We start from the raw sequence: 57,671 nt of genomic DNA on the forward strand, positions 1-57,671 counted from the left end.
GACCTGATTACCGATCTTGTCGGAGCTTTGAAGCGGTCCGACATCGTTTTGACGACTGATCTCAAAGAGGTGATCGTCCCAGCGCACAAGGCGTCTCCGCTCGCTCTTATCTTGAACGAGTTGATTGGCGATGCGGTGCGTCGTGGCTTGAGCGAAAGTGGCGGTACTATCCATCTGGAGGTCCGCAGACTGAACGGGCACTTCCTGATCCGCGTTGAGGATACGGTTACGCCCGTCGACGTAGACACCGAAGAACAAGCATTCAGCCTGCTGATGCTTCAGACCTGTGCCAAGCAACTTGGCGCCAAAATAGAACGGACAACCGAGGGAAACCGCACCGATGTGCGCGTGACGCTTATGGTTCAGGAATAGAGGAAATAACGTTTGCGTGTCATGATAGTCGAGGACGAAGCTTTGTTGGCACTCGAACTCGAAAGTGAGGTCGAAGCGGCAGGGCATGAGGTCGTCGGGCAGGCAGCCTCGAGCCAGAAGGCGTGCGAACTTGCCGAACGGGCGACGCCTGACTTCGCCTTCGTCGATATCCATTTGCTCGATGGACCAACAGGCATCGACGTCGGTCGCTTTCTTACGTCGAAAAATGTCCCGTTCGTTTTTGTTTCCGGCAATCTCAAGCGCATTCCAGACGATTTCGCGGGTGCAATCGGCGCGATTGAGAAACCCTACACGATGAATGGTCTTCAAAACGCGCTTGGTTACATTACCGGTCTTGTCAATGGAAACCCAATAACCACGCCACCACCAAGTCTCATTCTTGCAACGAGGGGCGCCTGATGCACGCGCCGCTTGTGATCATATTTCTGACCGCTGAGAGGCTGAAAGATTCAAGCGACTTCAACGACCTATGACCACACTCCTCTTTAGTGAAAGGATAGTGTCTTGCGTTTAACCCGTGAGGTCACCGCCCAATGCGGACATCACGATCTATCCGACTATGGCATGAGGGCGCTGACAGCATAGACGCCAAATCCAACCAGAGTTGATCAGGACAGTACCGATACCCACAGAGCAAAACCGTGTGGCGGACACCACTGCGCCAAAGGCGACCCTGCAACTCAAACAAAACCTCCATAATTTCGCGAACCGACAAACACTCCCGATCACAACGCTAGCTGCATTGATGCGTCCCGGGTCGTCTGCCAGACATAGGCCGAGAATAGCCCAACGCAAACGTGATCTTCAGGTCGTCCTGCTTTTCAGGGCCTGTTCGATTGTGAGACCAACCGAAAGAATTTTTGCATCGGTCATAGCTCCGCCTGCGACCATCAGACCCACAGGCGCCGAACCGGTCGTGTGGCAGGGCACCGAGAGCCCGCATCCGTCGAGGAAGTTGATCATTGACGAGTTGCGCAAGACCAATCCATTGATGGTGAAGAAGGTTTCGTTATCGGCTTCGAGCGGTGCGACCGCTGGCGCGATGATTGGCACGGTCGGCAGCAGGATGGCATCGAAGGCTGCGAGCTTTTCATTGACACCCATCTGCCAGGCACTGCGTGCTTCAAGCACATCGAGATAATCCGCTGCGCTCATGTCACGGCCGCGCAGGATACGGCTACGGACGCGCTGGTCATAGGTGTCGCCGCGGCTTTCGAGCAGCTTGCGATGCCAGTGCCAAGCTTCTGCTGCAACGAGCCCGCCCTTGGCATTGATGGTCGCGAGTTGTTCAAATTCCGGCACGTCGATCTCGACGATGTACGCTCCGCCTTGCGACAGAAGGCTCAGAACCGCTGCAAACGACGCGGCAACATGGTCGTCCATGTCGTTGAGCACGACAGTCTGCGGCACAGCAAGCCTCAGCCCAGCCAGCGGCATCGACTGGATCGATCGATGGGTTTCGCCGGAGATGATGGCTTCAATCAGGGCGCAGCAGGCAACGCTTGACGCAATTGGTCCGATCGAATCGAGCGACGTCGAGAGTGGCAAGACAGACTTGAGGCTGACGCGGCGCGCGGTCGGCTTGAAGCCGGTTAGGCCGCAGAGCGCTGCCGGAATGCGGATAGAGCCGCCGGTATCGGTGCCGATCGCGGCAATCGCCATACCGTCGGTGACGGAGACAGCAGCACCGGAGGATGAACCACCCGGAATGCGCCCGGTGGATCGGTCGTATGCATTGAGCGGAGTGCCGTAATGGGGATTGAGGCCGAGGCCGGAAAACGCGAACTCGCTCATATTGGTCGTGCCGGTGATAGCGGCGCCTGCTCGGGCCAGTGCCTGGACCACCGGAGCATCGGCGGTAGCAGGCGCTGAATGGTTGTTGGCAACGCTGCCAGCCGTCGTCACTTCATCGGCAAGATCGAACAAATCCTTCACGGAGATTGCGATGCCTTCGAGGGGTGAGCGGACCTGACCGACGCCGCGCATCAGATCGGACGCATCCGCCATGGCGTGTGCACGGGCATCATTACGACGGATGAAGGTTTTTGCTCCTTGACCCGCCGGATCGTCGATTGCAGCAATTGCTGCATCGACAAGCTTCCGGCTCGTAGTTTGCTTTGAGGCAAGCGACGCTGACACTTCGGCAATCGTAGGGTAGTGGGCCATATTACTGAACCTCTGGCAGGATTTCGATCGCGTAGCCGTGGCGAATGCTGCGGTTCAATACGGGATCGAACAGTTCCATGGTGAAGCGGGCGGACGGACGAATGCCACCGATAGCACCAACCGTCCCGCAAATCATGCCTGTTTTTTCCGGCAGTGCGGAATCGCCGGCGGTCAGTCCGAAGATCAAGTCTTGCGGCGTGCGCAGGCTGGAAAGTGGCCCCTCCTGATAGAGCGTCTGCGCGTCGTTTTCGTCAATCCAAGAGCGGATAATCAGTTGATCCCAATGGTCGGCGACCTCGGCAAATGGCCATGCGGTGCTGGCGATCGGCTTTGGGCAAATCTGTTTCGATAGCGCCACGCTATGGCTTTCCAGCTTGCGGTCAGTATGGTCGGAGGCAAGCGAAACGTAAAGATTGTTACCGGAGCGGAAGATGAAGGTCTCGACTTCACCGGAGCTTTGTGTCCCGACCGATTGTATCAGGTCCGTCTGGACTGCGCTGTTGTTGGAGACGCGGTAATAGAGCGGCACCGTACTTGGGCGCGGCACGCCGATCGCAGCCAGTTCTTCGATATGATGATCGATGGCTGCCCGGTCACGACCGGCCCAGCCTGCAACAACAAGGTGGTCGATCTCGATCTCGATCTCAGATTGGGACGTTGCGGATTCGATCGTGAAATGCAGTTTCATGAGAAATATTCCAGTGTTCAGGTCTGTCGATGAGTTTATTCGGCGAGGCTCGGAAGATAGAGCGCGATGGAAGGGAAAATCGAAAGCAGCACGATCAGCACGGCCATCGCGCCCACAAAGGGTAGCGAACCGATGATAACGGGTGCCATCGAGCCACTTTTGCGAAGGCTGTGGACGACGAAGAGGTTCAGGCCCACAGGTGGCGTGATGAGAGCAGCTTCGACCAGCACGATGATGAGAATGCCGGTCCAGATCGGGTCGAACCCAAGTGCCAGCATGATGGGAGCGACGATCGGGATCGTGGTGATCATCATCGATAGGGATTCCATGAAGCAGCCGAGGATCAGATAAAAGACCACCACGACCAAAATCATCGCGACAGGTGACAGGCCGAGGCCGGAGATCGAACTGGTGATGACATCGGTAATCCCGGTGGCCGACATGACGAAGTTGAGGAAACCAGAGGCAATGATGATCAGAAGTATCATTGCCGATGATTTCATCGTCCCTTCAATCGATTCAGCCAGCATGGCGAAGTTGAGGCGGCCAAAGCAGGCAGCGAGGATGATTGCACCGCTGACGCCGAGTGCGGCTGCTTCCGTTGGCGTCGCAAGACCGGCATAGATCGAGCCGACGACAAGAAGGAAGATGCCAAGTGGCGGCGCGAGATGGATAAGGCTGGCGAAACGCTTGCCCCATGTTCCGTTGACGCGTGCGCCGCCCCAAGCAGGCACCATAATACAGCCGGCAATGATGGTCAGCATGAACAGCGCGGTCAGTAGCAAGCCAGGGATCACGCCAGCCAGATAGAGTTTCGGTACCGACGTGTTGGTCAACACGCCGTATAGAACCATATTGATCGACGGCGGGATAAGGATGCCGAGCGTGCCGCCAGCGGCGAGGCTGCCTAGGAAAAGAGGTTCGTTATAGCCGTGCTTCTTGATCTGTGGGATGGCAACTGTGCCAACAGTTGCGGCGGTTGCGACGCTGGAGCCGGAGGTCGCGGCGAACAGGGCTGACGCACCGATATTGGCATGCATGAGGCCGCCCGGAAGCCAGGAGAGCCATAGGCTCATGGCGCTGTACATGCGTTCGGCGAATCCGGCTCGCAGCAAGATTTCTCCAAGCAGAATGAAGAGAGGAATGGCAACGAGCAGGAACTCGTTGTTGGTGCTCCAGGCAAGCTCTCCAATGGCGCGGGTCAGCGGCAGCATGGAAAATGCAGGATCAAGGATCAGACCAAGAACACCAAGGGCGGCCGCAACCGGAATGGATAGACCGACCAGCACCAGAAGGAGGATGAGTGTCGTTGCGATCATGTGCGTTCTCCTTCAATCAAACGCTTACCAGCTGCGGCTTCTTCTTCCGCCTCTTCCTGTGTAGAACGAACCCCGGCGATTGCCTTGACGGTATCAATATCGCCGGTGATCAGCGCGACCGAGGCGCGGATCATCATGAGGGCGAGGATGAGACACATGAAGACAAGTCCTGCGAACCACAGACCTTGCGGAATAGCGAGCGGCGTGCCCAGTGGCGTGTTGGCCTGCGAATTGTTGTTGATCGATTCTGCGACAACACCGAAACCATAATAGGTCACGAAGCCGATAAAGACGCCAAGACAGGCCAGCGATAGCCAATCAAGCACTGCCGAAACACGGACGGGCAGGTAGTGGTAGATGATGTCTACACGCACATTGGCGCGCTGCAGCGTCGCATAGGCGAGCGACCATGTCGTGCTGATCGCGAAAGCGTAGCTCGACAATTCATCGGAGCCACCCACGGTCCAGCCGAAGAGTTTGCGGAGCAGAACGTCGACTGTAATCAGCAGAACGCTGGCGAGAGTCAGCGCGCCGCTGGCAAGCATGGCCCAACGGGCCGCTTTCTCGGCAAAGCCGAAAAGCGAAGTCAGTAGAGGGATTGATCCTGTCATCGTTGTCCATCCGGCTGGAGGAAAGGCGACACGGCCGCAGTTGAAGCCAGCCGTGTCCTGGGCTGGATTACTTTGAAGCCGTCAGTCCGAGGGATGCACCGATCGTGTCGTTGAAGTCTTTCACACAATCTGCAGAGCAACGCGCGGCCCAGGTCGGAAGAATCTTGTCCTTCAGTGTCGCTTTCAGAAGTGCCTTGTCCTCGTCGGTCGGTACGACCAGCGTCATCTTGCCCTTGATAGCCTGCGTGCAGGCTGCAGAGCCTGTATTGCAATCATACCCTTCCTGCGTCTGGGTGCCAGCGGCCTTCCAGATGTCGTCCACCAGGGTTGCGATGTTTTCCTCAAGGAATGCCTGAACCTTCGGGTCGAGCTTGTCCCAGACGGACTGGTTTACGGCGTGAATCTGCTGGTTCCAGTTGATTGGCAGTGCGAGGAGATGGGTCGAGACCTCATACCATTTGGCCGAGTAGCCGGAGAGGGAGCCGGTGATGGCGCAATCAACGACCTTGTTCTGCAGCGCTGGGACCACTTCCCCGAAGGCCATGGTGACGCTCGTGCCGCCGAAGGCTTCAACGAATTCCGCCTGCGTGCGGCCGGAGGTGCGAACCTTCTTACCCTTCAGATCGGCAATACCCTTAATATCTGCGTTGCAGAACACCACCTGTGCTGGATAGGTCGAAATGCCGAGAAGCTTGACCTTGGAACCTTCGCCGTAAAACTTTTCGTAGACTGGCTGGAAAGACTCCGTAACCTTGCGGGCGGTCTCGACATCAGGTGCCAGACCTGGAAGGTCAATGGCTTCATTGATGGGGTTGTCGCTGGCGAAATAGGAAAGCGTTGCAGTCCCAAAAGGGATGACACCTTGTGACATAAGGCGCATCAGTTCCGGGCCCTTGAGACCCATTTCGTTGAAGCCCTTTATCGTCGCGGTCACCTGCCCACCAGATTTCTCCGGAATGGTCTTGGCCCAAAATGGTTGTTCGAACTGCTGATAAGCGGTGAGGTTGCTGAGGCCGCCAACGATCTGCAATTGGGTTTTAGGCAGTTCCTGGGCTGCGGCAGCACCAGCAACGAGGAGTGCGGTAGCAAAGGAGAGTAGTTTCATGTCGTTCCCTTTTTTCTGGTTCGATCTTTCAGAGCACGAAAAAAGGCGAGCGGGAGTCCGAGACGGGACGATGTCCCGAATACCTCCTGCTTGATGCTATGTCAGCCTGTTCCCATGCGTGCGACTTATGTCGCTTTTATTTTTTCGATTAAATGGCGATAAAGCAGCCTTGTCCAATCGTATGTTTGGAAGCGAGGTATAAATAAAGTTTATATCTCGTCGATTGTGGGCGCCATGGGAAGTACGTTTCCTGCACTGTCTCGCGCGATCTGCTGAGCCATGTTTGTTATCACCCGTGCGGCATGGCTATCGGGGCCGTCGATCCAGCTTGCGGTGAAATGCAGGTCGTTCAGTGGATCGGTATCGACGTTCAAGATTTCCAATTCACCGCGCTCTATCTCGGCGCCGAGAAAGACTGGCGTGATGACGGCGGTGCCTATGCCGTCCAGAGCCATCTTGGCAATCATCGACAGCGATGCACTTCCATACATTCGCGGCGTGGGAAAGCGGTAGCGCTGCAGGATATCGCGGACCTGCCGATAGGGTGTACTGTTCGAGCCGTAGGTGATGACGGGCAGGGCAGAGATCGTTTCCACCGATGCATAGTTTTCCGATGAGTGAAGACCTGGCTTGGCAATCCACGCAAGGGGATAAGTGCAGAGCGGCCTGTTGGCCACACGCGGTTCCAGAACTGGTCCCATGAGAAAGGCAAGGTCGATCCTTCTGCTCATCAGGTGGGATTGCAACATCTCGCTCGTATCGACCTCTATCTCAAGTGTCAGATCGGGATAGGCAATATGAATTTCGGCAATAAGTTGCGGCAACCACGTCTGCACGATCGTTTCCGCCACTCCGAGATTAAGGCGCCCTGTCATGGCAGTGCTGTCGCGTGCAGCTTCAATCATCCCGTTACGAGCCTGTATCAGTTGCTCCGCATGGGCCAGCAACTCCTGTCCCTTCGCGGTCAACCTCACGCCACGAGCCGCGCGATCAAACAACCTGACGCCAAGCGCAAGCTCGAGTGCAGCAATGCGCTGTGATACGGCAGGTTGGGTTGTCCCGAGCTTTTCTGCCGCAGCGCGAAGGCTGCCGAGTGCTGCGGCCCAGAAGAAGGTTTCAATGTTTTTGAGGTCGATCATTGGTGCAGCTAACCCCAAAGCGTCCGTTTCGTCTATCTGTCCCTGAGACCAATGAGGGTATAGTGGTGCTTAAGCCTGAACAGCCGGCCGCTTTCGTGAACGTTTAAATGGCCAGCCTTGGGTTCAAATCCGTCCAAAGCGTCGGAAGCGGTGGATGTGGTAAGCGACATAATTTCCGTTGACCACGGGCGCCACAGGTTCGAATCTCATCAAGGCCAAAGCCTACCCTCAGTTCGAAATGTCGCCGGTCTGAATCCGGCGCTCGCGAAACGAATCTAGGCATCGGGGGCCTCCTCCGAGACGAAGTGACCACAATCGATGACCTCATGTCGGCAGTTAGGAAGTGTGCACTCGATGATGTTAGCCGAATCACCCTGAGTGTGCTGCGCATCACGCCGACCGATGACACCGTCTCGAATATCCTGGCAGAGTTGCAACCTGAAGGGTGTTGACGACCGTCGGTAGGGTCCTCGGAATGTCATGAGCCTTCTCCGATTGAGGCCCGCAGAGTGTATCCGTTTTTCGTGTCCCGTCGTCCAGCCCGTGGGGTTCACTCCAATACCGGGTCAGTTTCTAGTTGAAAATCAACACGGTGTGAACGTTACCCCATCTTGACGGCTGCGATCAGCGCTCTCAGGGCTGGCGGTGATTGTCTGCGACTGGGGTGATACAGATAAAACCCCGGATAGCTTGGACTCCAGTCCTTCAACACTTGAACAAGTGTCCCCGCAGCGATCTCCTCGGCGACGTCATGCTCCATGATATAGCCCAATCCCACTCCGGCACGAACGGCAGCCGCCGGCAGATCGCCGTCATTGGCCACCAGAGGTCCGCTGGTGCGGATATTGATCTCCTTGCCGTCTTTCTCGAATTCCCAAGGCAACAATCCGCCTGAGGTCGTCAGCCGGTAGCCAATACAGGCGTGGTGTTGAAGGTCATGGGGTGTCAGCGGTGGAGGGTATCGGTCGAAATAGGACGGCGTGCCGACCACCACTGTCCTCAAATCCGGGCCGACTTTGACCGCGACCATGTCCTTGGCGACGGCTTCTCCCAGTCGAATGCCTGCATCGTAGCCTGCTGCGACGATATCCGTCAGGCCGTCATCGATATTGACCTCGACCCGAACATCCGGATTGGCCAGCAGAAAAGCTGGTAGTTTCGGTAAAAGCACCAGTCGCGCCGCATAGGCGAAAGTGGTGATCCTGACCGTGCCAGATGGGTTGTCGCGCCACTCCGCCAACGCTTCCAGCCCGTTCTCGATATTGGCAAACGCCGGGTTAAGCGATTGCAGAAGCCGCTCGCCCGGTTCGGTCGGCGCTACGCTACGCGTCGTGCGCGACAGGAGCCGGACACCCAGCCGCTCTTCCAGTCCACGCATCGCGTGGCTCAGCGCAGAGGGTGACATGCCGAGAATGGCGGCGGCACGGCTAAAGCTACGCTCGCGCGCCACGGCCGCAAAAGCGAGCAGGTCGTTGAGTTGATTGCGTTCCATTCATGCACTGTGCTCACAAGTTCATGCCGCTATCAATGGCTTATCCTGTGGGACACCTGTCGATACATCCTGTTGCAGCAAAATGATGGAGAACACCGATGGATATGACCAGTTACCGCACGCTTGGAAAATCAGGCCTGATCGTCAGCCCGCTGGCGCTCGGCACGATGACCTTTGGGGCAGAGCGTTGGGGTGCGGGAGACAAGACCTCTCGCGCGCTTTTCGACGCCTATGTCGACGCGGGCGGCAATTTCATTGATACTGCTGACGTCTATTCCGCAGGCCGTAGCGAGGACATGCTCGGCACGTTTATTTCTGAAAGTGGGACACGTGATCGTTTGGTGGTTGCGACCAAATCCGGTTTTCCGCGGGGGCAGGGCACACCTTTGTGGGGTGGCAACGGTGCCAAGAACATCCGCATGGGCATAGAAGGATCGCTTAAACGGCTGAAAACCGATTATATCGATATGTATTGGATGCATGTATGGGACCGCACCACACCAGCAGAAGAGGTTCTGCAAACGCTGACCGATGCGGTTCGCTCTGGAAAAATCCTGCATTACGGCTTTTCCAACACGCCTGCCTGGTATGTCGCAAAGATCGCTACACTTGCCGAAGCGCATGGCCTGCCCAAGCCGATCGGCCTGCAATACGCCTATTCGCTGATCGACCGTGGCGTCGAACTGGATCTCATTCCTGCCGGCGCGGAATTTGGTTTGGGCATGGTGCCATGGAGCCCGCTTGGAGCGGGCCTGCTGACGGGGAAATACGGTCGCGACAAGATCAGCGACGCTGGTCTTGCCCCTGGTCTGCCAGACAAGGCCGGATCCGCGACCGAAGGTGAAAGCAATGGGCGCCTCAACGGTGATAATCCGTTCGGCGGCATGCTGTTCACGGATTGCAACTTTGATATCGTTGATGTTCTGAAAGCCGTCGCTTCGGACGTTGGTCGTTCTCCTGCGGAAGTGGCACTCGCTTGGGTCGCCAACCGGCCCGGCGTCTCCTCGGTGCTGATCGGTGCCAGCAGGGTGGATCAAATCACCCAAAATATCGCCTCCCTCGATGTCGTATTGGAGCACGAGCACCTGCAGCGGCTGGAAGAGGCGACAGCTTTGCCTGCCCTCAATCCCTATTTCATCTTCCAGATGCCGACTGACATGGTGTTTGGTGGACAGCACGTCCGGGGGTGGTCGGCGCCCTAACCTTGAGGTTTCCATTCGGAGCGGATTTAGAAGACTGGAGTTACCACCCCTCAGTTTTCCAGGATCGTTCCGGCCGTACCATCGAAGTGATAGTGATCTCCCTTACACAATTCCAGTCTTGGGGCGCTCAGCTTATCTCACCAAAAACAGCTTGCGCGGCAGCTCTCACCCGTTGTCTGTCGTTTTCAAGGCTCAATGCGAGCTCGGCGCGGGCAAGTGCTTCTTTCGAATGCCGAATGGCATTGTTGCGAAAGCCGGGCGCGCCAAGCCTCGCCAAAACACCAAATGTCTTTTGCAGACGCAGGCCGACTTCAACGATGGCTGCGCCATCACGGGCGATGGGTGTAAACAGGTCGTCGAAGATGTCATCAAGACTGATGGTTGGCACATAGACATTGGCAAAAAGAATAGCGCCCGGCTTGGAAGTCTCCAAAGGTTCGTTCCAGACAGCCAGGGCACGAAGCGAACGGGCGATTACATCGATTGCGGTGCCGGGATCGTTGATTGCGGGTGACAGGGCCCGCGACGCAATTTCTGCCAGGACTGATGCGCCAAATCTCGGATCCTGATCGAAGGAACGGGTGTCCTCCACGGAGAAGGACGCTTTGATATCAGCAAGGGTTTGTTCAGAATCGGCTTTCCGGACTCCGTCAACCGATGCCACCGGACGTGTCGGATCGATCAGTTGCCCAGGGATTGCCCGCACAAAAATGCGCGACTTCGTCTTTGCCGCAATCTTGGAAAGCGCCCCTGTATCAAGATGCTGGATGTAGCCAATTCTGTCGATGAACACGTCGATGGAAGAGACCGGAATAGTCTTCTCACCCTCCATTCTGTTACCGCCTAGATAGGGGCTCTGATGGCGCGCGCGCATCGCATCTATGGTCACGGCCTCAACCCGCTCCGTCGTTTCTGTCACGCGGCCCAGTCGTGAGAGATGATCGATCCAGCGCAGCAATGTCACGACGATCAACACAATGACCGCGATTGTCACAATAAACAGAACGAGCCGACCGCGATCGCCGTATGCTCCGGTGCTCAGCGCAATGATGCCGACGAGGCTGAACAGGAACGAGCCAACGAATGTCGCCAGAACATTTTGCGTCGTGCTGTCTTCCATCACCAGCTTTGTCGCACGCGGCGTGACATTGCTGGTGGCTGCCGAATAGGCGGACACCATGGTGCTGAGGGAGAATGTGGTCACTGTCAGCATGCTCGAAGCAATGATGCCGAGGATGTTATCCACGGCGTCAGCGCCGATTTTGGCCGGCAGGTCACTTGGAATATATGGGCTGATAACGATAGCGATGAGAGCGGTGACAACGGCGAGTATCGAAAACAAGGTCGCTCGAAACCAGATGCGGCGCGCGACTTTTGCAAAAAACCAAGCCCAACGTGATGTCATTTAAATCCAAATCTCCCAAAAAATGCGCAGTAACTGGCCTGAGCAGCGTGGCATAGCCTGACAGAGGAGAGCGCCAAACCCGCGTTCTTGGCGCGCTCACCAATGAGACAGCAAGTACAATGCCACAATTACCCGATTTTGCTTGGAATGTTTGGTAGATGACCGCGAGCTCCGCAGTGGACCGCATCACCTTTATACCTCGAGAGGACACGCTCCGGCAGCGGTATTTTATCTTGCAAGGCAGAATAATCAAAAAATTCTTCGTAGGATAACTCTGGCGCGCGAGGGTGGACTTGTTACGGTTTCCAACCAGATCAGACCCATTCCGGTATTTCGACGACCACCAGACTGACAGCGCATCAGAATGGTGGTCGTCAATTTCAAAAAAACTTGGACAATTTTTATATGTTTCAGGCCAGCGAGAAGATCAATCCCGAAAGCGCAAAACCCAGGAGGCCGACCATTGTCTGCATCACGGTCCAGGTCTTGAACGTTGTTTTGATGTCCATATTGAAGAAGCGGCCAACGAGCCAGAAGCCGGAATCGTTCACATGGGATAGCATGACCGAACCAGATGCAACCGCTATCACGATGGCCGCAAGCTCGACACCTTGATAACCCGCTGCCTGGACTGCTGGTTGAATCAGACCAGCGGCGGCAATGAGGGCCACTGTGGCAGAACCCTGCGCAACACGCAGCGCCGTCGCAATCAGGAATCCCGCCACAAAAACGGGCATGCCGATATCGGCCAGAGCGCTTGACAACGCATTGCCTATTCCAGAGGCACGAAGAACACCACCAAACATACCACCCGCGCCAGTTATCAAGATGACCGAGCAAACCGGGCCAAGCGCGGAGTCAACGATACGTTCAATCTTCAGGGGGTCTCGACCCCGCATTGGACCGAGCACAACGGCAGCAACCAAAACGGATATGAGAAGTGCGATGGGTGTCGAGCCGATAGCGCGCAGCAGCTGGAACCATCCCGCATCTTTGCTCACCCATTCCTGGGCGCGTGCGAAATCCAGTCCCGTATTCATGAAGATCAAAATCAGCGGCAGAAGCAGAAGAGAGATAACCAAACCGGGGCTCGGCAAGGACACTCCTTCTTCAACCGAATTTGCTTCCGAAACGTTTTCCGGCACTGGCAAGAAGATACGTTTGCCAATCCAGTCACCGAAGAAATGGCCAGCAACGATCCAGGTTGGGATTGCGACAATAAGGCCGATGATAATCAACAAGCCGACATCAGCACCCAGCAGTTCAGATGCTGCAACCGGGCCCGGATGCGGTGGGACGAAAACGTGCATGCAGGAAAACGCAGTCGCAACCGGTATTCCGTATAGGAGCAGGCTGCCCCCAAGACGCCGCGCGACGGTGAACATCACGGGAAGCATGACGACGAGGCCTGCGTCGAAAAAGATCGGGAAGCCGAAAAACAGGGATGCAATTCCCAAAGCCATGGGTGCGCGTTTTTCCCCAAAACGCTTGATCAGATCATCGGCCAGTGCCTGCGCACCACCGGACACCTCCAACAATCTCCCGAGCATCGCGCCAAGACCGACAAGAAGCGCGACGCCTCCAAGGGTGGAGCCAAATGCGGTGGTCAGCGTGCTCATAATATTTGCGGTTGGAATGCCCGTGACGAGCGCCGTCAAAAAACTGATAAGGATCAGCGCAACAAAGGCATGAACACGAAATTGGATGATGAGCAGCAATAGAAGTGCAACCGCGCCGATTGCTATGAAAATCAAGGTGCCTGCGGATAAAGTCTGTTCGAATTCGGGCAAATGAACACTCCTTTGAGACGAAGCGGACAACCACCGTCCGTCAAGATAATCGCCTAATAGCTCTACGGTTTAAGTTTGGACCATTATGTCAAAGTCAACTCGGCGACAATGCGCGAGGGTGGTTTATCAGTAACATTATCGAGCGCTCGCCCCGGACATCACCTACATCCGGACCAACGAAGGCTTTGGCTATCTCGCTGTCGTCATCGATCTCTCTTCCCGCCTCGTCATCGGCTGGTCGATGCAGAGCCGGAAGACAACGGATGTCGTGCTGCAGGCGTTGCTGATGGCTGTCTGGAGGCGAAAGCCAAAGGACAAGGTTCTGGTTCACTCGATGGGCCGACGCGGCAACTGCCATGATAATACAGTCGCTGAACGCGTCTTCAATCTGTTGAAGCTGGAGCGGATACGGCGAACGGTCTATCGTTCAAGAGACGACGCCAGGCAGGACGTGTTCGAACGCAGCAGAAAACGTAACCCGAGGATGTCTCGAAACGCGGGGCTATTCACACCGCGTGAGTTTAAAGTCAGTCATAAAACCTGATCTTGTCTGTTTTTCAACGGGCAACCCCATGCGGGATCTGAAACCACTACTCTTGACGAATAATGGCGTATAGCTTACGAATGACGAAATTCGAAAATCGTCATTCGTAAGCAAAGTTGATTGCCATGCCCCATCGCGCTTTGGAAAAGACAGCTGAAGACTCGAGAGAAGAGAACATATCTCGCATTCTTGACGCCGCAGAACGCGCGTTTCGTCATTTTGGATATGGCAAAACGACGGTTGCGGACATCGCCAACGACCTTGGGATGTCCACTGCCAATATCTACCGCTTCTTCGCTTCCAAAGTGGAAATTCATCAGGCGGTATGTTCCCGCATGTTGGAAGAATGCAAAGCGCGGGCCCATGACGTCCGCGATATGCCTCTCAGCGCAGAGCATCGGCTTCGACTCTATGTCAAGGCCCACCACGAGTGGACCGTAGAGACAATGCTGGACGAAGCGAAAGTCCATGAGATGATCGTCGTGGCGATTGAGCGCGACTGGGACGTTATCGAAAAACACGTCGATTACATTCAAGACATCATTGCGGACATTATTAAAGACGGCATCGAAGCCGGCGAATTTCCTCAGCAAGATCCCCTGATTGCGTCGCAGTGCTTTGGCGCGGCGACGGTCACGTTGTGCCACCCCCAGATGGTCGCCCAGTGCCGGTCAAAAGACAACCGTGCTCCTGTTGACGATCTCATCGGGTTTGCGATCGGAGCCTTGAAAACCACGACCTTCCGCCAAGGCGACAGCATTTGATACCCACCGCCCCTAAAGGTTACGAAAATGATATCCGATAAAATGATAAGATCGCCGCTTTCTCTCGTTGTCATGAGTGTCCTTGTTTTCGGTCTCGCTGGCTGCAGCGACGAACAAAAGGAGGAGGTCAGAGACGTTACACGTCCGGTCAAAACCATTGAGATCTCTGATCATCAAAGTCAAAAGACGCTGGTGTACTCCGGCGCCGTGAGGGCACGGGTTGAGTCCAGTCTCGGCTTTCGCGTGGCCGGAAAAATCGTGGAGCGACCCGTCAATATCGGTGATCGCATCAAGCCTGGCGACGTACTGGCCAGACTGGATTCCAAAGATCTCGAGCTGAGCTTGCGAACTGCCGAAGCGAACTTGAAAGCAGCAGAAAAAGGTGTTGCGACGGCGGACCTCGCCAGCAAGCGTGCTCAGCAGCTGTATGAAAAAAATGCTGTGGCTCAGTCGCAGCTCGAGCAGGCCCTGCTGACTTACGATCAGGCGGTTTCAACGCGCGACGCAGCCGACGCCGCCTTTGATCAGGCCAGAAATCAGGTTGATTATGCGAAACTTCGGTCTGACGTCAGAGGAATTGTGACGGCAATTGCGGCTGATGCGGGAACCGTGGTCGCTGCAGGTTCGACGGTGGTCACGGTCGCGCTGGACGACGAGAAGGAAGTGCAAATCGCTGTTCCTGAAAACGAGATTACGGAGTTTCGGCCTGGCGCTGCGGTCAAGGCAAGTTTCTGGTCCGATGCTGCCCTAATCCTGGAAGGAAAGGTGCGTGAAGTCTCCGGAAGCGCAGATCCGCAATCACGCACCTTTTCCGTACGCGTCAGTCTTCCCGAGGATTCCCGTGTCTTGCTGGGCATGACGGCCACCATCGAGAAAAGCACGCAGAATACGAATGGTGGTTACGTTATCCCTCTCTCGGCGCTTGCCGAAAAGAACGGGCAGAAGATTGTGTGGGTTGTCGACACGCAAACCTCGACGGTGAATGCGCGTGAAATCGGCGTTGGTGACTTTACAGCGGATGGTATCAACATCGCGACCGGCCTTGGCGTCGGCGACGTCGTTGTCGTCGCTGGCACGCAGTTCATGACCGATGATCTCAAGGTGAAGATGCAAGCGCAGCATGCGGCGCAGCTACAGTCCGCCGCACCCGTCCGTTAGGCCCAGTCAAGGAATAATTCTTATGGAAAAGTCGAATGAGGGGAAACATCCCTTCAACCTGTCGCGTTGGGCGATCGGTCATCCGAGCATTGCGCGCTTTCTGTTCGGGCTGATTCTGATTACCGGTGTGCTTGGGCTAACCCGGATGGGTCAGAAGGAAGATCCCGACTTTACCTTCCGGGTCATGGTGGTTCAAGCCATTTGGCCGGGGTCGTCCATTCAGGAGATGCAGGATCAGGTCGTCAACAGGATCGAGCGAAAGCTCCAGGAGACACCGCATCTGGATTGGGTGAAATCCTACACGCGTGAAGGAAGCGCAATCATCACGCTCCAGGTAAAAGGCGACACCAATGCCGCTGAAGTCGCCGATGCCTTCTACCAAGTCCGAAAGAAGGTTGGCGACATATCGAATGAACTCCCGGAGGGTTTGCTCGGCCCGTATTTCAATGACGAATTCGGTGACACATTCATCACACTGCATTCGATCAGTGGCGAAGGGTTCAGCTATCCTGAACTGAAGAAGCTGGCCATTCAGGCTCGTGATATGCTGCTCACCACGCCGGGTGTCGAAAAGGCTGTGATCATTGGTGACCAGCCCGAGAAAATATTCATCGATGTATCCTCAAAATCGCTTGCCGAGCGGGGACTGACTCTCACTGATCTTCAGAATGCCATCAGAGGTCAAAACAGGGTCGATCCTGCAGGTACCGTCGATACCGGCCTGCGATCTGTCCGTATTTCGGTCGAAGGAGATGTTAAAAAAGCCGAGGATATCCGGGAGTTGCGTTTGCGAGCCGGCGGGCAGATCACTCGTCTTGGCGACATTGCCACCGTTACCGCAGGCCTGGAAGACCCCTATCAGCGCAAATTCCGCTTCAATGGCTCAGACAGCGTGCAAGTCGGTGTGGTCATGGCGAAGGGATTCAACGTTATTGACGTTGGAAAGGCGGTGGCTGAGACATACCGTAACTTTGAGAACGCTGTTCCATACGGCGTCGAAGTCGGTCAGATATCGAACCAGCCAGAGGTTGTCACCGAGGCTGTCGGCGAATTTATGAAGGCATTGGTCGAAGCGCTTGTTATCGTCCTTGTCGTTTCTTTCCTGTCCATCGGGTGGCGCTCAGGTCTGGTCATCGCCATCACCATTCCACTCGTTCTAGCCGCAACCTTTGCGATTATGTACGAGCTCGGTATTGATCTACAGCGAATTTCTCTTGGCGCACTGATTATCGCGCTTGGGCTTCTGGTCGACGACGCGATGATCGTTGTGGAAATGATGGAGCGAAAGCTCGAAGAGGGATTGGTCAAGGTAGAGGCGGCGAGTTTCGCCTATACATCGACTGCCTTCCCGATGTTGACGGGCACATTGATCACCATCGCCGGCTTTATTCCGGTCGGATTTGCGGAATCGGCTGCCGGTGAGTACGTGCGCTCGCTCTTTTACGTCGTTGGTATTGCGCTTGTCACCTCCTGGTTCGTGGCCGTCTATTTCACGTCGTGGCTGGGAAATATGATCCTTAAACAGAGAACCCATGCCGGCGGACATCACGACGTCTTCGATACTCGGTTCTATCGAAATCTGGGTTCAGCCGTGGCTTGGGCGGTGCGCCATCGCATTATCGTTCTCGCAATGACCTTCGGTGTTTTTGCCAGCAGCATCTGGGCTTTCCAGTTCATTCCGCAGAACTTCTTTCCGCAGTCATCGCGCCCGGAGATTCTCGTTGACCTTTGGCTACCGGAGGGCACGAGCATCAAAGAAGTTGAAGTTCAGGCCAAAGCGCTCGAACAAAAAATCATCGGCGACACCGACAAGCAAGTCATCGCGACCTATATCGGCGAAGGTGCACCGCGTTTCTTCCTCCCGCTCGATCAGCAGCTGCGCAATCCCAATTTCGCTCAACTTCTGATCATGGCCAAAGACGAGCCAGCTCGTGAGCGTCTCATCACCAAGCTTCGCGGTATTCTGGCCGAAGACTTTCCCTCTGTCAGAGGCAAGGTCGACCGGCTTTTCCTGGGGCCTCCCACAGGCTGGCCTGTACAGATGCGCGTACAGGGCCCGGACCGTCGAGAAGTTCGACGAATTGCCGATGAGGTGAAAGCAATTTTTGCCAAGAATCCCGCTCTGAGCGCCATTCACGACGACTGGATGGAGCAGGTTCCCGCGATGAAGCTGGTGATTGATCAGGACCGCGCACGCGCGCTCGGGGTCACATCCCAACGTGTTCGCCAGATGCTGCAAGCGGCCATGACGGGTGTCCCGATCGATGACTTCCGCTCCGGCGAGGAAACCGTCTCCATTGTTGTTCGGGAGCAGGATAAGGCCAGGTTGCTGCTATCAGCAGTCAATTCGGTCTACGTCCCCACGGATTTTGGTGGCTTTGTACCCGTCTCGCAAGTTGCCAAAGTTGTTCCCGTCCTGGAGCAGGGTATCGAATGGCGTCGCGACCGATTGCCGACGATCACAGTGCGCGCCACGTTGCCTGACGATGTGCAGCCGAACGACGTTGTCCTGAAAATGTATGCTGATATGCAGGAGATGCGTGACACGCTGCCCACGGGTTATAAAATTGAAATTCAGGGCGGGGCTGAGGATGCTGCCGAGAGCCAGGCGTCGATCGCCGCAAAAGCGCCGATCATGCTTCTTGTCATCGTTTTGCTTCTGATGGTGCAATTGCAGCATTTTGGTAAGGCCATGCTCGTTCTGGCAACAGGCCCACTTGGCATCATCGGAGCGGCTGCCGCATTGTTGATCAGCGGTGCACCCTTCGGCTTCGTCGCCATTCTTGGCGTTATCGCGCTGCTGGGTATCATCATCCGAAATTCGATTATTCTGGTGGACCAGATTGATCAGGATATTGATGCCGGAGTGCCTCGCCATGAGGCAATCGTCGGGGCTGCGGTACGGCGTTTCCGTCCTATCGCGCTGACTGCGCTCACGGCCGTCCTCGCGCTCATCCCGATTTCCCGCGGTGTGTTCTGGGGGCCGCTTGCCTTCGCTATGATGGGCGGCATCCTCGTTGCTACGGTGCTGACCGTTTTCGTTCTTCCGGCTGCGTACGCGCTGTTCTTTGGCAAGGATCGGACGAAAAACACCACCGATCAAGACAAGATGCTATTGGATAAAAGTGTCGAGGGTCATGGCGCGGCCACAGAGAGTGCCTGACCGTTAATGCGATTTGGTTAGGCGACCATGAGGACGCTTGATTGACACAGCAGGCCGCGTCATTCGTGGCCTGTTTTTTTATGCACGCCGACGTCACGCTTCGCAGCTTGAATGCCTCCAACCAAAGGTTTTGGCCCCCATTGCGCGGCAAACCTTTCCAGGTGTGAATCTGGCGTCAGTGCCGGGTCCATCTGAGAAGACCAATATCGTATCCCAGAGACCGCGCTTTGCCAGCCAGCATTTTGCGCGTTTGGTCCGAAGGTCTGGCCGTTCTCGTCAGGATCCACAAATATCTGCCGGACGGTTCGCCGACGATCGACCATGTGTAATCCGGGGCATGGTCGAGAATCCAGTAATCACCGTAAAAGGGGCCGAAGAACGACACCTTAAGCTTGGCGTTTCCACTGCCCGGTACAATCTTGGCGCGACCCGAGACGGCCTTTGGGGCGCCATCGATCCGGTCCTTCCGGCAGGTGTTCACGACATTGATCATGCCGCCGTCTCCCAGCGTGTAGTCTGCTGTGACACCTTCGCAGCCGGTCTCGAAGCGGTTTTCATACCGCGCCAGCTCAAACCAGTGACCGACATAACGGTTCAGTTCGACGACTTTGGCGGGCTCCGGAACAGATCTGTTGCCGATCGGCCCGGCGGGACTGCAGGAAGCGAGAAAAGCGCCAGCAAAGAGGGTAAGGATAGACGTGATTTTCATGCAGCATTAAATGGAGCGATCCCCATAAAGTTCCGGTGATGGATCGGATAACGCATACATCCCATGCGATCAGCTTTGCCGCACCTTGAAACTCTTTTTGCCAAAATCGCGCTCGACCGTCATCGGGACCACCAGTCCCCCACGTCTACGCAAGATTCCTAGATTCCTCAGCATAAGAAACTTGCAGATCCCGCGGTTGCTGGCAGATTGAGCCTGTCACTAAATGGATCGACAAAAATCGGAACGACGAACCATGCCATCGCGAAGCAAGCATTCCCCATCCAAATCGTCGGCGCTGCTGAAGGTCGGGTTCATTCTAGCGCGCTCTTTCACGCTGTCCCCCTTTGCGCTTTTCGTCGACACGTTGCGGCTGGCAGGCGATGAGCTGGATCATTCAGGCAGAATACTCACCGACTGGGATGTGCTGGGTGACACGAGGCATCTCATACGCTCAAGTTGTGGCGTCAGTATCGCGCCGACAAGCGATCTCGTTGCGCCAGAACGGTTCGACGTGCTGGTTGTCGTTGGCGGGCTGCTCGGTCAGGAGGTGGCCTGTAGCGACCGAACGCTCGACTATCTCAGACAAGCCGCCTCACTGGGCATTCCGCTGATCGGCGTTTGCACAGGTTCGTTTATCCTGGCTGAGGCGGGTCTCCTGACAGGTCACGAAGCCTGCGTAAGCTGGCTCCATTTCGAAGCGTTCAGGGAAAGATTTCCGGAGTTGAGCGTGCGACCGGACCGGCTTTTCAATTTTGATGGCAAACGAGGCTCCTGCGCAGGCGGCGCGAGCGCTGCGGATCTCGCCGCTTTCATCGTTCGCAGCTGGGTCGGCCGCGACGCCGAGCGCAATGCGCTCGATATCCTGCAGATCACCTCGCCGCGCAAGGCGGATGACAGTCAATCAAGAGCGCCCCTGCAACAGAAAAATCCGACCATCGAGATGGACCGACGCGTCAATGCCGCGCTTCTCCTCATGGAACAGCATGTGGTGGAACCTGTCAGCATCGAACGCCTCGCCCAAGCTGTTCAGCTGTCACGCAGGCAGCTCGAGCGTCTGTTTCACGACGTCATGGGCCATTCACCAGCGGAAGCATACAAAATACTCCGGCTTCGGCGAGCCAATCACCTCATCGTCAGTACCAACAGGCCTTTGATCGACATTGCGATCGATGTGGGTTTTGGTAGCGCATCCAACATGGGACGGTCGTTTCGCCGAGTTTACGGAACGTCCCCCGGAACGCTGAGGGGTAAGGCTCTGCCGCCACTCGACCCTGCCGCTGGGTAGTTTCAACAAAAGTGGAACCCGTCAGTCAGATGACGATGTCACCCGCCAGAACGGCCTTGCGAAGGATATGGAAACAGTCGGCGCGGAGGGACTGAAGGCCCATACCATCTAGGGAAAAACTGCCTGCCGTTATAACGATATGGCTTTGAACCCATCAGCTTTACGGGTGCTCTTCGTGTCTCGCGGGCGTTACAATTCTGTCATGCCAAATCAAGGTCCGGTGCAAACCCCTTCATGGCTCTCAGTAACCCGGCGTGCTCAAATCATTTGGGTGGATTTAAGCAGTTTTTTATTCATTTCCCCTTAGTGTTTTTTCGAAAGTTGGGCGGCGCTACGCTGCGGGGGAGAGATGAGAGCATGAAATTGTCCCAGAAGGTGAAATCTATCGGTTTCAGAACATCGAGCGGGATGGCTTTGCTGCTCATGTCGGTCGTTCTGGTCGCATTCGTCGGGATCAGTGGTATTGGAAGCCTGACGGGTGCCGTGTCTCAAACTGTGGATACGTCAAAGGTTCTGATTGGAGCCAACCAGGCTGAGGGCGCCATTATTCAGTATCTTGTCAGCAAGGAGCCCAAGCGGATTGATCAGGCCGCCAACGCCCTCGAGACAGCGCAAGCGACACTCATCTCTCTCCCATTATCGAAAGAAGAAAGAACGCAGCTCCTGGATGGCATCTCGATGATGTCAAACGCGGTCCGCTCTCTCGGGGCGTCTCAGGATGCCATCCAGAAAACAGGCATCGCGCTGCGTGATGTCACCGGTAGCATGGTAACCCTCGCTGACCAGACGGAAAAGAATGCACAAGATATCGCCAACCAGGCCGAAACCAACTCGAACAATGCCCTGATTAGTCTGAACACCATTCGTATCCTCATCCAGAACGCTGGTGCTTTCAGCGATGGAATCAATGGGGTCGAGTTGGCGCTGGTAAAGGCCTCTATGCAGGCTGGACAGATATCGGCCGATCAGATTACAGAACCGATGGCCCGTGCGCAAGCGGGCCTGAATGAAGTTGTCAAGCTGGGAGGAGCACCGAACATCCAGCCGATTGTTAGCAGCATGGAGGGGACTTTCGCTCAGATACAGAGTGCCATTTCAAAAGATAACGGCGCGGCCCTGTCGGCGACACAGGATTTTTCGTTGTTTGCCAAGGTTTTGACCGCGTCTCATAAGCTGGACGAGGTGCTTCGCAAATCCGCAGAAACGGAGCTGACGGCCAAAAGCGAAACAGACAAGGATCGGTCCAAGGCGCGTATTGTTTCCGGCACTGCACGCAACTTCAGCAATGTCTTGAAAGATATTCTGGTTCAGGTCGAGCGATATCGTCTTCAACCTTCTGGTGACGTTGATACCACCGTGAAGGCAGGCCTGAAGAAGGCCGCAGCCCTGGGTGGGATGCTGGCCAAGACGACCGGCACTGATATGACCGCAAGTGTTGCGCAATTGGGCCAGACTTTTGATGCCATGAAGACGAATTTGGCATCGTTCGATCAGCAAGCGTCACTGGTTGTGTCGACATCGCAGGGTGTCACGGACGGTATTGTTAAGATCGCCGGCAAAATTGCGTCGGAATCGGAACTCCAGGGTAGTCAGGGCACGTCCTGGATGTGGGGTGCCGGTTCGTTCAGCCTTCTTCTGGCGATAGCCATTGCGCTGTTTATGGTTCGCTCCGTTGCAAGGCCGATGGTGCAGGTTGCGCAGGCCATGGCGCGGCTGGCAAAGGGGGAACCGGATGCGCATCTGAAGCTGGCGAAGACCGACAACGAAATCGGTGAGATGATCGGCGCTTTGCAGGTGTTTCAGGATAACGACCGCGCCCGCATTCACGCCGAAGCCGAGGCAGGTCGCGAACGGCAGCAAGCGGAAAATCTGCGGCTGGAACGTGAGGCCGAGCGTGTGACGGAAGCGCAAGCCATGGAGCATGCGTTCCGGCAGATCTCCGGCGGTCTGAACGCCCTCTCGAAGGGGGATCTGACGGCGCGCATCGGAGCGGTCGATTCCCGATACGAGCGTATCAAAGATCACTTCAATAGTGCCGTTTCAGCGCTGGAAGAAGCCATCGGCGCTGTCATCTTGAGCGTTGGGACAATCCAGTCGGGCTTGTCTGAAATATCGAGCGCATCCAACGATCTCGCCCGCCGGACGGAACAGCAGGCCGCCTCTCTCGAAGAAACTGTCGCCGCCCTTGGCGACGTGGCCAGCGGGATCAATAGCACTGCCGATGGCGCAGGCCACGCACAAAAGACAGTCGCGCTCGCCAAGACAAACGCCGAAAGCGGCGGCGTGGTGGTGGAGCGCGCCATCAACGCGATGAGTGAAATTCAAAATTCGTCGGTAAAGATCGGCAACATCATCGGTGTGATCGACGAAATTGCATTCCAGACGAACTTGCTTGCGCTCAACGCAGGGGTCGAGGCTGCGCGTGCCGGGGAAGCGGGTAAAGGCTTTGCCGTGGTGGCACAGGAAGTGCGCGAGCTTGCGCAGAGATCCGCAGGTGCTGCGCGCGAAATCAAGGGTTTGATTTCGACATCGACGGCGCAGGTTACGGCAGGCGTCAAGCTCGTTGATGAAACGGGCACATCGCTCAGAGACATCTGTGAGCAGGTCGGCGGGATCAGTGTCATCATCGACAAGATTGCGATGGCGGCGAGAGAACAGGCCGCAAGTCTGCGGGAGGTATCCGCGGCAGGCGACGCGATGGATAAGGTCACTCAGCAGAATGCAGCGATGGTCGAGGAGACAACCGCAGCGTCTCAAACCCTCCTGCATGAGACTGAAACGCTGGCCCAAATGGTGGAGCATTTCGCAACCCGTCGTTCAACGGGTGTCGGGCTGCGAGCCGCGTGAAGCTGTCGTCTGATGATAGAAAAAGGTTGTCGGCTGGTATCTCTGGCCGATGCCCCCCACAAGCCGAATATGCGGGGAAGATGGCTCGTCCAGATGCATGAGCTGACACGGTGATCTTCCTGATCCAGGTTTCTGGTCGTGGCTTTCACGTGGCTGATCTCGTTGTCATGCGTCAACCCAACGAATATCTGCTGATCGTGATGCCGTGTGGAAAGGCTGATCTCCGATAGGTCAGCGCTCTTCGGCCTTTGCCTGTGCCTGAAGCGCCAGTTCGCACACTTTGAAAACGTGCTCCTGCTTCATCGCCGTGTCCGTACGGTTGCGGATGTCGTCGCAGATTTTGCCGAAATAAGGGAGGCCTGCATCTGAGGCGTCGATATACTCGCAGCGGTCGCCATTGACGAGAATGAGCCGATCGGTTCCTTGCGTGTTTCCGATATCGACGTATTTGCGAAGCTCGATGTAACCTTCCGTGCCGAGAATGGTCAGTCGACCGTCGCCCCAGGTGGGTAGGGCATCCGGCGTATACCAGTCGACGCGGATATAACCGTGTCCCCGGTCACCGTGCAGAAGGATTTCACCGAAATCTTGAAGGCCGGGATCATCGGGGTTGTTGTAGTTTGCAACGGTCGCCGAGACGATGTCGACCTCGGTGGATCCGGTAAAGAACATGAACTGATCGATCTGATGGCTCGCAATATCGGTCAGAATACCGCCATAGGCTTCCCGTTCAAAAAACCAGCTCTGTCGTGTTGCGCGGTTGAGACGATGCGGACCCACGCCGATTGTCTGGATGACACGGCCGATTGCACCTTGGGCCACAAGCTCTGAGGCTTTCGTCACACTGGGAACTTCAAACCGTTCCGAAAAATCGATCGTCCAGATGCGCTTGGTGCGCGCCACGGTTTCGCGCAGGCGGGTCAGCTGTTCAAATGTCGTGCAGCCCGGCTTGTCGGACATCACATCCTTACCAGCCTCCATCGCACGGATGGCGAGATCAGCCCGTTTTGCGGGAATGTCTGCGATGAGGACAAGATCGACCGTTGCGTCGGTCAGCAGGTCATCTTTCGATGCGGCGCGCGGCACGTCGGGAAACCGCTTGATGAATCCCTCGACGACATCGGGTTCGCCCTCGGTCCACCATCCAACGAATTCCGCGCCTGCATCGAGCATGTTTTGCGCCATGCCGAAAATATGGCGATGTTCGATACCGAGAGCCACGAACTTGATGGGTTTATGCATGCGGTAGTTCCACTTCCTTGCGATGTTCGGCAGACTGGACGATAGCGTCAATCAATTGATGCGACAAAAGGGCAGCTTCACCTGTGACCATCGGCTCGCGACCTGAAGAGATAGCATCGACAAAATCCTCGAAGACGGCTTGATGCCAGTCAGGGGTAAAGGCCATTGGGTCGGCGCCTCCCCCCGTGCCGGATGCCGCGCCGCCGAATGTTTCCTGCCGACCATCACGCCAGTCCACGTGCAACAATCCAGAGGCAAGTCTGAGACTGCCTTGCTCGAAATGCATCTCTATCGATTCCGCAGACCCAGGAAAGCTTGCGGTACTCGCAATCAGGGAACCGACGGCACCGCTTTGGAATCGCAAGCCTGCGCTGACATAGTCCTCCGTTTCCATGATGTGGAACCGCGTTGTCGCGGCCATCGCCTGTACGGACGAAACTGGCCCTGTCATGCTGAGGGCAAGGTCTATTGTGTGAATGGCCTGAGATATCAGCACGCCGCCGCCATCTCTCGCCAACGTCCCGCGACCCGGTTCGTCGTAATAGGACTGAGGACGCCACCACGGCACTGAAATTTCGCAAATGCCCAGCTTGCCCAATAGGCCGGAGGCAACCAAATCCTTCGCTTTGCGGGAGGCTTCCCGCATACGATGTTGAAAAATGATGCCGAGAGTAACGCCAGCCTGTCGACACATGTCGACGATCAATCGTGCTTCGGCGGCGTTCCGCGCAACGGGTTTTTCCAGAAGGATATGCTTGCCTGCTTCGACCAACGGTCCGATTATGTCTGCGCGTATGTTGGGAGGGGTGGCGATGATCGCAAAATCAATGTCCTGATCTTTCGCGGCATCGTCAACGGAATTGTAGACGGAGACATTCTGGCCCGTGCGCTCCGACGCCTCGCGTGCCAGTGTCCCTGCACGGCCTGAGCCACTGTCCACGAAGCCTTTGAGCCTGATCTTGTTTGGACTTGCCGCACAGGCGAGCATATGGGTTTTGGCGACCATTCCGGCACCGACGATAATGCCGGTTTTGATGTCATGCATTCGCGAGCCTCCCTTCTCACAATACGGGACCATTGCATGGGGGCGTAGGCTCGTCAACGAAGGGTGGCAGGGAACAATCAGCCTGCGACGCCGCACCGTTCCTTAAGTGTCGCTAAAGTAGAATTCGAAAAAGTTAGGAACTCACATGGCTTGGGTTGGTTAGTCGTACACCAACCCCAATCTGGAGATCTTGATGACCGACGTAAAACGTCCCACGCCACCATACGCATCGCAGGTCCAATCGCCACCCGGTACGACAGCCGAAATGCAGCCACGGCCAGACCACGGCGAAGACTCCTACAAAGGAAGCGGCAGGCTCGAGGGCAAGGTCGCTCTCATCACCGGCGGGGACTCTGGCATCGGCAAAGCCGTCGCCATCGCATTTGCACGCGAGGGAGCGGATGTCGTCATTTCCTATCTGAACGAAGACGAAGACGCCAAGGATACCGCAGAATGGGTGACGAAGGCTGGCCGAAAAGCGGTTGTCATTCCAGGCGATGTCAAATCCGAAGAGCACTGCAAATCGCTGGTCCAGAGAACGGTCGATGAGTTCGGCCGGGTCGATATTCTCGTCAACAATGCAGCGTTTCAGCGGACCTATGACGATATTTCCGAAATCACCGCCGAAGAATGGGATGAAACATATCGGACGAATATCTATGCGCCGTTCTTCCTTTCCAAGGCCGCTATTGGCCACATGAAGCCGGGAAGCGCGATCATCAACACGACGTCCATTCAGTCCCGTCAGCCGTCTCCGCAATTGCTCGCCTATGCGTCCACAAAGGGTGCCATCTCGAATTTCACGGCAGGTCTCGCTGCCATGGTGTCCGAGAAAGGTATCCGGGTAAACGCCGTTGCCCCGGGGCCAATCTGGACGCCGTTGATACCGTCAACGATGCCTGCCGATAAAACCGAGAGTTTTGGAGAAAAGACACTGATCGGTCGGGCAGGGCAGCCCGCAGAACTGGCTGGGCCCTATGTCCTTCTGGCGTCCGAACTCAGCAGCTATATGACCGGCGCCGTCATTCCCGTGACCGGCGGCGAGATCATGATCTAGAGAAAAAGCGTGAGAAGAGGCTCCCATTGCTGAGAGCCTCCTCTAACCTCTTCGGCACTTGTCTCCAGTGTTTTCAGCTTAAAGCGGAAACTCGTTTGCAAGTGTCACGTGATGATGAATGCGACCTTCGAAAAATTCCGACAAGACGGCTTCTGTGGCCGCACGGGCTTCGCTGCGCACAGGGCTGGCGAGCGCTGCCTCAACGGCTTCCAAATTCGGATAGTTGATTGCCAGGATCATAGGCAACTCAGGTGCACCTTCGTCGCGGGCCTCCGCAAAAGACACACGCACATCGGTCGCCTGCGGAAATTGCTTCCATTTCGGCAAGATACGCTCGATGACGGCTTTGCGAAAAGCGTCTGTCTGGCCGTCTTTCACTTTGCCCTCGAACAGGGCGTAGCGGGTAATCATTCTGAAATCTCCTTGTTCGGTCCCTTGAAAAATTCCATTAGTGCAGCCTGATCTTCACCGCCGAGGCCTGCTGCCGTCAGCATGCGGTGGATTTCGGCGCAGAGCGCCGTCAGCGGCATCGCCGTGTTGGTCCTTCTTGCCAGATCCTGTGCGCCACTCAGGTCCTTGACCATGTTGTCGATACGCCCGGTGCGGCGGTAATCCTTTGAGACATAGCGCGGCATGTATTCCTGCAAAATCGCGCTATCGGCCCGCCCGCCCTTCAGCGCCTGTGGAATTTTTGCAGCATCGACCCCGGCATCGAGTGCCAGTTGTGTGGCTTCTGCGACGGCCAGGAATCCAAGGCCGCATAGGACCTGATTGATCAGTTTGGTCGTCTGTCCTGCACCGACGGGGCCCATATGCGTATAGTTGCTGGCAACGTCTTTCAGCACCTTGTAGGCATCTTCGACATCGCCCTGCGCTCCACCGGCCATCAGCGTCAATTGACCGAGGAGAGCTTTCGGCGCACCACCAGACAAAGGACTATCGACCCAGCGCAGATCTTTTTCGGCGGCATCTGTCGCGAGTTGTTTGGTCGCCTCAGGGTCTATCGATGACATGTCGATCAGCAACGTGCCGGGCCTCGCGCCCGAGGCAACGCCTGTCTCACCAAAGACGGCGCGACGGATGATGCCGGGCGAATTGAGGCTGAGAATAACGTAGTCACTGACAGCCGCAGCATCCGCTGCAGTCCTGGCAGACGAAGCGCTCTTGTCCACAAGGAACTGGACCTTCTCCTGGTCGAGATCGAAGACCGTAAGCTGATTGCCGGTTTCGAGCAGGCGGGTACCGATTGCCCCACCCATGGCGCCAGCACCGATCAACGCGATCCTGTTGCTCATAATCAATCCCCTCCCGGTTGATGACGATACTCAGATATATTTTCAGTGATTGGTTCTCATCAACCAGATCAGAGCGAAGCCGTGATCCCGCCGTCGACATAAAGAATGTGACCGTTGACGAAGGATGACGCGTTTGATGAGAGGAAGATGCAGGCGCCGACGAGTTCTTCGACCTTGCCCCAGCGTCCTGCCGGTGTGCGTTTTTCAAGCCAGGCGGAAAAATCAGGGTCAGCGACAAGGGCTGCGTTCAGCGGCGTATCGAAATAGCCGGGTGCAATCGCGTTGCATTGCAGGCCGTGTTTCGCCCAGTCCGTTGCCATGCCCTTGGTCAGGTTGCCGACGGCGCCCTTGGTTGCGGTGTAGGGCGCTATTCCCGGTCGGGCGAGCGCGGTTTGCACGCTGGCGATGTTGACGATTTTGCCTGTGCCGCGTTTGATCATATGGCGGGCAACCGCCTGGCCGACATTGAAGACGGTAGAGATGTTGGTTTTCAGAAGCATTTCGAAAGCGTCTGCCGGAAAGTCTTCCAGCGGTGTCCGATGCTGCATTCCCGCATTGTTGACGAGAATGTCGATGGGGCCGATATCGCTCTCGAACGTATCCACCGCTTGGCGCACCCGCGCGTGATCGGTGGCGTCGAAGGCAAGCACATGACGTGCACCGAGTGCATCCGCTGCTGATTTAAGCTTTGCCTCATCACGGCCGTTCAAGATGATGTCCGCACCGGCTGCTGCAAGGCCTTGCGCCAAGGCATATCCGATGCCCTGGGATGATCCGGTGACGAGGGCACGCTTGCCTGTGAGGTCGAAAAGTTGAGTGCTCATGTTTACTCCCGAAACGATCGCGGCCTTATCGGTCAGCTGAATGCGATCTGCGTCTTCATCGATTGTCCCTTGTCGGATGCGATTTCAAAGGCTTTGAGGGCATCAGACAAAGGCAAGGTATGCGTTATCAAGGGTTTGACGTCGATCAGTCCGCCTTGCATGAGGTGAACGGCAGTGGCGAATTCCTCGTGAAAGCGGAAGGAACCCCGAAGGTCCAGTTCTTTGGCGGTGATCGCCATCATCGGCAAGGTCATGTCGCCGCCAAGGCCGAGCTGCATGATGATGCCGCGTGGGCGCAACGCGTGAATGCCGCTGACGAGCGCGGGCTGCGCGCCCGAGCATTCGTAGAGAATATCGAAATAGCCCTTGTTCTGGCTGAAGGGCGCCAGACCATCAGGGTTTTCGGACAGGTTGATCGTGCGGTCCGCGCCAACGGTGCGCGCAAAGCCGAGTGCGCGTTCGGAAAGATCGGCGGCGACGATTTCGCTGGCACCCGCGCGGCGAGCGGCGAGAATGGAAAGCGTGCCGATTGGGCCGCACCCTGTGACCAGAACGCGTTTGCCCAGCAATTCGCCTGCACGGCGCGTCGCATGCAATGTTACGGACAAAGGCTCAGCCATGGCGGCCTCTCCGGCGCTCAGGCCGTTGGCCTTCACGCATTGTTCGGCTTTGGCAACCAGACGTTCTCGAAACGCGCCCTGGATGTGAGGAAATGGCATGGCAGAGCCATAAAAGCGCATGTTGAAACAATGGTTCTGCATGCCCTTGAGGCAATATTCGCAGGCACCACAGGGACGCGATGGGGATATGGCAACGAGATCACCGATTGCAAGATGGGATACGCCTTCGCCCAGGCTGACAATATGGCCGGAGACCTCATGTCCCAGGATCATCGGCTCCTTGAGGCGCACGGTGCCGAAGCCACCATGATCGTAGTAGTGCAGATCGGACCCGCAAATGCCACCGCTGGCAAGACGTATCTCGACCTCGCCGGGACCGGGGGCCTCAACGGTCGCCTCGTCGATCCGCAAATCTTTCGGAGCGTGAATAACAAGTGCTTTCATCTGATGTCTCTCACAAAACCGGGGTCGGTAACGGGCGGCCTTCGAAGTGGGCCGACAGATTGTCATAGACGAGCGCGCCCATCGCCTTGCGCGTCTCAACCGTACCGGATGCCATATGCGGCTGCAACAACACGTTGTCGAGTGCCAGGAAACGGGGGTTCAGTTTTGGCTCGCCTTCGAATACATCGAGCGCCGCAGAGCCAAGTGTCTTGTTCTCAAGCGCGTCCAGCAGAGCTTCCTCATCAATGTTGGATGCCCGTGAAATATTGATCAACATGCCCTGCGGCCCGAGCGCCTCGATCACGTCACGACTGACGATGTGGCGCGTTGCGCTGGATGCCGAAAGGGTAACGAATAGAAAATCGGAACGCGCGGCCAGTTCGACGGGATCAGCGATGAACGTCCAGTCCCCCGCAAAATCTTTCGGGCCTGTCGCACTATAGGCAATTTCCATGTCGAAGCCAGAAAGTCGTCTGGCGACTTCGAAACCGATACGCCCGAGACCAAGGATGCCGACGCGCTTGCCGTGCACGCGCGACTTTAAGGGATAAAGGCCCTTCGTCGCCCAGTTGCCACTCTTGACCCACGTTTCTGCACCCACCATCCCACGTGCCTGCGCCAGCATCATGCCCACACCCAGGTCTGCGACATCCTTGGTCAGAACGTCGGGCGTATTGGTGACGCGGATGCCGCGCTCTCGGGCAGCATTCAGGTCTACCGCATCATATCCGACGCCGTAGACGCTGATGATTTCCAGTTTCGGCAGAGCGTCGATCATGGCGCGATTTGCGCCCAGTTCCCCGCGGGTCGCAATGCCCCGGATTGCCGCACCATCCCTGCTCAAAAATGAAGCCTTTTCAGTGGCTTCGAAATAGCGGTGCATGGTGAAGCCAGCGTTCAAACGCTCCTCGTCCCATGCCGGATACGCGCCGATTTGAAGTATCTCGATTTTGCTCACGACATCTCCTCCGATGCGTTGTTATCGATAACATAGATTTGTGCAATGTCGTTGTCCAGTCCGAATTTCAGATTTGTCAGAGCACATGGCTGGGCCAGAATGAGACGTCAGGGTAACTTTAAAAATGAAACTTGACTTTTATGTTATCGATATCATAGCGTCAGACATCAAGCTTTGGGAGGAGCGAATGGAAGCGGAAAAATTCCTGGAATTTCGTTCCGTGTCGAAGGAGTTCGGCGGCACAAAAGCGATCACAGATGTTTCCCTTGAGTTGAAACGCGGAGAGATTCTGGCGCTTCTGGGGGAAAACGGCGCGGGCAAATCGACGCTGATCAAGACGTTGGCCGGTATCTACAAACCCGATGCCGGCGAAATCCTGTTTCGCGGCGAGCCCTATCATCATCGTCCACCCAAGCCCAACCAGCGCCAACCGGTCGCCTTTATTCACCAGGATCTCGGTCTCATCGAGTGGATGACCGTGGCCGAAAATGTCGGGCTGGCACAGGGCTTTTCCATGCGCCGCAAACTGATCGATTGGAATACGACCGCAAAGCGCACCGCTGAAGCGTTGAAACTGGTTGGCTGTGATTTCGACCCGACAACGCGTGTTCAGAACTTGACGCGAACCGAAAAATCGCTTGTCGCAATCGCCAGGGCCTTGGCTGTCGAGGCGGATGTACTCGTGCTGGATGAGCCGACCGCAAGTCTTCCGGCAGACGAGGTTGAGCGGCTGTTCAACGCCATCCGCCCTTTGAAAGAGCGTGGGGTCGCGATGATCTACGTTTCCCACCGGCTCGATGAAATCTTCCGTATTGCCGATCGCGTTGCCGTTTTGCGCGATGGTTTACTCGTGGGCGAAACGGCTGTTACCGATACCAACCCCGACGAACTCATTCGCATGATCGTCGGTGGCAAGGCCGATCAGCTTTTTGTAAAGGCGCATACCGCGCCGGGTGAAACTCTGGTTGCCGTGGAAAAGCTGACGTGCCGTGGTGCCGGGCCGGTTTCCTTTGCTTTGCGACAGGGCGAACTTTTAGGTCTCGTGGGCCTGCGCGGTGCCGGTCAGGAACTGATCGGTCGGGCGTTGTTCGGCGTCGAACCCGCAACCGGGCAGGTGACGATCCGTGGCAAGAGCCCCGATCTTCGCAGTCCGGAAACAGCGATTGCATCCGGTATTGGCTTGATCGCGCGTGATCGAACGGAGGAATCCGTGGCCATGTCGCTCTCGCTGCGAGAAAACACCTTTCTCAATCCGGGTGCATCCGGCAGGCGGCTGTCGAATTTTCTGTCGCCTTCGAAAGAGGCCGATCTGGCATGGTCGATTGGCGAGAAAGTCGGTCTTCGGCCCAATGAACAGTCACTGGCAATCGAGGCGCTTTCGGGTGGCAACCAGCAAAAGGTTGTCGTCGGGCGCTGGCTGGCGACGGGCCGGAAACTCCTCATCGCGGAAGACCCGACCGCCGGTGTCGATGTCGGCGCAAAAGCCGATATCTACCGCTTGATCGCGGCGGCGGTAGAGGAGGGGCTCGCCGTGATCGTCATCTCGACGGATTTCGAGGAAATTGCCCATATTTGCCACCGGGCGCTTGTCTTTTCGCGCGGACAAATCGTGCGGGAATTGACCGGCGACGCATTGACCACGTCCGCTGTCATTGCTGCAGCATCCGCGTCCGAAGCTGCCTGATTATCTGGAGAACGAAGATGCAATCCATCCAGTCCACCGCACTTGAGCCAACGAAGGCGGAATTACAGGGCCTGTCGGCCGGCGACAAACTCAGGCGCTTTTTGCCGGTCTACGGTCTGGTGATCCTGACGGTTCTATTGATCGTGATCTTTTCCGTGATGCTGCCGGATACCTTCCCGACCGCGCTCAACCTTCGCTCGATCATCGCCAACAAGACCATCATCGCCATCCTGTCGCTTGCGGCAATGATCCCGATGGCCTGCGGGCGGATCGATCTCACCATCGGATACGGCATCGTTCTTTGGCACATTCTCGCGATTAGCCTCCAGACGATGTACGGCTTTCCATGGCCCATTGCCGTGCTGACCGTGTTGATCCTGGGTGGTTTGACCGGTCTGTTGAACGGCGTGCTGGTCGAGATCGCCAAGATCGACAGCTTCATCGCGACGCTTGGCACGGGGACGGTCATTTATGCGATCGCGCTTTGGCATACCGGCGGTCGTCAGGTCGTCGGCGTCTTGCCAGATGGTTTTCTGGCTCTGAACGGTACTTTCGTTTTTGGGCTGCCCATCACAGGGTTTTATGTTCTTGCGCTGGCGCTGGTCATGTGGGTCGTCCTCGAATATCTGCCGATCGGCCGCTACACCTATGCCATCGGGGCCAATCCGAAGGCCGCGGCATTGAACGGGATTCCGGTGCGCCGCTTCGTGGTGAGTGCCTTTGTTATTTCAGGTCTGTTGTCTGCTGTGGCCGGTGTGTTGCTGGCATCACGGTTGCGGATCGGACAGGCCAGTGTCGGGCTTGAATATCTCTTGCCCGCTCTGGTCGGCGCCTTCCTGGGGTCGACCACCATCAAGCCGGGTCGCGTCAATGTCTGGGGCACCATGATCGGCGTCATCATTCTGGCCGTTGGCATTGCCGGCATTCAGCAGTTCGGGGGGTCGTTTTTTGTCGAACCGCTGTTCAACGGCGTCACGCTGCTCGTTGCCATCGGTATCGCCGGTTATGCGCAGCGGCGCCGAGGCGTGGCTGGCCTCATGAAGCCGAAAGGCATGCCCGAAAAGACGGTCGAAGAAACAACCTGAGTGCATGCATCGTCGAAAACAGTGATTTCAATGGGAGGAAATACCATGAGACGCAGACAGTTACTCGCAAGCGCGGCATCTGCCGTGTTCGCCATCGTCATAGCAGGCCCGGCCTTTGCGGATGCGATGACCGACGCTAAGGCCGTCGTTGCCAAATATGCCAGCAAGGTCGAGAAATGGGATGGCCCGACGAGCGGTCCAAAAGCAGCGGCTGACAAGTCGGTCGTCATCGTTGCGGCGGACATGAAGAACGGTGGCATTCTGGGTGTCGTGAACGGCATCGAAGAAGCTGCGAAGGCCATCGGCTGGAAAGTCAACGTGCTGGACAGCGCGGGTTCTGTCGAAGGTCGGACAGCCTCGTTCGGACAGGCGCTGACGCTGAAGCCGAACGGTATCATCATTGCCGGTTTCGATGCGGTCGAGCAAAAACCAGCCATGGCAGAGGCCAAGAAGGCCAATATTCCGATGGTGGCCTGGCATGCGGCGCCAGGCGTAGGCCCGGTCGATGAGGTCGGGGTTTTCGCCAATGTGACGACCGACGCGATGGAAGTGTCCAAGGCCGCCGCCGATTACGCTTTCGTTGATGCGGGTGGCAAGCCCGGCGTGGTGATCTTTACCGATTCGACCTATGCCATCGCCATTGCCAAGGCAGATAAGATGAAAGCGGAGATCGAAGCGCTTGGCGGCACCGTGCTCGAATATGTCGATACGCCAATTGCCGAGACGTCGCAGCGCATGCCGCAACTGACCACGACGCTGTTGCAGAAATACGGTGCGAAGTGGACACATTCACTGGCGATCAACGACATCTATTTCGATTTCATGGGCCCTGCTCTGTCATCTGCGGGTATTCCGGGGGATGGTGCGCCCAAGAGCGTAGCGGCCGGGGATGGTTCGGAAAGCGCCTATCAGCGCATCCGCGCCAAGCAGTACCAATCGGTTACGGTGGCAGAACCTCTCAATCTCCAGGGCTGGCAACTGGTCGACGAGCTCAACCGCGCCTTTTCGGGTGAAAAGTGGTCTGGATACGTATCGCCACTGCATGTCGTGACCGTCGACAATGTCGAGTTCGACGGCGGACCGAAGAACTCGTTTGATCCGGATAATGGCTATCGCGACGCCTACAAGACAATCTGGGGCAAATAAAATCAGCGGACGGTTGGTGTGCGGCCTTGCTGCATACCAACCGATCGTTATCTTTGCGCGAAGTCTAAACAAGAGAGAAGGCGCCGACCAGATGTCATTTTTCGAAGTCGAAGACCCGGTCTTTTCCACCTTCGTGCTGGGGAATGCGCCGCTCAAGAAACTCGCTTCCGGCTTTGATTGGGTCGAAGGGCCGGTCTGGTTCGGAGACCATGAGTGTCTGTTGTTTTCCGATATTCCCAACAACCGCATCATGCGCTGGAGCCCGTCTGCGGGCGTTTCCGTTTTTCGCGAGCCCTCGAATTTTTCCAATGGTCATACGCGTGACGGGCAAGGCAGGCTGGTCAGCTGCGAGCACGGCACGCGGCGAGTTTCACGGACGGAACACGATGGGACGATCACGGTCATTGCCGACAGCTATCAAGGCAAACGGCTCAACTCCCCCAACGACGTGATCGTCGCTTCTGACGGTGCCATCTGGTTTTCCGATCCGCATTACGGCATTTCGACCGACTATGAGGGTTTCCGTTCCGAACAGGAACTGCCTTGCAACGTGTATCGTGTTGATCCGATCTCAGGCGAAATCCGTGCGGTCCTGACAGATTTCGATTGCCCGAACGGCCTGGCCTTCAGTCCTGATGAGAGGCGCCTTTATGTGGCTGATACCGGCCGAATGTTCTCCGATGATCCACGTCATATCCGCGTGTTCGACGTTGACGCGGGCTGGGGTTTGAGTGGCGGCGAGGTCTTTCATTCGATAGAGCCGGGTTGTGCGGACGGAATGCGTGTCGATGCTGCGGGCAATCTCTGGTCTTCCGCTGCCGATGGCGTTCACTGTATCGCGCCGGATGGTCATCGCCTCGGAAAGATTCTTGTGCCGGAGACCGTGTCCAACGTGTGTTTCGGTGGACGGAACGGACATAGGCTGTTTATCACCGCGACCACGTCGATCTATTCGGTGTCACTTGCCATTCGCGGCCATACGCGCGGGCGTCACTAAGACCGCAGGTGCGGCAACGAAGAGTGGGGTATTGGTGCATGCCAAACGACAGAACGCCGACGATGGCCGATATCGCGCGCGCGACAGGCGTGTCACCGATGACCGTCTCTCGTGCTTTCAAGGCAGGTGGCCTGGTCAATACCGAAACGCGTGACGCCATCTTGAAGGCGGCGGAAGATCTCGGTTATGTCTTCGATTCCACGGCGTCGAATCTTCGCTCGAAAAAAACCGATTTTATTGCTGTCACGATACCGTCGATCAACAACGCCAATTTTGCAGACACGGTTGGTGGATTGTCCGATGTGCTGAGCGCACAAGGTTTTCAGATCCTGCTTGGTTACACCAATTACGACATGCAGGAGGAAGAGCGCCTGATCGAAAACCTCCTGCGCCGTAAACCGCAGGCAATAGCCGTGACCGGTGGAAAGCATACGCGACGCGCGCGCAAACTGCTGGAGAATGCCAATATTCCGGTCATCGAAACCTGGGATGTTCCCGCAGAGCCAATCGGCCATTATGTCGGCTTTTCAAACGCGGATGCCGTGCGCAGCATGGTCGATCACTTCATAGAGGTCGGATACCGCCGGATCGCCTTCATCGGCGGTGATGCGAGCCGCGACACACGCGGCACCAACCGCCGCCATGGCTTCATCACGGCGTTGCGCGATCATGGTCTCGATCCTTCCAGATTGATCGACGCTGGCGCGCCGCCGATTTCGATGCGGGAAGGTGCCAATGCCATGGCACGGCTTCTGGACGAATTTCGCGATACCGAGGCGGTGATCTGTGTTTCCGACCTCTCCGCCTTCGGGGCTTTGACAGAATGTCAGCGCCGGGAAATCTCCGTACCGGAGCAAATCGCCATCGGCGGTTTTGGCGACTACGAGATCGGCGGCATTTCGGTACCAGCGCTCACCACCATCAATGCACACGCCCGCATGATTGGCGAGCGGACCGGGGCCCTTATTCTTGACCTCTTGTCGGGCAAGGACAGCGTTCCGCACGTAACCATTCAGCCTCAGCTTATTGTACGGGAAAGCAGCTTGTAGGTGGTCGTCCCGTGGGGCCGTGGTTCAGGTTGCAGAACTGTTTCCATGTAACAAAGATGCGCTCTGGATGTGGAGCCTCAATCAGTCACCTCGCTCTAAACCGGGACAACGTATTGAGGCTCCACATCTAGAGGCCCGTAACGGCGCGCTCAATCGCCTTGTCCAGCACGTCGAAGGTTTGCGATTGGCCTTGCTCAAGCCCCAGAATGCGCAGCGAGACATCCCGCCCTGTTCCAAATGCGAGCAGACTGGATATCAGCAGCAACGCGTCGGCGCGATCGGATTGCGTGACGGTTTGCGTTGTCCGGATGGCACAGATCAGTTGCGCCACCACCTCCACACCCGGTTGCCACAGCCGGTCATAGAGAATGTCAAAGGCCGGTCCGCGATCGCGAAGCTCCCGCATGGCAAAGTCTGCCTGCGCTTCCCCCGTCTTGCTGTCCAGAAACAGGCGCAACACCATCTTCAGCGTGTCGGACAAAAGCGTTCGGCATTGCTGCGGCGATGGTTGCCCGGATTGAAACAGATGCGCTGCATCGCTCATCAAAGACAGTGCCGATGCCTGATACGCGGCAACGATTTCTCGCGCACAAGCAAGGTAAAGACCTTCCTTGTTGCCGAAATGGTAGGCGATGGCGGGAAGGGCCACACCGGCGGAATCAGCGATCGCGCGCGTGGTTGCGCCGCTGAAACCCTTTAGTCCGAATTCGGACAGTGCCGCAGTCAGCACAGCCTGACGCGTGACGTCGCTCTTGGCATAGCTGCCGCGCAGCCGATCACCTGATCCATCAGCCATGGGGACGCCCCATCTTCGAGCCATCAGTGGTAAACTCGGCATGGCCATATCGCTTGAGCAATCCATGGAGTTTGCCCACGAGATGCCGGTCAGCCACATCACGCACGACGGGGATGTTGGAAAGCGTTCTGAACAGGCGAAGCTGCGAGAAGATGCGGGCAGCGGTGATCACAGCCAGATTGCGATCCCGGAATGTGTAACGCACGCCCATGGCCTCGGCGCGTGCCGTATCGCCTTTCAGAAAGTGCCGGATAAAGAAGAATTTGGCGAAACTGCGCTCCAGTTCACGGTCGATGCGGCCGAGTGGTGTCGGCTCGTGCGTAAGTTCCGCCTCCAGCGTGCCACGCACCAAGGAACCGCAGGTGGCATCATCGAAACCGCTGCGCAACGTGGCTTGACGCGCCAGCATCAGCCGGACGATCTCTTCAGGCGTTTCACCGAGGAGTTCCTTGGGCAGGCCCAGCAGGAAGCAACGATAACGCGCGATTTCGATACGGGCTTGCTCGTTTGCCGTAAACGGGCGTCCCGTTTGCAGCGCATCGGCGGCGATCAACAGGGAGCCGATCTGCCCGGCTGGCATCTGGTCCACCTGGGGTATGGGTACGCCATAGACACTGGTGTTCCACACGCCCTCGCGGCGCATGACGTTGACGCGCACCATGGAATGCATGAGCCGCACCATGGCGGCGGCCTTGAAGGCGGCGCCGTGCCGTTCCAGCGCGCCTGGCATGACGGTGAGCGTGAAGAAGGTCGCGGTTTCCAGAACGCGCTTTGCCGCAAGCTGATCGGACAGATTGCCTGTCAGCGCCATGGGAAGTGCTGAGTAACGGTTCATGAAGGTCGCGAGAAACGCACCCCGGATGGCGAAGGGAACGAGATGCGCATACTGGTTTCGCTCGATGCGGGCGCCTTCGTTCACCAGTGCCATGTCGATCCAGTCTGGCCTTGCTTCCATCGCGCCGATGAAGGCTGACAGTTCCGGCGGGGCATCGGGCACGGCCTCCACGCCCTTGTCACAGGCCAGTTGCAGCATATCGATCAATTGTCGGAAACTGAAGTCGCCCATACGGGCCGCGTAAGCGTCGGCCACGGCATCGCCGATCAGCGTGTAGGCAGCCATCTGCTCCACCAGTGCGTCATCCGCCAAAATCTCGGCTTTCATCGCGTCGAGACCGGGCAGGCTTTCACCGTCGCCCTCGACGGTGAAACGTTCGGGCGTTTGGGAGAAGTCGATTTTACCGTAGATCGCCGGGACCTGGGCGGCCTGCTGTTCGATCTGTTGCCACAGGGCAGGATGAAACTGTCGCTTCTGCATGGGATCATTCCTTTTCTATCAGTTGATAGATATCTATCGAATGATAGAATTCAAGTCTTATCGGTGATTTCTTGCAGTGTGAGATTTGGTGCGATTTCTGAGGATGTCAAAAATACCGATCGTCACTACCATGGTGCATGTCGTGCTCTGGGGCTTGCCGGAGGGTGAGCGTGACGCAAGGTCTATAACAGGACACAGCAGAGGACACGGTACATGGCGCGCGCCCAACACAACGCGTCGGCGCAGCATCTGGATTCGGCAGGCAAGTCGGCCTTTTCCCGGGCTGCGTTCGGCATCGGCATCATCAGCGGTGTAGTCAACCTGTTGGCGCTGACATCGCCCATTTTCATGCTGCAGGTCTATGACCGCGTGCTGTCCAGCGGCAGCGTTCCGACATTGGTCGGGTTGGCCATCCTCGCCATTGGACTTTACGCCATCCAGGCCATCCTCGACATCATCAGGGCGCGCATTTTGCTGCGCATCGGCGAGTCATTCGATAACCGCCTGTCGGGCAAGGTGCACGACGCGGTCGTCCGCTTGCCGCTCTCGTCGCGTATGCCGGGCGATGGTTTGCAGCCGCTTCGCGATCTGGACAATGTGCGGGGTTTCCTGTCCGGGCAGGGGCCGACCGCATTGTTCGACCTGCCCTGGATGCCGCTCTATCTCGGCCTGTGCTTCCTCTTCCATGTCTGGATCGGGGTGACGGCCTTGGCGGGCGCAATCGTGCTGGTCGCTTTGACATTGTTCACGAACGCTCTCTCGCGAAAGCCTATCCACGATGTGATGACCTCTAACATGAAGCGTAACGGCCTGCTGGAGGGCGCGCGGCGCAATGCAGAGGTTGTCCGCGCTATGGGCATGGGAAAGCGGGTCGGCTCCCGCTGGGCATCTGCCAACGGTGATTATCTCGCTGCAAACAGAAAGGCGGGCGATGTCTCCAACATGCTGGGCACCATTTCCAGAACGCTGCGGGTCATCCTGCAATCGGCCATTCTAGGTGTCGGGGCCTATCTCGTTATTCGGCAGGAGGTGACCGGGGGTGTGATGATTGCCAGTTCGATCATGATGGGCAGGGCACTGGCGCCGGTCGATCTTGCCATCGCCAACTGGAAGCCGTTCTTGATGGCGCGGCACAGCTGGCGGCGGCTCAAAGACTTGCTGGCGACAATTCCGCAGGATGGCCCTGTGACTGCGCTGCCATCGCCCACCAGAGATATCAGCGTCGAAGGTATCGTGCTCGTTCCGCCGGGCGAAAAGAAGCCGACTGTCATGGGGTTGGACTTTTCGTTGCGCGCCGGCAGTGCTCTGGGCGTCATCGGAGCATCCGGGTCCGGAAAAACCACCCTGTCGCGCGCGCTGGTCAATGCCTGGACGGTCACGTCGGGAAAAATTCGCCTGGATGGCGCCAGTCTCGACCAGTGGGACAACGAGGCGCTCGGCCGACACATCGGATATCTGCCGCAGGGTGTGGAGCTGTTCGACGGAACAGTGGCACAAAACATTGCCCGGTTCGAAGACGATGCGGACCCGAAGGACATTATTGCCGCTGCAAAATCGGCGGGCGCCCATGAGCTCATTCTTCGTTTCGAGGAGGGCTACGAGACACCCATCGGTGAAGGCGGTAGTGCGCTTTCGGCTGGCCAGAGGCAGCGGATCGGTCTGGCGCGTGCGCTGTATCGCGATCCGTTTCTGGTCGTGCTCGATGAGCCGAATGCCAATCTCGATGCGCAGGGCGAGGCTGCGGTGATGAATGCAATCGCGTCTGTCCGCTTGCGGGGTGGTATTGCGATCGTGGTGGCGCATCGCCCCAGTGCAATCGGCGCTGTCGATCTCGTTCTGGTGATGGAGGCCGGGCGACAAAAAGCCTTCGGGCCGCGTGACGAGGTTCTGTCGAAAGTTCTGCAAGGTGCCGAAACTGTTCCCCATGTGCCGAAGAGCTTCTCGGTGACGGCCTATGGCGTGCGCCCCCTTCGTGCCGCGGCGCAGCAGTTGGAGACGGTTGGCGGCGACGTAACGGAGGGACGGGATGTCTAGCATGAACGCGTTCGATGTCTCCCGATCCATTCGCCGCCATCTGCTGGCCGGGGTCGCGGCATGCTTTGTGCTGGTGGGTGGTGCAGGCGCGTGGGCTTCCGTCACGTCGCTGTCAGGGGCCGTGGTTGCGCAAGGCCACTTCGTGGTCGGATCCTACGTCAAGAAAGTCCAGCATCCCAGCGGCGGTGTCGTGTCAGATATTCTGGTGAGGGAGGGCGATGCGGTCAAGGCGGGCGATGTTCTCATGCGGCTGGACGCGACCCAAACGCGCGCCAACCTTGCCATTGTGACCAAAAGGCTCGACGAACTGATGGCCCGCTTGGCCCGGCTTGAGGCAGAGCGGGACGATCTGGAGGAGATCAGATTTCCAGAGGCAATCCTGGCACGCCGCTTGGAGCCCGATGTCGCCGGGGTAATCCATAGCGAAACGCGGCTGTTCGAATTCAGGCGGCAGGCGCGAGCGGGAAAGAAGGCGCAGCTATCAGAACGCATCACCCAGTTTGGCCACGAGATCGATGGGCTGAAAGCCCAGGAAGCGGCCTACAATGATGGAATGGTGGTGCTGAAGCAGGAGATAACCTCGCTGACGGCCCTTCGCAAGAAAGGCGTGGTATCTGACCAGCGCCTGAACGGGCTGAAGACGCAGATTGCGACATTTGGCGGAGAGCGTGGTGAGAAGATCGCCTATCAGGCGCAGGTCGCGGGCAAAATTTCCGAGACACATCTGCAAATTCTCCAGATCGATCAGGATTTGAAATCCGAGGTCAGCAGCGAACTCAAGGACGTTCAGGCGCAGGTCGGGGAGTATATCGAGCGAAAGATTTCAGCCGAGGATAATTTGAAGCGGGTCGATATCATCGCGCCGCAATCGGGCTTTGTCCACCAGCTTGCCGTTCACACCGTGGGTGGTGTCATCAGCCCCGGCGAGATCATCATGTCGATCGTGCCGGAACAGGATGATCTCGCACTCGAAGTACAGATCGCGCCTAAGGATATCGATCAGATCCGCGTTGGCCATGACGCGATGCTGCGGATGTCTGCCTTCAATCAGCGCATCACGCCGCAATTGAAAGCCAAGGTGACGCTGGTCGCTGCCGATCTGACGACAACGGAAAGGACGGGCGCTTCCTATTACGTCGTGCGCCTGACGATTGCCGATGGGGAACTGGCGAAATTGGATGGGCTGAGGCTCGGTCCCGGCATGCCCGCGGAAGCCATGGTGAAGACCGGAGACCGGACTGCGCTTTCCTACCTTCTCAAGCCGCTGACAGACCAAATCAACCGAGCGTTTAAGGAAGAGTAGAAGCAAGGCAAGGTTTAGGAAATGCAGTGGCATTGTTAACCTTTAAAATCGCTCTTGGATTGTAATCTTACGTAACGTAAGCCAATATTCTGCGTTATATGGGTAGAATTTCTAGTATTAGTATTTTTGTTTATACTGAATTTCAGACATAAAGACCGCCCGTTAACCTACTTGAAAGCACCCGTGCCTCACAACAAAGGTCTCACAGTCACTTCATGACGAAGGGTCTTTCTGTTCTGGCAGCACGATGGCGGGCCCACGGTTGTGGTGTCGCGGATGTGTCGCGCCGGTTTGCTCGCATTACCCTCCGAGGAACCATGTCATTTCTGCAAAATGCGAAAGTTCGCACAAAGATTCTGTCCCTGATCGTGCCCGTCGCGCTGCTCGGCCTTGTTGGCCTCGGCGTCGTTTCAAATAATTACAGTACAACCGATGACGCCTATTCGGATATTCTCTCGAAAAACGTCATTGCCTCCACGGAGCTTTTCCGCGCGAATACCGCCCTGGTTTCCGTCGGTTACGATGCCACGCTCGGCCTGATGATGCGTGAGCAGTCTGCTGATACCGCGAAGGTCGAAGAAGCCTACAAGGCGGATATTGCGACGACGAAACGACGTCTTGATAACGTAAAAACGCTGCTGCCGGAGCTTGCTGGTCAGACAAACGAGTTGTCCGGTCGCGTCGACCAGATTGTTGCCATGACCGACAAGATCTGGGAAAGCGCAAAAGCGGGAGATTTCCAGAGCGGACGTCAGATGCTGACGACCGTCAATCCGCTGATTGACAAGTGGCGTGGCGATATCCGCGTGATCAGCGAGAGCAACCTAGCTCTTGTCGCTTCGAAATCGAACGATATGTCTGCGCAGACATCGTCGACGATCACCTCGACGTTGATCGCTCTCGGTGTGCTGTTTGCCGCAGCCATCGCCCTTGCTCTGTTTGTGTCTGCTCGTGGCATTACCAGCCCGATCGACCGGTTGCGTGCTCGCATGGTCTCTCTTGCCAATGGCGAAACGCAGGCAGAGATTGACGGCCTTAATCGTCGCGATGAAATCGGCCAGATGGCGGAAGCCGTTGCTGTGTTCCGCAACAACGCTCTCGAGCGCATCCGTTTGGAACAGGAAGCCGATGCCAACCGCAGCCTGTCGGAGAAGGAACGGATTGCCCGCGAAGAGCAGAAGACCAGAGAAGCCGCAGACACCAGCTTTGCCGTCGATAATCTGGCCGATGCGCTGTCGCGCCTGGCCGATGGTGATGTGTCCTACCGCATCAGCCAGCCTTTCGTTCAGCATCTGGACGTGGTTCGCGCCAACTTCAACTCGTCTGCCGAAAAGCTGCAGTCTGCCCTGAACCGCGTGGCCGACAATGCCCGTGGCATCGACGCCGGTGCCAACGAAATCCGCGCTGCCGCCGACGATCTGGCCAAGCGTACCGAACAGCAGGCCGCATCGGTGGAAGAAACCGCCGCTGCGCTCGAGCAGATCACCACGACGGTCAAGGACAGCACCAAGCGCGCCCAGGAAGCCGGTCAGCTGGTGTCCAGGGCCCGCACCGGTGCCGAACAGTCCGGCGACGTGGTCCGCAAGGCCGTGATTGCCATGGAGCAGATCGAAAAGTCGTCGTCCGAGATTTCCAACATCATCAGCGTGATCGACGAGATCGCCTTCCAGACCAACCTTCTGGCGCTCAACGCCGGTGTGGAAGCGGCCCGTGCTGGTGAAGCGGGCAAGGGCTTTGCGGTCGTTGCACAGGAAGTGCGCGAACTGGCCCAGCGTTCCGCAAACGCTGCCAAGGATATCAAGGCGCTGATCACGACATCGAACGGCCAGGTCCAGCAGGGCGTGCAGCTGGTCGGTGAAACGGGTCGTGCGCTGGAAACCATCGTTGCCGAAGTCCAGGAAATCAACCGTCACGTCGTGGCGATCGTGGATGGCGCGCAGGAACAGTCCTCCGGTCTCCAGCAGATCAACACGGCTGTGAACCAGATGGACCAGGACACACAGAAGAACGCCGCCATGGTGGAAGAGCAGACGGCAGCCAGCCATACGCTGGCCCGCGAAGCCGCCTCGCTCAACCATCTTCTGGGCCAGTTCAAGCTGGGCGGTGGTTACGAAGCACCGGTGCGCCAGGCCACGCAGGCAGAACGTCCCGTCCAGTCTCCAGCGCGTGCGCTGGGCCGCAAGGTGGCGTCCGCCTTCAACGGCAATGCCGCTGTGAAATCGGATTGGGAAGAGTTTTGAGCCGGATGGCTTGAACGACCCGATGATAAGGTGAAGATCAAAACCGCCCGTGCTTGTCGCGGGCGGTTTCTTGTATGGGGATTTCGTTATTGCGTTGAATGTCGTAAACGAAAATATCAATATGGTTGCAGGATGCGGGTGCAGATGAATACGAACGACAGGGTTGACGACAAGGAGCGGCAGGCGCCCCGTCGCGGTTTCGGTGTCTCCACTGTTTATGAGACGCTTCGTAATGAAATCATCGAGCTCAAGCTGGCGCCGGGTAGCCCCATTGACGAGGTGCAGCTTTCCGACCGTTTCGAGTTGTCGCGCACACCGATCCGCGAGGCGCTGGTCAAACTGTCTGCCGAAGGGCTGATCACGACCCTGACGAACCGCGCAACCATCGTGTCGCAGATCGACTTTCTCGGCCTGCCGGAATTTTTCGACGCGCTGACGCTGATGTACCGCGTTACCACCCGGCTTGCGGCGGCAAACCATACGGCGGATAACATCGTCACCATCAGGGCATTTCAGGCATCGTTCGAAAGGGCGGTGGATGAGCGCGACGTGCTGGCGATGATTTCCACCAACCGCGATTTTCATCTGGCTATCGCCTATGCGGGCGGCAATCGCCATTATTGCGAGCTGTTCACCCGGCTTCTGGACGAAGGGCGTCGCATCCTTCGCCTTTATTACTCCTCTTTCAATGATGTGCTCCCGCGTGATTATGTCAGCGAGCACGAACACATGATCCAGACGATCATGTCGCGGGACGTCGAAAGGGCCGATAAGGTGGCGCTTGTTCATGCGGACCAGATCGTTCAGCAAATCCGGTCCTATATCACGGCAGATACGAGACAGAGCGTCGATATCCGGCTCTGAGATCTGGTGGGAAGCAATATCCCGAGACTTCGGAATGCAGCCGTTACGGTTTGTATTTTATTTGTCGACAGAGAAGCGTTTCCTTGTTAATGAATGTCTCATAGTTGATTTGGAACGAGGCGACGACAATGGCAGATACGATTTTCACTGGCTGCATTCCTGCTCTCATGACCCCCTGCAAACCGGATCGGACACCCGATTTCGACGGCTTGGTCAAGAAGGGCAAGGACCTGATCGACGCTGGCATGTCGGCTGTCGTCTATTGCGGTTCCATGGGTGATTGGCCGCTTCTGACCGATGCGGAGCGCCAGGAAGGTGTGCGTCGGCTGGCCGAAGCGGGTATCCCGGTGATTGTCGGCACGGGCGCCATCAACACGAAATCGGCCGTCAGCCACGCGGCTCATGCTGCCAAGGTGGGTGCCAAGGGATTGATGGTCATTCCGCGTGTGTTGTCGCGCGGGTCGTCTTCGTCCGCCCAAAAGGCGCATTTTTCGGCCATTCTCGAAGCGGCGAATGGCTTGCCAGCCGTGATTTATAACAGCCCCTATTATGGCTTTGCCACCCGCGCGGACCTGTTCTTCGATCTGCGCTCGCGTTACGCCAACCTGATTGGTTTCAAGGAGTTCGGCGGCAAGGCGGATATGACCTATGCGGCTGAAAACATTACCGCTGGCGATGACGCCCTGACCCTGATGGTGGGTGTCGATACCGGCGTCTATCACGGCTTCGTCAATTGCGGCGCAGGGGGTGCCATCACAGGCATCGGCAATGCGCTGCCAAAGGAAGTCCTTCATCTCGTGTCTTTGTGCCAGAAGGCGGCAGAAGGCGACGCGACAGCGCGTCGTGATGCGCTGGAACTCGAGGAAGCACTGACCATTCTGTCCACCTACGACGAGGGCCCTGATCTCGTGCTGCACTACAAATATCTGATGGTGTTGAACGGTGACACGGAATACGCGTTGCACTTTAATGAGAGTGACGAATTGAGCGCTTCCCAGCGGCGTCAGCTCGAAACGCAATATGCGCTCTTCAAGTCCTGGTACACGTCGCGTTACGCGAACTGATCTGCGGCTTTAGCCTTGATCTTGCTTTGAAAAATGCGCCCCGAAAGGGCGCATTTTGCTTTTCAGCGTTCAGGCAACCTGCTTTTCAGCCATGTCGCTTGCGATGTGTTCACGCGCCGTCAGATAATCGACCAGATCCTTGATCGTCACGACGGGCAGGCCGTGACGTTTCGCAAAGACGAGCAGGTGTGGCAGCCGTGCCATGGTGCCATCGTCATTCGCGATTTCGCAGATCGTGCCGCTGGGGAATTTGCCCGCCAGACGGCACAAATCGACTGCGGCCTCGGTATGGCCCGTGCGCCCGAGAACGCCAAGCGGATGGGCGCGCAACGGGAAGATGTGTCCGGGACGGGCGAAGTCATCCGGTTTGGTTTCCGGCGACACGAGCGCGCGAATGGTGCTTGCGCGATCGCTGGCGGAGATGCCGGTCGTGGTCCCCGGAATATAGTCCACGGACACGGTGAATGCCGTTTTATGAAACTCGGTGTTGCGCGGCACCATCAGTGGAATATCGAGTTCGTCCAGCCGTTCGCCCGGAACGGCCACGCAGATGAGACCGCGAGCGTGGTTCATCATGAACGCAATCTGCTGCGGGGTGATACTGTCGGATGCGACGATAATATCACCTTCGTTTTCACGATCCTCGTCATCCACAACGATGATCATCTCACCGTGCGCAATGGCTGCTATCGCATCGTCTATTGTCGAAATCGTCATGTCTTGCCTTTCAAGGGTTATGCCGTTTCCGGCACTTTCGCGTTTTTGGAAAAACGCCAAGTCTCCCTTGGGCGAACAACGCAGCGTATCCCGCTGTTTGCGGGTTTCTGCCACCTCGTTCTCTTCCATCCGGACTATACCGTCGGCTCCGGCATCTCACCGGATCTGCTGACCTTTCGGTAAAACCGAAAGCGCTCGCGGGCTGCGGGTAAACCCGATACCGCCGGTGGGGAATTGCACCCCGCCCTGAGAACAAGTGAAACATAGAATATGGACATGCCGTCAAGCAAGATGAAAATTATCCTTCACAAGGCTGATTTGGGAAAAGAATTTGCGCTGTGAGCCGTCTCGCAACCATGATGATCGTCTATCGTCCTGATGGATACCACTCCTATCTGTTGCTGCTAGTAGTCTAAAAGCTGGCTCTGGGCATCAGGCGCACCAAACCGCGGTTTGACACCAAGCAGGGGAGCGGTTCTGCCAATAATCTGCTTCATCATCGGAGCGGCGGTGGATGCGGCCGTGCGTCCCCCTTGCTCTCCCGAAACCGGCGCATCGATGATCGAGAGCGCAACATATCGTGGCTTGTCCATCGGGAAGGCGGCGACAAACGCATTGAAATTGATGTCCGAGGCGTAGCGACCATTGATGACCTTGTCGGCGGTACCGGTTTTGCCCCCGACGTGAAAACCCTCGACTTGCGCACTTCTGCCCGAGCCCTTGATCCCATTCCAGTTGTACAGGTAGCGCATGTCGGCGCTGGTCTGTTCTTTGATAACCTTTTTCTTGATCACGTCGGCCTGTTGCCTGGACCGCGTCAGAAAGGTCGGTGAAATGAGATTGCCACCATTCATTAAGGCGGCTGCCGCGACCGCCGTTTGCAGAGGGGTCGTTGCCACACCATGGCCGAAAGAGATCGTGACGGAGTTGATCTTCTTCCAGACGCGTGGCTGTGTGGGAATTGCAACCCCCGGCATTTCCGTGTCCATCTTGGACAAAAGACCGAGCTTGGTGAGAAACTGCTGGTGGCCCTCTATGCCAACTCTGTCGGCGACGGCGGCAGTGCCGATGTTCGAAGAATATTGAAACACTTCAGGGATCGTGAGCGCACGATTTTTTCCCTTGAAATCCTTGATGGTAAATCCACCCATACGAATTGGCTTTGAGGCGTCCATCACGGAGTTCAGATTGATTTTGCCTTCATCGAGGCCCATCGCCAGGGTGAAGCTTTTGAACGTGGACCCCATCTCGAACGTCGCGTTGCTGATCCGATTGAACCAGCCTTTTTCGTATTCCGTATCGACACGACCGTCTGCAAGCAGGCGTGATGGCTGATTGGGATCGTAGTCCGGGACCGACGCCATGGCGATCACTTCGCCCGTCTCGACATCGATGATGACGGCACCGGCGGCTTCCGCTTTGTAATTGATCATCGCATTGGAGACGATATCGCGAACGATGCTCTGAACCCTGATGTCAATGGAAAGCTTGACGGGTTCCAACGGTACGTCGCTCGTCAGACCGGCGGCCCGTAAATCAGACAGGCCCTGCTGGTCAAGGTATCTTTCGATACCAGCCAGCCCCTGATTGTCGACATTCACATGTCCAAGAATATGGGATGCAGTCACGCCGCCAGGATAGAACCGTCTTTTTTCCGGACGAAAGCCCACGCCCGGGATCCCCAGCTTCAAGATCTCAGCCTGCTGCCGCGGCGTGAGCTGACGGCGCAGCCACTGAAACGCGGTCTTGGAACTGAGCTTCTTATGTGTATCCAGCCAATCGAGATTGGGGATGACCAAGGCCAGCTTTTCCACGACCTCGTCGGCATCGACGATTTTCCTCGGGTCCGCGTACAGCGAGACCATATTCAAATCGGTCGCAAGAAGTTCGCCGTTACGATCGAGTATGTCGGGTCTGGACGCGATGACGTTTTGCGGAGGGATTGATTCTGTTATCTCCGGTTCCGCGATCCCATACTGAACCAGTCGCGCGCCAACCACCAGAAATATGACGGCAAATGTCGCGATCAGCATGCCCAGTCGCTGCCGGGCGTTTGTCCGTCTCTCTGCTGCGCCGCCCGACTGGGACCGGACGTGTCTTCCATCGTTGATAGACGCTTCCAGATGTGCCGTGCGTTTGATGGCGGCGATGCGAGACATCATGCTCATTGTGAATGATCCGAAATATGGGGAGTGCACAATACGATTTGCAAGGAAGCGGCTAAAATACATCTTCCTGGGGAACACTACGCATTTATCAGTAAAAAAATGGTAAATTTTATCTTAAAGGTTGTGCACACGAAACTGTCATGCAGCAGTGTTCCCCGACCTGACGGTCCACCGTGAGGTCGGGTCGAGAGGACGCAAGCGTGCCATCCCCGCACCTTGAACCCGATGACGCCTTATCTCACCAATCGAGCTGCGGTTTTCGCTCCGCTGTCGCCGCCGTCGTAGGATTTCAGCGTCCAGTTGGCCGAGTTGATGATCATGGTGTTGACCACCAACGAAATCTTATTGGCCTGATTGGTGGTTGAATTATAGGTCACATCGCGGTTGGGAAGATAGATGATGCCCTCCAACGTCTCGCCGTTGGATCCGTTGAAGATGTACTGGCGCGTGTTCGATCCAACGGTCATGTTGCTTGTTTTCTCGAACATCAAAACGCCCTTGTAGACACCGCTCGTTGGTGGCGAGGCTTTGAAGGTGAGGCCCCCATTGGCGCGGATCTCGCTGTCGATGTCGGGAAAATAGAACGTCACGCCATTTGCGATGACCGTCGAGTTGCTGTTGATGATCATGCGTCCCTTGACGATATGAAGACCTGGTTCGAAGGTGACCGTCGGGCTGCCGTTGAATGTCAGATCGCAATGCATGCCCGGCTTGATCGACTGCGTTTGCCCGTCCTTCGTGCCGCTGTCGGTGCAGGTGCTCGGAAGTTTCGGCTCGGCTATTTTACCCGCGTATGGATCGGTCGACGCGTTGCAACCGACCTGCAGGTTGTTCAACGTGCCGCCATTCTTGATGTACTGCGTGCCTTTTACGCAAAACCGTGTCGTGTCGATCGTCGAACCACTGTTCATGATGAATGCCGGATTGCTGACGGATTGCACGTCTATACCGCAATCTTCGCTTTTTACCCGGGCACCGGAATTGACCAGAACCGCCTGATTTTGATTTCCCAGAACATAAAGACAGGCACCGGTCGATTTCGCTTTCGGTGCGAAAGCTGTGGCCGATACCGAAATCGGCATCGTGTTCATGCCGATCAGCGGCAGAAATGACGGTTTGAAGTCTGCCTTATAGTCGCCGGTGACACTTCCATCCGAATTGGAAGCAACCGACACGGCATTTTTTAAATCGATGCTCTGACCGTCCTGGGAAACCAGATCGCTCAAAAAATTCTCGATTTCGCTTCGTTGTGCCTGGGGCGTTGCTTTTGTTGCAGCGGCCAGAACGCCAGCATCAAGCTTTTCCTGCAAGTGCCTTTTCTCGGTCATGGCATTCATGACATCGACCGCACCCCCGGCTGAGACCAGCAAGATCGGTGCCATCAGGGCTGCAAGCATCCCGAAATTTCCAGCGCTGTTCCCGATCAAATTTCTATGTTTGGCCCACAGGGTGGAAACTGTCGAACTCATCGTCACGATACGAAGCCTCAATATAAATACATACTGTATATTCAATAATTTCAATTATTTAAAAATATAAGAATATGTAGGATAACTGTTATATTAAGAATTCGATATCGTTTTTAACGATGCGGCGGCGGTGGCACTCTGGTCACTATCGCTTCCGGCTTCACCGGCTGGAGACGAAGACCGCAGGGTGGGTTGGGTGCGCAATATCGACCGAAACCTCATTATATTAGGGAACCGTCAGGGGTGGCGAACATTCTCTCTAGTGAGCAGCCCAGCCGTTGGCAATCCACCGCCAGCACATGCGCTTCGGGTTATCTTCCCCTCAATCCTTGAAAAGGGAAATTCCATGACAAAGCGCAGTGACAGCGAAAATTCGCCAAGCAATGAAAACGCATTGAGGGCTCAGCCTCCCGGCAGCGGACAGTTCACACCTGAACAGCGTTACGCTGAAGGTGGCGAGCTGCATCAGGAGGTTAAGGACAACGACGCTGCTGATGGTACGTTTTTGACCGATAATTTCGGACATCGGATCTCCGACAATCAGAACAGTCTGAAGGCGGGGAGCCGAGGCCCCACGCTTCTTGAGGACTTCGTTCTCAGAGAAAAAATCTTCCATTTCGACCATGAGCGGATACCCGAACGGATCGTGCATGCGCGCGGATCGGGTGCACACGGAGTCTTTGAGTGCACCAAGAGCATTCCGGGCCTGACGAAAGCCTCCATTTTTCAACAGGCGGGCAACTCCTGTCCCGTCTTCGTCCGCTTTTCCACCGTTGCTGGCGGTGCGGGATCGGTTGACACCCCTCGTGACGTCAGGGGCTTTGCGGTCAAGTTCTACACCGAGACGGGTAATTGGGATTTGGTCGGCAACAATATTCCGGTCTTTTTCATTCAGGACGCGATCAAGTTCCCCGACCTCATTCACAGCGTCAAGATGGAGGCGGACCGAGGCTATCCGCAGGCCGCATCCGCCCATGATACGTTTTGGGATTTCATCAGCCTGATGCCGGAATCCATGCACATGATCATGTGGGCGATGTCGGATCGTACGATACCGCGGTCTTTTCGGATGATGGAAGGATTCGGCGTTCACACCTTCAGGTTCGTCAATGAGAAGGGCGAGGGCAAGTTCGTGAAGTTCCACTGGAAGCCTCACCTCGGTCTGGCGTCCACGACATGGGACGAAGCGGTCAAAATTGCAGGTGCGGACCCGGATTTCCAACGACGCGACCTGTTTGAAGCCATCGATAAGGGCGACTTCCCCGCTTGGGATCTGGGCATACAGGTCTTCGATGAGGAGTGGGCAATGAAGCAGCCCTACGACGTGCTGGATGCGACGAAACTCATTCCTGAAGAAGACATCCCCGTCGAGATTATCGGGAAAATGACCCTGAACCGGAACGTCGATAACTTTTTTGCCGAGACGGAACAGGTCGCGTTTCTTCCCAGCAACGTCATACCTGGCATCGATTTCAGCAACGATCCTCTGTTGCAGGGAAGACTGTTCTCCTATCTCGATACGCAAAAATCGCGGTTGGGAACAACGAATTTCCATCAAATCCCGGTCAATGCTCCCAAGTGTCCGTTTCATAATTTCCAACGCGATGGCCTCATGCAGACGCTTGTTCCGAAAGGACGGGCGAACTACGAGCCGAACAGCCTGTCTCAGGCGGGCGAAGACGGTGGGCCCCGTGCATCTGCAACGAGTGGTTTTGCGACCGTTCGTGAAAACGGCGAACGGAACGATCCAACGCAGAAGCTGCGCCAGCGCGACGCTCTGTTTGCAGACCACTACAGCCAGGCACGCATGTTCTTCAATTCGCAAACGGATAACGAGAAAGCCCACATCGTCTCGGCGATTATTTTTGAACTTTCGAAGGTTCAGATGCCGCATGTCAGAACAAATGTCGTGTCCAATCTCCGCAATATCGACGAGGGGCTAGCCCAAAGAGCCGCGGATGGTTTGGGAATCGATCTGCCGGAAAAGTCGACGCCCGCAAAACAACCAATCGATATGGCAACGTCAGACGCATTGTCCATTCAGAAGAACGACCCCAGAACCCTGAAGGGCCGTAAGGTCGGCATCCTCTTCGACGAAGGATCCAACAAGGCGTCCATCGACAAATTGGTCGGCGATATCGAAAAAGCAGGCGGCACCGCTTTTCTTGTCGCAAGAAAAGTGGGCGGCTTGAAAGTCTATGGGGGTGAACTGAAGGCCGATGGACAATTGGCCGGCTCGCCATCGTTCATTTTCGATGCCGTCGCTTCGGTGTTGGCGCCCGAGGCTGCTGAAAAGCTCAAGAAAGAAGCCGCCGCAGTACAATGGTTCATGGATGCCTACGGACACTGCAAAACCATTGGTTACTGCAAGGCTACCAAACTGCTGCTTGACCGAGCCAATGTCGAAATTGACGATGGCGTTGTCCCGATCGAGCAATTCATGAGCGTCGCTGCGCAAAGACACTGGGACAGAGAACCGTCCGTCCGAGAGCTCCCATAAACCCTGTGTAATGACTGTAGCGGCACCCGTTGCCGCTACAAGCCCGCATAACAAGGGGAGAGCAACGGGCTTTGTTTTGTGTCACGTTCTTGGTGTCAAAAGGGGGAAATCACACCCTCCGACGCGCCTATCAAAAATACTTCCCAACCAAATCAATATCTTACCAAAAAACCGCGAAAAACAGCAAAAAACACGCTGCAGTTTTCTCCACGGCGTGCGAATCGCCCGCACAATCTCCCCGTTCCGCCCTCGGATACACCGCAAGGCGTTGCGGCGAGGCGGAACCGGCGCTGGTGGTGAGGGGGTTACGCAACCTCTCATCGCCGGGGTCCGGCAGCGAATCCCCCCGGCGGCAACGGGTGGGGCGTGGCACCGGTTTCGGACCGGCCGGTGCACCGCTCCCGATGTTCGGACCGGACCGGCATGCCTGCCTCGAATATCCTGACGGGTTTCGAGATCCAGGCATTGCCGCTCCTGTCCGCCCGCCGCCGGGTGTACCGACAGCTCATCGGCTCCTGGTCGAACGCGACCGCGAGGAGTGTGAAGCGAAAGTCAGGCGGTACACAGGCAAACGCTGCATCTGCCCGGCATCCTCGAAAGGGGAGAAAGGGCAGATGTGGCCGAACTGGCAGGTGGGGCGTTTCGGCAACGAAGCACCCGCCGCCCGGAGGTGAAGGGTTGGACCTTGAACATGTCCGACCGGTGAACCGGCAGGGTTCAGGCCCTTCGCCATCCGGGATGCGCCAGCCGTGGCAAGAGGATCGCAGGCGGGCACAAACCGCTGAACGGGGCGCTGAGAGGTGCCAATTCTATTCTACCAAACGAGGCAGCTTGCAGCGCCCCGTCCGCATACCATGGCCGACAAGGCCGTGGACCCTAAGAAAGAGAGCAAGCCACGGGCAGATGCTGCCGCGTGAACGGCGAAGCGTATCTACGAGGTGGCCGGGGTTTTTGACAGGATGACTATGGGAGCACGGAGTGCGCGGTTTATCCCCCTCTGCCCTGCCGGGCATCTCCCCCACAAGGAGGGAGGTCGGCCAGACGCATGTTCATCGCCTCGTCTTCAACGTTCAAGAGGAGCGAGAGTTAACCGCGATTCGATCTCCCCACCCGTGGGGGAGACGCCCGGCAGGGCAGAGGGGGGCAAGCCACACTCGCGACATTCGTGAACGTCCCCCAAACCCCATCAGGAAAAATCACCACACCCCCATCAGCCACCTCTTTAAACCAGCAAAATTCCATACCATATCAAGCCCATCAGAGTGGAATATGCAGCAACGCTTTCCACTCAAGGCGGTAACGGCAAATCCAAAAAGCCTGTTATCGTAGCGGGGCTCGCCGCTTCAGGGGGCCTCAACCCCAACATTCCAAACTGTGCCGAAGACGGGCAGGGCGGTAAAAGGAGTTATGAGATGAACATCGAAAAATATTCCGAACGTGTTCGTGGATTTCTGCAATCGGCGCAGTCCTTTGCGCTTGCCGAGAACCACCAGCAATTTGCTGCCGAACACGTCTTGAAAGTGCTTCTGGACGATGAACAGGGCATGGCGGCAGCCCTGATCGAGCGCGCTGGCGGCAATGCCAAGGAAGCGCGGCTGGCCAATGATGCGGCGCTTGCCAAATTGCCGAAGGTTTCCGGTGGCAATGGCGGCCTGTCGCTGACGGCACCGCTTGCCAAGGTTTTCTCAACAGCCGAAGATATCTCGAAGAAGGCAGGCGACAGTTTCGTCACCGTCGAGCGGTTGTTGCAGGCGCTGTCCGTCGAAACGTCTGCATCGACGTCCGCCTCGTTGAAAAAGGCCGGTGTCACCGCGCAGGCCCTCAATCAGGTCATCAACGATATCCGAAAAGGCCGCACGGCTGATGGCGCCAATGCCGAACAGGGCTTCGATGCGCTTAAAAAATATGCGCGAGACCTGACGGCAGAGGCGCAGGACGGGCGGCTTGATCCGGTGATCGGTCGCGACGACGAGATCCGTCGCACCATGCAGGTTCTGTCGCGTCGCACCAAGAACAACCCCGTGCTGATCGGTGAACCCGGCGTCGGTAAAACGGCGATTGCCGAAGGCTTGGCCTTGCGCATCATCAATGGCGATGTGCCGGAAAGCCTCAAGGATAAGAAGCTGATGGCGCTCGATATGGGCGCGCTGATTGCCGGTGCGAAATATCGCGGTGAATTCGAAGAGCGTCTGAAGGCCGTTCTGAACGAAGTACAGGCTGAAGCTGGCGGCATCATCCTCTTCATCGATGAAATGCACACGCTGGTCGGTGCGGGCAAGGCAGATGGCGCGATGGATGCGTCCAACCTGCTCAAGCCAGCTCTGGCGCGCGGCGAGCTGCATTGCGTTGGCGCGACCACGCTGGATGAATATCGCAAGCATGTCGAAAAGGACCCGGCGCTGGCCCGTCGCTTCCAGCCCGTCATCGTCAGCGAGCCGACGGTTGAGGATACGATCTCGATCCTGCGTGGCCTCAAGGAAAAATACGAGCAACACCACAAGGTTCGCATCTCGGATTCGGCCCTGGTGGCGGCTGCTACGCTGTCCAATCGCTACATCACCGACCGCTTCCTGCCGGATAAGGCCATCGATCTGATGGACGAAGCCGCCTCGCGCCTTCGCATGCAGGTGGACAGCAAGCCGGAAGAATTGGACGAGCTGGATCGCCGCATCATCCAGCTCAAGATCGAGCGGGAAGCCCTGAAGCAGGAAACAGACACGTCGTCTGCCGATCGGTTGAAGAAGCTTGAGGATGAGCTGGCAGACACGGAAGAAAAAGCCGATGCGCTGACGGCCCGCTGGCAGGCGGAAAAGCAGAAGCTCGGCCTTGCCGCAGACCTGAAGAAGCAATTGGACGAAGCCCGCAACGAATTGGCGACGGCCCAGCGCAACGGTCAGTTCCAACGTGCGGGCGAGTTGACCTATGGCATCATTCCAAGCCTTGAAAAGGAACTTTCCGCTGCGGAAGAACGCGACAGCAGCGGTGCCGCGTCAATGGTTCAGGAAGTGGTGACGGCGGATAATATCGCCCATGTCGTCTCTCGCTGGACCGGCATTCCAGTCGACCGGATGCTGGAGGGTCAGCGTGAAAAGCTGCTGCGCATGGAAGACGAGCTTGCCAAGTCGGTTGTCGGTCAAGGCGAGGCGGTTCAGGCCGTGTCCAAGGCGGTTCGCCGCTCTCGTGCCGGTTTGCAGGATCCGAACCGTCCCATCGGCTCCTTCATCTTCCTCGGCCCGACCGGCGTCGGCAAGACCGAACTGACCAAGGCGCTGGCGCGCTTCCTCTTCGATGACGAGACCGCGATGGTTCGCCTCGACATGTCGGAATATATGGAGAAACACTCCGTTGCCCGACTGATCGGTGCACCTCCAGGCTATGTCGGATACGAAGAAGGTGGCGCACTGACGGAGGCCATTCGTCGTCGCCCTTACCAGGTCGTGCTGTTCGACGAGATCGAAAAGGCGCATCCCGACGTTTTCAACGTTCTGCTGCAGGTGCTGGACGATGGCCGTCTGACCGACGGGCAGGGCCGAACTGTCGATTTCAAGAACACCATCATCATCATGACCTCGAACCTCGGTTCCGAGTTCCTGACCCAGATGGGCGATAATGACGACGTCGGTTCTGTGCGGGAACTGGTGATGGAACGCGTGCGCGGTCATTTCCGTCCCGAGTTCCTCAACCGTATCGACGACATCATCCTGTTCCATCGCCTGCACCGCAACGAAATGGGTGCCATTGTCGAAATCCAGCTGCATCGTCTTGTGGCTCTGCTCAGTGACCGCAAGATATTGCTCGAACTGGACGAGGATGCCCGCAACTGGTTGGCCGACAAGGGTTACGATCCCGCCTATGGCGCGCGCCCTCTCAAGCGCGTCATCCAGAAAAACGTCCAGGATCGCCTCGCTGAACTCATCCTCAGCGGCGAGATCCCCGATGGCTCGGGTGTCAAGGTCACCTCCGGCACAGACAGGC

44 protein-coding genes, 1 pseudogene and 1 riboswitch (2 of these 46 running past the window's edge) are annotated in these 57,671 nt (G+C 56.8%); of the genes and pseudogenes, 23 read left to right on the forward strand and 22 right to left on the reverse strand.

Features of this window, described 5'->3' with window-relative positions:
• Both RMR21_RS19985 and RMR21_RS19990 read left to right on the forward strand, forming a co-directional pair.
• Positions 1 to 372 carry the final stretch of a PAS domain-containing protein gene (locus tag RMR21_RS19985; RefSeq protein WP_498671155.1) on the forward strand. It extends 732 nt beyond the left edge of the window, so only the last 372 of its 1,104 coding nucleotides appear in the window; the start codon falls outside the window, past its left edge; its stop codon occupies positions 370 to 372.
• Positions 373 to 384: 12 nt separating this feature from the next.
• A complete protein-coding gene (locus RMR21_RS19990) occupies positions 385 to 792 on the forward strand; it encodes a response regulator (RefSeq protein ID WP_498671156.1) in 408 nt (135 codons plus the stop codon).
• A 405-nt stretch (positions 793 to 1,197) separates the two neighbouring features.
• Here RMR21_RS19990 and RMR21_RS19995 read toward each other — a convergent pair whose 3' ends face one another.
• From RMR21_RS19995 to RMR21_RS20025, 7 genes are all read right to left on the reverse strand, one after another.
• Positions 1,198 to 2,559 carry an amidase gene (locus tag RMR21_RS19995; RefSeq protein WP_498671157.1) on the reverse strand — a complete coding sequence of 454 codons (1,362 nt, stop codon included), beginning with the start codon at positions 2,557 to 2,559 and terminating at the stop codon, positions 1,198 to 1,200.
• 1 nt (position 2,560) lies between these two features.
• Positions 2,561 to 3,247 (reverse strand): DUF2848 domain-containing protein, encoded by a 687-nt coding sequence (locus RMR21_RS20000; RefSeq protein ID WP_498671159.1) that lies wholly within the window; start codon positions 3,245 to 3,247, stop codon positions 2,561 to 2,563.
• Positions 3,248 to 3,282: 35 nt separating this feature from the next.
• Positions 3,283 to 4,566, reverse strand: coding sequence for a TRAP transporter large permease (locus tag RMR21_RS20005; protein ID WP_498671160.1), 1,284 nt, complete (start codon positions 4,564 to 4,566; stop codon positions 3,283 to 3,285).
• The gene (locus RMR21_RS20010) at positions 4,563 to 5,177 is read right to left on the reverse strand and encodes a TRAP transporter small permease subunit (RefSeq protein WP_498671162.1); all 615 of its coding nucleotides are present in this window, start codon (positions 5,175 to 5,177) and stop codon (positions 4,563 to 4,565) included. The genes RMR21_RS20005 and RMR21_RS20010 overlap by 4 nt, the downstream gene beginning before the upstream one ends.
• A 67-nt stretch (positions 5,178 to 5,244) precedes the next feature.
• On the reverse strand, positions 5,245 to 6,282 hold the full coding sequence (locus RMR21_RS20015; RefSeq protein WP_498671163.1) for a TRAP transporter substrate-binding protein: 1,038 nt from the start codon (positions 6,280 to 6,282) through the stop codon (positions 5,245 to 5,247).
• A 209-nt stretch (positions 6,283 to 6,491) separates the two neighbouring features.
• Positions 6,492 to 7,421 carry a LysR family transcriptional regulator gene (locus RMR21_RS20020; RefSeq protein WP_498671164.1) on the reverse strand — a complete coding sequence of 310 codons (930 nt, stop codon included), beginning with the start codon at positions 7,419 to 7,421 and terminating at the stop codon, positions 6,492 to 6,494.
• A 601-nt stretch (positions 7,422 to 8,022) separates the two neighbouring features.
• Positions 8,023 to 8,913: a LysR family transcriptional regulator gene (locus RMR21_RS20025; protein WP_498671165.1), complete on the reverse strand. Its 891-nt coding sequence runs from the start codon at positions 8,911 to 8,913 to the stop codon at positions 8,023 to 8,025.
• Positions 8,914 to 9,011: 98 nt separating this feature from the next.
• On the opposite strand from RMR21_RS20025, the gene RMR21_RS20030 reads away from it, so the two are divergent.
• Positions 9,012 to 10,115: an aldo/keto reductase gene (locus RMR21_RS20030; protein WP_498671166.1), complete on the forward strand. Its 1,104-nt coding sequence runs from the start codon at positions 9,012 to 9,014 to the stop codon at positions 10,113 to 10,115.
• Positions 10,116 to 10,242: 127 nt separating this feature from the next.
• On the opposite strand, the gene RMR21_RS20035 is transcribed toward RMR21_RS20030, so the two are convergent.
• Positions 10,243 to 11,520 (reverse strand): DUF2254 domain-containing protein, encoded by a 1,278-nt coding sequence (locus RMR21_RS20035; RefSeq protein ID WP_498671167.1) that lies wholly within the window; start codon positions 11,518 to 11,520, stop codon positions 10,243 to 10,245.
• Between the two features lie 410 nt (positions 11,521 to 11,930).
• Positions 11,931 to 13,310 (reverse strand): GntP family permease, encoded by a 1,380-nt coding sequence (locus tag RMR21_RS20040; RefSeq protein WP_498671169.1) that lies wholly within the window; start codon positions 13,308 to 13,310, stop codon positions 11,931 to 11,933.
• Between the two features lie 142 nt (positions 13,311 to 13,452).
• Between RMR21_RS20040 and RMR21_RS20045 the strand changes: the two are divergent.
• The 4 genes and pseudogenes from RMR21_RS20045 to RMR21_RS20060 form a co-directional block, all read left to right on the forward strand.
• Positions 13,453 to 13,854: pseudogene (locus tag RMR21_RS20045) on the forward strand (DDE-type integrase/transposase/recombinase); the annotation flags it as partial.
• Positions 13,855 to 13,979: 125 nt separating this feature from the next.
• On the forward strand, positions 13,980 to 14,618 hold the full coding sequence (locus tag RMR21_RS20050) for a TetR/AcrR family transcriptional regulator (RefSeq protein WP_498671170.1): 639 nt from the start codon (positions 13,980 to 13,982) through the stop codon (positions 14,616 to 14,618).
• 27 nt (positions 14,619 to 14,645) lie between these two features.
• A complete protein-coding gene (locus tag RMR21_RS20055; protein WP_498671171.1) occupies positions 14,646 to 15,776 on the forward strand; it encodes an efflux RND transporter periplasmic adaptor subunit in 1,131 nt (376 codons plus the stop codon).
• Between the two features lie 22 nt (positions 15,777 to 15,798).
• Positions 15,799 to 18,939, forward strand: a complete 3,141-nt coding sequence (locus tag RMR21_RS20060) for an efflux RND transporter permease subunit (protein WP_498671172.1) — start codon at positions 15,799 to 15,801, stop codon at positions 18,937 to 18,939.
• A 175-nt stretch (positions 18,940 to 19,114) separates the two neighbouring features.
• Here the strand turns inward: RMR21_RS20060 and RMR21_RS20065 are convergent, their stop codons facing one another.
• The gene (locus RMR21_RS20065; RefSeq protein WP_498671173.1) at positions 19,115 to 19,648 is read right to left on the reverse strand and encodes a lipocalin family protein; all 534 of its coding nucleotides are present in this window, start codon (positions 19,646 to 19,648) and stop codon (positions 19,115 to 19,117) included.
• A gap of 253 nt (positions 19,649 to 19,901) precedes the next feature.
• Between RMR21_RS20065 and RMR21_RS20070 the strand changes: the two genes are divergently transcribed.
• On the forward strand, positions 19,902 to 20,933 hold the full coding sequence (locus tag RMR21_RS20070; protein ID WP_498671174.1) for a GlxA family transcriptional regulator: 1,032 nt from the start codon (positions 19,902 to 19,904) through the stop codon (positions 20,931 to 20,933).
• 357 nt (positions 20,934 to 21,290) lie between these two features.
• On the forward strand, positions 21,291 to 23,780 hold the full coding sequence (locus RMR21_RS20075) for a methyl-accepting chemotaxis protein (protein WP_498671175.1): 2,490 nt from the start codon (positions 21,291 to 21,293) through the stop codon (positions 23,778 to 23,780).
• 231 nt (positions 23,781 to 24,011) lie between these two features.
• On the opposite strand, the gene RMR21_RS20080 is transcribed toward RMR21_RS20075, so the two are convergent.
• Complete coding sequence (locus RMR21_RS20080) at positions 24,012 to 25,022, reverse strand: Gfo/Idh/MocA family protein (protein ID WP_498671176.1); 1,011 nt, start codon at positions 25,020 to 25,022, stop codon at positions 24,012 to 24,014.
• On the reverse strand, positions 25,015 to 26,067 hold the full coding sequence (locus RMR21_RS20085; RefSeq protein ID WP_498671177.1) for a Gfo/Idh/MocA family protein: 1,053 nt from the start codon (positions 26,065 to 26,067) through the stop codon (positions 25,015 to 25,017). The genes RMR21_RS20080 and RMR21_RS20085 overlap by 8 nt, the downstream gene beginning before the upstream one ends.
• 193 nt (positions 26,068 to 26,260) lie before the next feature.
• Here RMR21_RS20085 and RMR21_RS20090 point away from each other — a divergent pair, with 193 nt between their 5' ends.
• Positions 26,261 to 27,124, forward strand: coding sequence for an SDR family oxidoreductase (locus RMR21_RS20090; protein WP_498671178.1), 864 nt, complete (start codon positions 26,261 to 26,263; stop codon positions 27,122 to 27,124).
• 78 nt (positions 27,125 to 27,202) lie between these two features.
• Here the strand turns inward: RMR21_RS20090 and RMR21_RS20095 are convergent, their stop codons facing one another.
• The 5 genes from RMR21_RS20095 to RMR21_RS20115 form a co-directional block, all read right to left on the reverse strand.
• Positions 27,203 to 27,535: a hypothetical protein gene (locus RMR21_RS20095; RefSeq protein ID WP_498671179.1), complete on the reverse strand. Its 333-nt coding sequence runs from the start codon at positions 27,533 to 27,535 to the stop codon at positions 27,203 to 27,205.
• A complete protein-coding gene (locus tag RMR21_RS20100; protein ID WP_498671180.1) occupies positions 27,532 to 28,419 on the reverse strand; it encodes an NAD(P)-dependent oxidoreductase in 888 nt (295 codons plus the stop codon). Before RMR21_RS20100 ends, RMR21_RS20095 begins: the two co-directional genes overlap by 4 nt.
• Before the next feature lie 68 nt (positions 28,420 to 28,487).
• Positions 28,488 to 29,243, reverse strand: coding sequence for an SDR family oxidoreductase (locus tag RMR21_RS20105; protein ID WP_498671181.1), 756 nt, complete (start codon positions 29,241 to 29,243; stop codon positions 28,488 to 28,490).
• Between the two features lie 32 nt (positions 29,244 to 29,275).
• Positions 29,276 to 30,307 (reverse strand): L-idonate 5-dehydrogenase, encoded by a 1,032-nt coding sequence (locus RMR21_RS20110; protein ID WP_498671182.1) that lies wholly within the window; start codon positions 30,305 to 30,307, stop codon positions 29,276 to 29,278.
• A 10-nt stretch (positions 30,308 to 30,317) separates the two neighbouring features.
• Positions 30,318 to 31,265 (reverse strand): 2-hydroxyacid dehydrogenase, encoded by a 948-nt coding sequence (locus RMR21_RS20115; protein ID WP_498671184.1) that lies wholly within the window; start codon positions 31,263 to 31,265, stop codon positions 30,318 to 30,320.
• A 187-nt stretch (positions 31,266 to 31,452) separates the two neighbouring features.
• Here RMR21_RS20115 and RMR21_RS20120 point away from each other — a divergent pair, with 187 nt between their 5' ends.
• The 5 genes from RMR21_RS20120 to RMR21_RS20140 all read left to right on the forward strand — a co-directional run bounded on the left by RMR21_RS20120 (position 31,453) and on the right by RMR21_RS20140 (position 37,226).
• The gene (locus RMR21_RS20120; RefSeq protein ID WP_498671851.1) at positions 31,453 to 32,949 is read left to right on the forward strand and encodes a sugar ABC transporter ATP-binding protein; all 1,497 of its coding nucleotides are present in this window, start codon (positions 31,453 to 31,455) and stop codon (positions 32,947 to 32,949) included.
• Positions 32,950 to 32,966: 17 nt separating this feature from the next.
• Positions 32,967 to 34,034 (forward strand): ABC transporter permease, encoded by a 1,068-nt coding sequence (locus RMR21_RS20125; RefSeq protein WP_498671186.1) that lies wholly within the window; start codon positions 32,967 to 32,969, stop codon positions 34,032 to 34,034.
• Between the two features lie 45 nt (positions 34,035 to 34,079).
• The gene (locus tag RMR21_RS20130) at positions 34,080 to 35,180 is read left to right on the forward strand and encodes an ABC transporter substrate-binding protein (protein ID WP_498671187.1); all 1,101 of its coding nucleotides are present in this window, start codon (positions 34,080 to 34,082) and stop codon (positions 35,178 to 35,180) included.
• A gap of 91 nt (positions 35,181 to 35,271) precedes the next feature.
• Positions 35,272 to 36,177: an SMP-30/gluconolactonase/LRE family protein gene (locus RMR21_RS20135; RefSeq protein ID WP_498671189.1), complete on the forward strand. Its 906-nt coding sequence runs from the start codon at positions 35,272 to 35,274 to the stop codon at positions 36,175 to 36,177.
• A gap of 38 nt (positions 36,178 to 36,215) precedes the next feature.
• Positions 36,216 to 37,226: a LacI family DNA-binding transcriptional regulator gene (locus tag RMR21_RS20140; protein ID WP_498671190.1), complete on the forward strand. Its 1,011-nt coding sequence runs from the start codon at positions 36,216 to 36,218 to the stop codon at positions 37,224 to 37,226.
• A gap of 127 nt (positions 37,227 to 37,353) precedes the next feature.
• Here RMR21_RS20140 and RMR21_RS20145 read toward each other — a convergent pair whose 3' ends face one another.
• Both RMR21_RS20145 and RMR21_RS20150 read right to left on the reverse strand, forming a co-directional pair.
• Positions 37,354 to 38,022, reverse strand: a complete 669-nt coding sequence (locus tag RMR21_RS20145) for a CerR family C-terminal domain-containing protein (protein WP_498671191.1) — start codon at positions 38,020 to 38,022, stop codon at positions 37,354 to 37,356.
• Entirely contained in the window at positions 38,015 to 39,337 is a 1,323-nt protein-coding gene (locus RMR21_RS20150) for an oxygenase MpaB family protein (RefSeq protein ID WP_498671192.1), read from the reverse strand. Before RMR21_RS20150 ends, RMR21_RS20145 begins: the two co-directional genes overlap by 8 nt.
• Positions 39,338 to 39,550: 213 nt before the next feature.
• Here RMR21_RS20150 and RMR21_RS20155 point away from each other — a divergent pair, with 213 nt between their 5' ends.
• From RMR21_RS20155 to RMR21_RS20175, 5 genes are all read left to right on the forward strand, one after another.
• Entirely contained in the window at positions 39,551 to 41,371 is a 1,821-nt protein-coding gene (locus RMR21_RS20155; protein WP_498671193.1) for a type I secretion system permease/ATPase, read from the forward strand.
• Positions 41,364 to 42,674 (forward strand): HlyD family type I secretion periplasmic adaptor subunit, encoded by a 1,311-nt coding sequence (locus tag RMR21_RS20160; protein ID WP_498671194.1) that lies wholly within the window; start codon positions 41,364 to 41,366, stop codon positions 42,672 to 42,674. Before RMR21_RS20155 ends, RMR21_RS20160 begins: the two co-directional genes overlap by 8 nt.
• Positions 42,675 to 42,991: 317 nt before the next feature.
• A complete protein-coding gene (locus RMR21_RS20165; protein ID WP_498671195.1) occupies positions 42,992 to 44,914 on the forward strand; it encodes a methyl-accepting chemotaxis protein in 1,923 nt (640 codons plus the stop codon).
• 144 nt (positions 44,915 to 45,058) lie between these two features.
• Positions 45,059 to 45,778, forward strand: coding sequence for a GntR family transcriptional regulator (locus tag RMR21_RS20170; RefSeq protein WP_498671196.1), 720 nt, complete (start codon positions 45,059 to 45,061; stop codon positions 45,776 to 45,778).
• Between the two features lie 128 nt (positions 45,779 to 45,906).
• Positions 45,907 to 46,842, forward strand: a complete 936-nt coding sequence (locus tag RMR21_RS20175; protein ID WP_498671197.1) for a dihydrodipicolinate synthase family protein — start codon at positions 45,907 to 45,909, stop codon at positions 46,840 to 46,842.
• 69 nt (positions 46,843 to 46,911) lie between these two features.
• Here RMR21_RS20175 and ribB read toward each other — a convergent pair whose 3' ends face one another.
• The 3 genes from ribB to RMR21_RS20190 all read right to left on the reverse strand — a co-directional run bounded on the left by ribB (position 46,912) and on the right by RMR21_RS20190 (position 51,124).
• Entirely contained in the window at positions 46,912 to 47,559 is a 648-nt protein-coding gene (ribB, locus tag RMR21_RS20180) for a 3,4-dihydroxy-2-butanone-4-phosphate synthase (RefSeq protein ID WP_498671199.1), read from the reverse strand.
• A 113-nt stretch (positions 47,560 to 47,672) separates the two neighbouring features.
• Positions 47,673 to 47,817, reverse strand: a riboswitch (FMN riboswitch).
• Between the two features lie 146 nt (positions 47,818 to 47,963).
• Positions 47,964 to 49,727 (reverse strand): peptidoglycan D,D-transpeptidase FtsI family protein, encoded by a 1,764-nt coding sequence (locus RMR21_RS20185; RefSeq protein WP_498671200.1) that lies wholly within the window; start codon positions 49,725 to 49,727, stop codon positions 47,964 to 47,966.
• Between the two features lie 233 nt (positions 49,728 to 49,960).
• Complete coding sequence (locus RMR21_RS20190) at positions 49,961 to 51,124, reverse strand: TadE/TadG family type IV pilus assembly protein (protein ID WP_498671201.1); 1,164 nt, start codon at positions 51,122 to 51,124, stop codon at positions 49,961 to 49,963.
• Positions 51,125 to 51,542: 418 nt separating this feature from the next.
• On the opposite strand from RMR21_RS20190, the gene RMR21_RS20195 reads away from it, so the two are divergent.
• The 3 genes from RMR21_RS20195 to clpB form a co-directional block, all read left to right on the forward strand.
• Entirely contained in the window at positions 51,543 to 53,696 is a 2,154-nt protein-coding gene (locus tag RMR21_RS20195) for a catalase (protein ID WP_498671202.1), read from the forward strand.
• Between the two features lie 359 nt (positions 53,697 to 54,055).
• Entirely contained in the window at positions 54,056 to 54,370 is a 315-nt protein-coding gene (locus RMR21_RS20200; protein WP_498671203.1) for a hypothetical protein, read from the forward strand.
• A 738-nt stretch (positions 54,371 to 55,108) separates the two neighbouring features.
• A protein-coding gene (clpB, locus tag RMR21_RS20205) for an ATP-dependent chaperone ClpB (RefSeq protein WP_498671204.1) crosses the window boundary here: on the forward strand, positions 55,109 to 57,671 show its 5' portion. 56 nt of this gene lie beyond the right edge of the window; only the first 2,563 of its 2,619 coding nucleotides appear in the window; its start codon is at positions 55,109 to 55,111; its stop codon lies off the right edge, out of view.

The organism is Agrobacterium sp. rho-8.1, from assembly GCF_033957725.1.
GTDB lineage: Bacteria > Pseudomonadota > Alphaproteobacteria > Rhizobiales > Rhizobiaceae > Agrobacterium.

Bases quoted from the DNA above. Each gene is read 5' to 3' on its own strand.
- RMR21_RS19995 (WP_498671157.1), bottom strand. From the start codon at position 2,559: ATGGCCCACTACCCTACGATTGCCGAAGTGTCAGCGTCGCTTGCCTCA.
- RMR21_RS20000 (WP_498671159.1), bottom strand. From the start codon at position 3,247: ATGAAACTGCATTTCACGATCGAATCCGCAACGTCCCAATCTGAGATC.
- RMR21_RS20005 (WP_498671160.1), bottom strand. From the start codon at position 4,566: ATGATCGCAACGACACTCATCCTCCTTCTGGTGCTGGTCGGTCTATCC.
- RMR21_RS20010 (WP_498671162.1), bottom strand. From the start codon at position 5,177: ATGACAGGATCAATCCCTCTACTGACTTCGCTTTTCGGCTTTGCCGAG.
- RMR21_RS20015 (WP_498671163.1), bottom strand. From the start codon at position 6,282: ATGAAACTACTCTCCTTTGCTACCGCACTCCTCGTTGCTGGTGCTGCC.
- RMR21_RS20020 (WP_498671164.1), bottom strand. From the start codon at position 7,421: ATGATCGACCTCAAAAACATTGAAACCTTCTTCTGGGCCGCAGCACTC.
- RMR21_RS20025 (WP_498671165.1), bottom strand. From the start codon at position 8,913: ATGGAACGCAATCAACTCAACGACCTGCTCGCTTTTGCGGCCGTGGCG.
- RMR21_RS20030 (WP_498671166.1), top strand. From the start codon at position 9,012: ATGGATATGACCAGTTACCGCACGCTTGGAAAATCAGGCCTGATCGTC.
- RMR21_RS20035 (WP_498671167.1), bottom strand. From the start codon at position 11,520: ATGACATCACGTTGGGCTTGGTTTTTTGCAAAAGTCGCGCGCCGCATC.
- RMR21_RS20050 (WP_498671170.1), top strand. From the start codon at position 13,980: ATGCCCCATCGCGCTTTGGAAAAGACAGCTGAAGACTCGAGAGAAGAG.
- RMR21_RS20055 (WP_498671171.1), top strand. From the start codon at position 14,646: ATGATATCCGATAAAATGATAAGATCGCCGCTTTCTCTCGTTGTCATG.
- RMR21_RS20060 (WP_498671172.1), top strand. From the start codon at position 15,799: ATGGAAAAGTCGAATGAGGGGAAACATCCCTTCAACCTGTCGCGTTGG.
- RMR21_RS20065 (WP_498671173.1), bottom strand. From the start codon at position 19,648: ATGAAAATCACGTCTATCCTTACCCTCTTTGCTGGCGCTTTTCTCGCT.
- RMR21_RS20070 (WP_498671174.1), top strand. From the start codon at position 19,902: ATGCCATCGCGAAGCAAGCATTCCCCATCCAAATCGTCGGCGCTGCTG.
- RMR21_RS20075 (WP_498671175.1), top strand. From the start codon at position 21,291: ATGAAATTGTCCCAGAAGGTGAAATCTATCGGTTTCAGAACATCGAGC.
- RMR21_RS20080 (WP_498671176.1), bottom strand. From the start codon at position 25,022: ATGCATAAACCCATCAAGTTCGTGGCTCTCGGTATCGAACATCGCCAT.
- RMR21_RS20085 (WP_498671177.1), bottom strand. From the start codon at position 26,067: ATGCATGACATCAAAACCGGCATTATCGTCGGTGCCGGAATGGTCGCC.
- RMR21_RS20090 (WP_498671178.1), top strand. From the start codon at position 26,261: ATGACCGACGTAAAACGTCCCACGCCACCATACGCATCGCAGGTCCAA.
- RMR21_RS20095 (WP_498671179.1), bottom strand. From the start codon at position 27,535: ATGATTACCCGCTACGCCCTGTTCGAGGGCAAAGTGAAAGACGGCCAG.
- RMR21_RS20100 (WP_498671180.1), bottom strand. From the start codon at position 28,419: ATGAGCAACAGGATCGCGTTGATCGGTGCTGGCGCCATGGGTGGGGCA.
- RMR21_RS20105 (WP_498671181.1), bottom strand. From the start codon at position 29,243: ATGAGCACTCAACTTTTCGACCTCACAGGCAAGCGTGCCCTCGTCACC.
- RMR21_RS20110 (WP_498671182.1), bottom strand. From the start codon at position 30,307: ATGAAAGCACTTGTTATTCACGCTCCGAAAGATTTGCGGATCGACGAG.
- RMR21_RS20120 (WP_498671851.1), top strand. From the start codon at position 31,453: ATGGAAGCGGAAAAATTCCTGGAATTTCGTTCCGTGTCGAAGGAGTTC.
- RMR21_RS20125 (WP_498671186.1), top strand. From the start codon at position 32,967: ATGCAATCCATCCAGTCCACCGCACTTGAGCCAACGAAGGCGGAATTA.
- RMR21_RS20130 (WP_498671187.1), top strand. From the start codon at position 34,080: ATGAGACGCAGACAGTTACTCGCAAGCGCGGCATCTGCCGTGTTCGCC.
- RMR21_RS20135 (WP_498671189.1), top strand. From the start codon at position 35,272: ATGTCATTTTTCGAAGTCGAAGACCCGGTCTTTTCCACCTTCGTGCTG.
- RMR21_RS20140 (WP_498671190.1), top strand. From the start codon at position 36,216: ATGCCAAACGACAGAACGCCGACGATGGCCGATATCGCGCGCGCGACA.
- RMR21_RS20145 (WP_498671191.1), bottom strand. From the start codon at position 38,022: ATGGCTGATGGATCAGGTGATCGGCTGCGCGGCAGCTATGCCAAGAGC.
- RMR21_RS20150 (WP_498671192.1), bottom strand. From the start codon at position 39,337: ATGCAGAAGCGACAGTTTCATCCTGCCCTGTGGCAACAGATCGAACAG.
- RMR21_RS20155 (WP_498671193.1), top strand. From the start codon at position 39,551: ATGGCGCGCGCCCAACACAACGCGTCGGCGCAGCATCTGGATTCGGCA.
- RMR21_RS20160 (WP_498671194.1), top strand. From the start codon at position 41,364: ATGTCTAGCATGAACGCGTTCGATGTCTCCCGATCCATTCGCCGCCAT.
- RMR21_RS20165 (WP_498671195.1), top strand. From the start codon at position 42,992: ATGTCATTTCTGCAAAATGCGAAAGTTCGCACAAAGATTCTGTCCCTG.
- RMR21_RS20170 (WP_498671196.1), top strand. From the start codon at position 45,059: ATGAATACGAACGACAGGGTTGACGACAAGGAGCGGCAGGCGCCCCGT.
- RMR21_RS20175 (WP_498671197.1), top strand. From the start codon at position 45,907: ATGGCAGATACGATTTTCACTGGCTGCATTCCTGCTCTCATGACCCCC.
- ribB (WP_498671199.1), bottom strand. From the start codon at position 47,559: ATGACGATTTCGACAATAGACGATGCGATAGCAGCCATTGCGCACGGT.
- RMR21_RS20185 (WP_498671200.1), bottom strand. From the start codon at position 49,727: ATGAGCATGATGTCTCGCATCGCCGCCATCAAACGCACGGCACATCTG.
- RMR21_RS20190 (WP_498671201.1), bottom strand. From the start codon at position 51,124: ATGCTTGCAGCCCTGATGGCACCGATCTTGCTGGTCTCAGCCGGGGGT.
- RMR21_RS20195 (WP_498671202.1), top strand. From the start codon at position 51,543: ATGACAAAGCGCAGTGACAGCGAAAATTCGCCAAGCAATGAAAACGCA.